The following is a 43,088-nucleotide window of genomic DNA, read 5'->3' as shown; positions in this document are numbered from 1 at the left end:
GCAGCCGTGCAGCCGTGCAGCCGTGCAGCCGTGCAGCCGTGCAGCCGTGCAGCCGTGCAGCCGTGCAGCCGTGCAGCCGTGCAGCCGTGCAGCCGTGCAGCCGCTGTGAAACGCGACGCGCCCCGGAGGAGTTCCGGGGCGCGTCCTGTTCCGGCTCGGTGGCTACGAGGCCTGCCGCTCCGGTCCGTGGTGGATCTCCACGCCGCCGGAGTCGCCGAAGGTCAGCCGGCAGGTGTCCGCGCGGTACGTGGCGACGGAGAGCGCGGCGGTGCGGCCGGCGGCGAGGAAGCGGGTGGTGACGACGAGGACCGGGGCGCCGGGGAGCCGGTCGAGCTCCTTGGCGTCGTCGGCGCGGGCCGAGCCGAGCTCCACGGAGCGGTCCTGGCCCTCCAGCGCCAGGCGCTGCAGCTCCCGCAGCACGGCACGCGCGCGTGCCGATCCGGACGGCGCGTCGATCGCCGTCAGGTCCGGGACCGAGGACGCCGGGATGTAGAGCAGTTCGGCGGCGACGGGCTGACCGTGGGAGACGCGGGAGCGGCGCACCATGTGCACCGGCTCCTCCGAGCCGGTCTCCAGGGCTGCCGCGACGGCCGCGGGCGGCACCGCGAGGGTGCAGTCGACCGGCTGCCAGGCGTCCTCGGGGGCGCCCGGCCAGGCGTGCTCGTCGGTGCCGACGGCCACGCCCATGCGCGGGGGCGCCACCGTCGTACCGACACCGCGGCGGCGCTGGAGGCGACCCTCCAGTTCGAGCTGTTCGAGGGCCTGACGGAGCGTGGCGCGGGCCACGCCGAAGCGGGCGGCGAGGTCGCGCTCGTTGGGCAGGATCTCGCCGACCGAGAACTCCGAGTCGAGTGCCTCACTGAGCACGGTCTTGAGATGCCAGTACTTCGGTTCCGGTACCGATTCCAGCTGCGTGGTCCCCACCCTGTCCTCCGCAATCGCCGTGGTCCGGCGGCGTTTTAGCGCCCTTGTTTATTAAAGGTTGTTGTACTTATCTGCGACCATAAGGCGGCGCACACCCTTGGTCAAGACCAATCCTCGATCCCAGGGGCAGCGCATAGAAAGCGGTGCCATGCAGCGTTCACGGGGCGTTCGCACGGGGGCGTTTTCGTGACATTGCGGCAAAGCTCCCGTCGCACGGCGGGCACCGTGGGGCGGCCGGGGCCGGCGGGCGGCGGGCGGCGGGCGGCGGGCGGCGGGCGGCGGGCGGCGGGCGGCGGGCGGCGAGGGTCCCCTGCCCCTTCGTTCTACGGATGATGCGGACGGCCCGAACGGTCCGGCCGGTCCTGATGATGCGGATGGTCCTGATGACGCGGACGACCCGGCCGGACCGGATGGACGGGATGGACGGGATGGACGGGATGGACGGGATGGACGGAATGAACCGGATGGGCCGAATGGACGGGATGGACCGGATGGACCGGATGGACCGGCCGGGACCGTCGACGACGCCGATCACGCCCCCGCGCCATCCGACACGTTCCCCCCTCCCGCCGGAATCGCCTCGTTCGCCGCGGGCTCGGCCCAGAATGATCCGCGGACCACTGCCGGCCGGCGACCCCGGGGGCCCTGGACGTGCGGCTGCCGACGCGACTGACGCTCATGCGGCACCTCGGGCATCCCGACGGCAACCCGGAGCCGCGCAGGGTGCGTTGGGTGACGCCGTCCGCCGCCGAGGCGCGACACACCGACGGGGGACTACCCGCCAGTAGCAATTGCTGACAAGCTGTCTACGACGTCAGCCGATGTCCCAGACGAGGAGCCCCCATGTCCGCCACCGTCTCGCTCGAAGTCCCGGCCGCGCAGGGCCAGCAGGACGTGACCGTCTCCTACGCGCGCGTGGGCCGTGGAGAGCCGCTGGTCCTGCTCCACGGCATAGGGCATCACCGGCAGGCCTGGGACCCGGTGGTGGACATCCTCGCGACCGAGCGGGACGTGATCGCCGTGGACCTGCCCGGCTTCGGCGCCTCCCCCGGACTTCCCGCCGGCCTCGCCTACGACCTGCCCACGACCAACACCGTGCTCGCCGCCCTGTTCGAGGCGCTGGAGCTGGACCGGCCGCACGTGGCCGGCAACTCGCTCGGCGGGCTGCTGGCCCTGGAGCTGGGCCGCGAGAAGCTCGTACGGTCCGTCACCGCCCTCTCCCCCGCCGGATTCTGGACGCAGGCCGAGCGGCGCTACGCCCTGGCCGTGCTCATCGCCATGCGGCGGATCGCGGAGCGGCTGCCGCTCCCGCTGGTCGAGCGGCTGTCCCGGACGGCCGCCGGGCGGACGGCCCTGACCAGCACCATCTACGCCCGCCCGGCACGCCGTTCACCCGAGGCCGTGGTCGCCGAGACGCTCGCGCTCGCGGGGGCCACCGGGTTCGCCGAGACCCTGCGGGCGGGGTCCGCCGTCCAGTTCACCGACGACGTGCCCGGCATCCCGGTCACCGTGGGCTGGGGCACCCGGGACATGCTGCTGGTGCGCCGCCAGGGGGTCCGGGCCAAGCAGATCATCCCCAAGGCCCGCCTGGTCCGGCTGCCCGGCTGCGGCCACTGCCCGATGAACGACGACCCGGCGCTGGTCGCACGGGTCATCCTGGACGGCAGCCGATGAGCGTCGCCGGGCGCGGGGTGCGGCGTCGGCGGTCCCCGGCCGCCGGCTCGCACCGGACCTGGCCGCGGCGGCCTGCGCTCGTCGGCCGATGTGTGGCAGGGCTCCGGAGCCCAGGGCGACCCCCGCGCCCACCAGGGCGCCGCCGACGGCCTGGGCGGGGCCGTAGGAGCCCGTTCCGACGAGTGGGGCGGTGCAGACGGCGGTGAGGGGGACGAGGCCCGTGAGGAGGGTCGCGCGCTCCGTGCCGATCCGCTGCACGCCCATGTACCAGCACACGAAACCGACGACGGTGACGACCGCCGCCTGCCACAGCAGCGCGGCCGTCTCCGTGGCGTCGGGCCCGCGCAGCCACGCCCCGCCGTCGAGCAGAATCCCGGCCACCGCCGCCTCGGCCGCGGCGACGGCGCACACCGTGGCGGTCAGCAGCCGTGGCCCGAGCGCCCGCAGCACCGGCCCCGCGAGCACCGCGAACCCGACCTCACCGGCCAGCGCGCACACCGAGAAGGCGATCCCGCTCGCGTCGGTACGTCCCCAGCCCTGGACGGCGAAGGCGCCGACGGCGACCAGCGACGCCCCCTGGAGAACCCGGCGTTGCGGCCCGCGCCCGTCGAGGAGCGGAACCAGGACCGCCACCACCACCGGAGCGCAGCCCACGAAGACACCGGGAACCGCCGGTTCCGCGGTGCGTTCGGCGGCCAGGATCACCAGATTGAAGCCGACCATGCCAACGGCGGCGAGCAGGGCCAGCCGCAGCCACGCGCGCGCCCCGAGCCCGCGCAGCCGCTCCACCGCGCACGGCCCGACGAAGGGCACGAGCAGCAGACAGGCCGCCCCGTAGCGCAGGAACTGGCCGCCCGCGTAGGGGTAGTGGCCCAGCACGCTGTTGGCGGTGAAGGAGGCCCCGACGAGTACATAGGCGAACGCCGTCAGGAAGGCGCCGCGTGCGGTGGTCGCGTTCATGAGGACGACGCTAGGAACCTGGGCGGCCCGGATTAAGGTCCACTTCCATGACGTCATCGGGGACCAATCCGGACGGCCTGCCGGGATCCGCCACCTGGGAGCTGTTGCTGCCGGCCGCGTCGGCACCGGCACGCGCGCGTGGCCGTTTCCTCCAGGCGGCCCTGCGCGAGGCGATCCGTACCGGACGGCTCGCGCCCGGCACGCGGCTGCCGTCGAGCCGTGAGCTGGCCAAGGACCTCGGTGTGTCACGCGGACTGGTCACCGAGGCGTACGAGCAACTGACGGCGGAGGGCTATCTGCGCAGCGGACAGGGGGCGGGGACCTGGGTGGGCGGCGCGGTGCGGGCGGCGTCGGCACGCGCACGTGATCTGGCGCCGCGCTCGCCGGGGGTGCGGGTGGACTTCGTACCGGGGTCACCGGATCTGGCGCTGTTCCCGCGCGCCGCCTGGGCCGCCGCGCAGCGCGAGGTGCTGGCCGAGCTCCCGCACCGCGACCTCGGCTACCCGGACCCGCGCGGGCTGCCCCGGCTGCGCTCGGCCCTCGCCGAACTGCTGGCCCGGCGCCGGGGCGTGGTCGCCGACCCGGAGCGGATCGTGGTCGTCTCCGGGGTGGCACAGGCGACGACGCTGCTCGGATCCGTGCTGCACGCGCGCGGGATGCGCGAGATCGGTGTGGAGGACCCCGGCAGCCCCCAGCACGACGGCCTGTACGCGGCGGCCGGGCTGCGCACCGTGCCGCTGCCCCTGGACGCCGAGGGCCTGGCCCTGGGCCCGCTCCGCGACTCGGGGGTACGCGCGACGATGACGACGCCCGCCCACCAGTACCCGACCGGGATCGCCTGCTCCGCGGGACGCCGGACCCGGCTGCTGGACTGGGCCCGTGCGGTGGACGGCCTGCTGCTGGAGGACGACTACGACGGCGACTTCCGCTACGACCGCGCCCCGGTCGGCGCGCTCCAGGGTCTCGACCCGGAACGCGTGGCGTACATGGGATCGGTCAGCAAGTCCCTCGCCCCTGGGCTGCGGCTGGGCTGGCTGCTGGTGCCGGAGTATCTGGCGTACGACGTCGTCGAGCGCAAGCGGACCATGGACCTGGGTCACCCCTCCCTCGACCAGGCGGTGTTCGCCCGGTTCCTGGAGCGCGGCGACTACGACCGACAGCTGCGCCGCTGCCAGCGCGCCTACCGGGAACGCCGGGACGTCCTGGTGGACTCGCTGGCCCAGCACTTCCCGCACGCGCGCGTGTCCGGGATCGCGGCGGGGCTGCACGCCATCGCCGAACTCCCGGAGTCCTGCGGGCCGGAGAGCCGTTTCGTGGCGCGGCTGGCAGCCGCCGGGGTCGCGGTGCGTCCGCTGGGCGCGTGCACGCACGCACCGGCCGACGACTCCGTCGTACGGCTGGTGCTGGGGTACGCGCACCTGTCGCCGGCGCGGATCCGGGAGGGGGTGCGGGTGATGGCGGAGGTGCTCGGCGGGTGACCTTCATGGGCTCCTTCGTGGACTCCTTCATGGGGCCCTTCATGGGCTCCTTCATGGGCCGGGCAGTTGTTCACTTGTGGTTTCCGTGAGCGCTGCGGCGCACCAGTAGTTGTGGCTGTGCGCAACTGGCCGGATCTCGCTCTGGAGGCCCTTCATGTCCCTTTCGTTCCCAGGCCGCCGCAGCGTGCTGCGCGGCTCCCTCGCCGCGTCGGCGGCCCTGACCCTGCCCACGGCGTTCAGTGCGGCTCCGGCGTTCGCGCTCTCCGGGCGGCCCCGGGCCGACTGGGGTGTGCAGGCGGGCGACGTGACCGCCGACTCCGGCCTGGTGTGGGTCCGTTCGGACCGGCCGGCCCGGATGATCGTGGAGACCTCGGCCACCGAGTCGTTCCGCAACCCGCGCAGATGGCGGGGCCCGCTGCTCGGCGCTGACAGCGACTTCACCGGCACCACACGGCTGCACGGGCTGCCGTCCGGTGAGCAGATCCATTACCGCGTGCTGCTCGCCGACGCCGACGACCCGCGCCGCACCGCCGAGCCGGTCACCGGCACCTTCCGCACCGCGTCCACCCGTCGGCGCCAGGGCGTGAAGTTCCTGTGGTCCGGCGACCTGGCCGGGCAGGGCTGGGGCATCAACGAGTCCATCGGCGGCTACCGCATCTTCGACGCGATGGCGAAGCTGGACCCGGACTTCTTCCTGTGCAGCGGTGACAACATCTACGCCGACGGCGTGATCTCGGCGACGCAGGCACTGCCCGACGGCAGCCTGTACCGCAATGTCACCAGCGAGGCGAAGTCGCACGTCGCGGTCACCCTGGACGACTTCCGCGGCAACTTCCGCTACAACCTGCTGGACGAGGCGCTGCGCCGGTTCAACGCCCAGGTACCGAACGTCATCCAGTGGGACGACCACGAGGTCCGCAACAACTGGTACCCGGGCGAGGTCATCGGCACCGGCACCCCCTACCCGGCCGGAACCAGGCTGGACGACATGGCGGTGCGCTCCCGGCAGGCGTTCTCGGAGTACTTCCCCATCTCGACCATCAGCGGCCGCCCGGACGGCCGGATCTACCGCGTCCACCACCACGGCCCGCTCCTCGACGTGTTCGTGCTCGACATGCGCACCTACCGCAACGCGAACTCGCCCGACAACCAGACGACCGACCCGCAGGGCATCCTCGGCGCCGAGCAGCTGGAGTGGCTCAAGCGCGAGCTGTCCCGGTCGCGCGCGGTGTGGAAGGTCATCGCCGCGGACATGCCGCTCGGCCTGGTGGTGCCCGACCCGGTCGAGGGCCTGGCGAACTTCGAGGCCGTCGCCCAGGGCGACCCGGGCGCGCCGCTCGGCCGCGAGCTGCAGATCGCCGAACTGCTCCGGTACATCAAGCACCGCAGGATCACCGGCACGGTGTGGCTGACGGCGGACGTCCACCACACCTCGGCCCAGCACTACGACCCGTCGCGGGCCGCGTTCAAGGACTTCGCGCCGTTCTGGGAGTTCGTCTCAGGGCCGCTCAACGCCGGCGCCTTCCCGGCCAGCGCGCTGGACGGCACGTTCGGCCCCGACCGGGTGTTCGTCAAGGCGCCGACCGCCTCGAACGTGTCGCCCGCGGAGGGTTACCAGTTCTTCGGCGAGGTCGACATCGACGGCCACAGCGGTGAGCTGACGGTCCGTCTGCGCGAGTACGACGGCACCGTGCTGTTCACCCAGACCCTGCAGCCGGGCCGGGTCGGCCAGTAACTCCCGTACGCTTTTCGCAGGGCCGCGCACCGGCGTCATCCCCCGGTGCGGGGCCCTGCCGCACTCCCGGCACGGGTTCCGCCACCTCCTCGGCACGGGCCGGGCCCTACTCCCCGACTCCGCGGCACGGGTCCCGCCGGGCCCCGCCGCGCGCCCCTCGCAGCCTCCTCGAACTTCCTTGCCCGCAGCGCGTATTCGCAGGTCAGAGCCGATTGTCAGTGGTCGCCCCTACGGTTTTTCCATGACGCGATCTTCACAGGCCGTGGCCTATCGCCAACCCTCCGTGCTGCGCTCCGCCGCCGACGGACGCCATCTCGGACTGGAGACCTCCCGGGGTGCGACGCCCACCGGCGTCGAGGACCATCCGCGGTTCTTCGCGGGCTTCCTGACCTCGCCTCAGGTGGCCGCCGCCGGGCTGCTCGCGGTGGCCGACGTGGCCGCGGCGCGGTACTACCAGCCGCAGCTGCGCGCCTCGCTGGACCCGGTGGTGACGGGCAACGGCGACCGGCTCCGCTTCGAGTCCTTCTCCGGCTGCGGCGGGGTGTACGCCCGGCTGGACGTCCTCGGCCCGGGCCTGGACGGCGGCGAGGTGGGCCACGGCACGACGAACGTCGACGTCAACAACCCACTCCGGGAGGCTCTTTCCCGGCTCGGCACCGACGATCCGCTGCATCTGCGCGTCGGCCCCGAGGAGTTGGCGGTGACCACGCTCGACGGCCCGGTGGTGGAGAAGAAGGTCCCGCTGCCGGACCGCTGGCTGCGCGGCTTCGCGGAGGCCCAGGTCATAGCGGCCGGGTTCGACCTGCGGGCCGAGCTGCCGGCCGACGAGGCGGTGCGGTTCCTGCGCTCGCTCCCCCGTGCCGGCACGGCCCGCCGGGGCTCGGCCGGCCCCCGCTGGGTGGTGCCGGCGGGCCGGGGGCTGCGGCCGACGACCCGCCCGGTGCCGGGTGCGGTGTGCCTGCCGGGACCGGAGCGGCTGGCCGCGCTCCAGCGGGTGCTGCGCCATGCGACGGCGTTGCGGGTCTACGGCCCGCAGGGCGCCCTCGCGGTCTCTGGTACTGCCGCCGCCTGGGAGGTCGTGCTGCCGGGCATGCGGCTGACGCTGACCCTGTCGCCCGACCCGGCCCGCGGGTTCTCCGGGGAGGGCGGGGTGCTGGACGCGCTCGCCACCGACGCGGCCGCCGAGGACGCGGAGCTGATCGCGGTGCTGCTGGCCTGGGAGCCCCGGGTCGACGTAGCCGACCTGGCCGCCTCAGCCGGGCTCACCCCGGAGCGGGTCCGGGCGGCTCTGATCCGCCTCGGCACCTCGGGACGCGTCGGCTACGACACGGCGGAGGCCGCCTACTTCCACCGCGAGCTGCCGTACGACGCGGGCCGCGTCGAGCGGCACAACCCCCGGCTGCGCTCGGCCCGGGCGCTGGCCGCCGCGGGCGCGGTGACCGTCGACGGCGCTGTCGGCACGGTGACGGCCGAGGACGGTCATGTGCACCGGGTGCGGGACGCGGCGGGAGTGCTGAGCTGCAGTTGTCTGTGGTGGGCGAAGTACCGGGGCGGGCGCGGGCCGTGCAAGCACGCGCTGGCGGTGCGGATGGTGCGGCGCGGTGGAGCGATGGAGCAGGACATGGCGGAGATCGACGGGGGTACGCGATGAGCGCGGTGCTGGAAGCGGTGCGGATGGGGCGCGCGGGCGAGACGGAGGCCTTGCTGAGGAAGACGCCGGATACCGAGCGACGGGCGTTGCTACCGGAGTTGAAGAGGCTGCGCAAGGAGGTGCGGGCCCTGCCGTGGGACCAGCGGAGCCGGCTCGAGCGCATGTATCCGGCGCTTCAGGTGGCCGGGGCGATGTGTCACTCGGGGGCGGCGGCGGCCGCGGCCTGGATCGCCGGGGCGGACATGCGCTGGCGGCAGGCGCCGGCGGAGACGCTGCTGCGGGCGCTGGCCGAGCGGGACACCGGCTGGCAGGCCGATGTGGCGTACCGCCTCGCCGCCCGGCCGGTCTCCGCGGACGTGCCCTTCCCGCTGATGGCCGGACTGGTGCGCCGCTCGGGATGCGAGGTGCCGGTGACGGACGCCTATGTGGTCGGCTGGGTCCGGCACATCGGCCACGGCTGGGGGCGCGTCCCCCTGATCGACCGGCTGCGGGCCGAGCCGGACCTCGCGCCGCTGGTGAACGGCCTGTTCGAGATCTCCGAGGTCGGCGAGGTCCGCTGGCTGTTCGGCGACGGTCCCGGTTCCTGGCAGAGCGCGATCGCGGAACTCACCCGCACGGGTGAACTGGACCGCGGGGCGGTGGTCGACGCCTGTGTCGCCCGTCTGCTGCGCGGCGGCGGTCCGACCGACCACCGGATCTTCCTGCCGATGCTGCTCCAGCTCGCCCTCACCCGGGAGGAGGAGCGCGAGCGCGTCACCGACTGGACGGCGCTGGCCCGGGACGCCGCCTCCCCCGTCGCCGCCCACGCCCAGGCGGTCCTCGCCGCCCTGGCGCTCGACGGCGAACTCACCGCACGGCAGCTGGCGGAGGCCTCCGAAGGACTGCTGTTCCGCACCGAGAAGAAGCTGGTGCGCGCCCAGCTGGTGCTGCTGGGCAAGGCGCTCGCCCGTGAGCCGGCCTCGGCGGCACAGCTGCTGCCGACCGTGGCCCAGGCGTTCGGGCACGAGGACACCCAGGTGCAGGAGCGGGCGCTGAAGCTGGTGGAGCGGCACGCGAAGCGGCTCGACGATCCGGCGGCCCGGTGCGGCATCGCCGGCGCGGCCGGACAGCTGAGTCCCGTCCTGCGTATCCGGGCGGCCGAAGCCGTGGGGATCGCGGCCGTGGCGGCGCCCGAGGAGTACGAGGAGGTGCTGCCGCCGGCGCCGGAGCCGTTCCGGGCGGCACCGGCTCCGGATTCGGCGGTGGAACTCGCCGAGGAGGTCGGCGCGCTGCTGGCGGCCGACGGGGACGTGGCGGCGTTCGAGCGGGCGCTGGACGGGCTGGCCCGGCACGCCCACCGCGACCAGGACGCGCTGCGGGCGGCGCTCGAACCGGTGGCCGCCACCCGCTGGTGGAGGCAGCCCGACGCCCGCCGCTGGTGGCACACCGACGAGTACTTCGGCAACACCCGCTACGGCCTCCTCGGCGCCCGGGACGGCCTGGAACTGCTGCTGGCCACGCTGTTCGGCGTCGTCGGCACGGACACCCTGTTCGCCGCCCAGCAGCGCGGACCGGCCGATCACGAGTGCGCGCACACCGGGTTCTCCCGGGTGTTCGACCTCCGGCTGCGTGAACTGGCGTACCGGATACGGACGGATCCTCAGCCGCTGCTGCTGGCCACGCCGTCGTGGAGCACCGGGCTTCTGGAACCGGGCGAGCTGGTCGACCGGCTCGCGGTCTACGGTCGGCTGGGCGCCCGGGTCGGTGCCGCCGACTTCGCGCAGGCGCTGCTGCGGGTGCGCCGCGAGGACCGTGCGGCGGCCCTGGCGGCGGCGGAGCGGGCGGCGGCACTCGGCACGCCGGAGGGCGAGCGGCTGGCACGCCGGCTCTCCGCCGGGGCACCCGCCCTGCCCACGTCCCACCACCGGATCTCGGGGGTGCGGATCCTGGTCGAGTCGGGTGAAGTCCTGGAACTCCAGGCGGACTTCCCCGAGGCGTTCCGGCGGCTGGGCCGGCCGGTCACGGCCGGCGACGGGCGGCGGTACTGCCACCACTGGGGCCAGGAGAACCACCAGCACTGGCTGGCCATCCTCCCGGAACAGCGCGAGCTGGTCGCCGTGCGGCTGGTGCACGATCTGTCCCAGGCCGCCGTGGACGACCAGCGGGGCATGGCCGCCGCCCTTCCGCTGCTCGCCGAGTCCGGCGGCACCGCCGGGGGGAGCACCCGTCTGTGCGTGGCCTACGGGCTGGGCTCCCGGCATCAGGAGGACCGGCTCGCCGCGGTGGACGCGCTGCTGGTACTGGCCGCGCGCGGGCAGCTCGACGCGGAGCGGCTGGGCGCCGACCTGGGCCAGCTGGTCCGGCGCGGAGCGGTGAAGCCGCTGCGGCTGGCCGAGTCGGCGCGGACGGCCGCGGCCACCGGGGCCAACACGACGATATGGGAGATGCTCCGGCACACCCTTCCCGTGCTGCTCGCCGACCTCGCGACGGCGGGCGCGGGCACACCGGGTCCGGCCCGTGGGCTCGGAGAGCTGCTCGCGGTCGCCGCCGAGTGCGCCGAGCGGTCCGGGGCCAGCGGTGCGCTGCCCCATCTCTCCCAGGCGGCGGCTCGGCGCGGCTCGTCCCGTCTGGTGGTCCAGGCCCGCCGGTTGCGGGACGCGCTGGGTGCACAGGTGGCCGCCTGACGGGGACCAGAACCGGTCATTTCAGGGACGCCGTAACAGTAGAAAACTAAACAAAAACAACATAAGCACGCTTTACCCGTCAGTCACAGAGCGTTCGTGATCACGCAACACCCTTCCTTCACAGTGGATGCATGAATCGAGACATGTCTGACGTGAGGCGCACACGGAACGGACGCCCCGTGCACCACTGGCGACGGGACGTCGTCGAACTCGCCGCCCTGTTCACGGCCGTCGCGGTCGCGGACGCGGTGGCGAACCTGATCGGGCACGGCCCCGACGGCCCGGCGCTGCTGGTGATCTCGGCACTGGTGCTGGCCGCCACGGCCGGCTTCCACGTGTGGTGGGCGAGGCGCCCAGGTCACGCACCTCCGGTGCCCCATAGCGATACCGGCGCCCGGTCGGCCGTCACCAGGACACGGCAGGCCGGGCCCGGTGCGCAGGCTCCGGGGGGCGAAGGCGCGGACAGCACGCTGTGGCGGCTGCGCACCACCGTGCGGGACGTGCCCGGTTCGCTGGCCGTGCTGTGCGCCGGGCTCGCCGGGCACGCGGTCGACATCCTGAACCTGCAGACGCATCCGCTGGGCGACGGCACGGTCGACGAGTTCCTGCTGCGGGCCCCGGGCCCGCTGACGGCCGCCGAGATCACCCGGGCGGTCGCGCTGGCCGGGGGCAGGGACACCTGGATCGAGCGGGCCGACGCGCACGATCTGGTGGACGCCCCGACCCGGGTACTGGGCCTGGCGACCCGAACCGCACTGGACGCGGCGGAACTTCCGCTGGCCCTCCGGCAGTTGTTGGGGAGGTGCACGATCCGCTCGCTCCCCGCCCATCCGGTCGGCGGGGCCCGGCGCCCCGAGACGGTTCCCGTCGAAGGGGTGCTGGAGGACACCGTGATGCGGCTGCGCGCACCGGAGGGTGGAGTGATCACCGTGGAGCGGCCGTATCTGCCGTTCACGCCGACCGAGTTCGCGCGGGCGCGCGCGCTCGTCGAACTGGACGCCCGGCTCGGGCCACGCATCCCGCACAGCCAGGACGTGCTCACCCTGCCCGAGGGCAGGGAGATCACCGTACGCCGGGCTGACACCGGTGACGTGGAGGCCGCGAAGGCCATGCACGAGCGCTGCTCGGCACGGACCCTCGGGCTGCGCTACCACGGCCCGGTCGGGGACGCGGACCGCTACCTGAACCACCTGCTCAGCCCCCGCTTCGGCCGGACGCTGGCCGTACAGACCGCCTCGGGCCGGATCGTCGGCCTCGGGCACCTGCTGTGGGACGGGGACGAGACGGAGGTCGCGCTGCTCGTCGAGGACGACTGGCAGCGGCGCGGGATCGGCCGCGAGCTGCTGGGTCGCCTGGTGGGCATGGCCATCGAGGCCGGCTGCGACAGCGTGTACGCGGTGACGCAGGCGTCCAACACCGGGATGGTGGCGGCGATGCGGGGGCTGGAGTTGCCGCTGGATTACCAGATCGAGGAGGGGACGCTGGTCATCACGGCCCGGCTGGCGGCGGTTCCGGCGGAGCCGGGGAATGCCGTGACTGCCGCGGGACGGCTTTCCGGTGCGGGTGAGACGGGGAAGTCCGAAGCGCCGTAGGGGCGTTGGACTGCGCGGCGGCTGCGGGTGCATCGCGGCGGGTCGCGCAGTTCCCCGCGCCCCTGAAGGGGCGCGGCTAGTGCGGCCCCAGTGCCCGGTCCAGGTCCGCCCACAGATCGTCCACGTCCTCCAGGCCCACCGACAGGCGCAGCAAGCTGTCGCTCACTCCGGCGCTGCGGCGGTCTCCCTCGTCGACGACGCGGTGGCTGATGGACGCCGGGTGCTGGATGAGGGTGTCGACGCTGCCGAGACTGACGGCGGGAGTGATCAGGCGTACCCGGGAGACGACCTCATGCGGGTCGTCGTACACCTCGAAGGCGATCATCGCGCCGCCCAGCCGCGGGTAGTGGACGCGGGCGACGCGCGGGTCGGCGGTGAGGCGGCGGGCGAGTTCGGCGGCGGTGGCGGAGGCGGCGCGGACCCGCACCGGGAGCGTGGACAGGCCGCGCAGCAGTAGATAGCCGGCCAGCGGGTGCAGCACGCCCCCGGTGGCGAAACGTATCTTCCTGAGCTGCCCGGCGAACTCCTCGTCACAGGCGACCACCCCGGCCAGGACGTCGCCGTGGCCGCCGAGGTACTTGGTCGCGCTGTGCAGCACCAGCCGGGCGCCGTGTTCGGCAGGGCGCTGGAGCACGGGGGTGGCGAAGGTGTTGTCGGTGAGCAGCGGGACCGTACCGCAGGCGTGGGCGACGGCCCGCAGGTCGAGTTCGGCGAGGGTCGGGTTGGCCGGGGACTCGACCAGCACCAGACCGGTGTCCGGGCGCAGCGCGTCGGTGATGCCCGCCGGGTCGGTCCAGGTGACCTCGGTGCCGAGGAGACCGGCGGTGAGCAGGTGGTCGCTGCACCCGTAGAGGGGCCGTACGGCGACGACATGGCGCAGGCCGGTCGCCGCGCGGGCGAGCAGCACGGCGCTCAGCGCGGCCATGCCGCTGGCGAAGGCGACGGCCGACTCGGTGCCCTCCAGGCGGGCCAGGGCGGTCTCGAAGCGGGCGACCGTCGGGTTGCCGAGCCGCCCGTAGACCGGCGGTCCGGTCGGGTCCGCGCCGTCGGTGGCGAAGGCGTCGATGCGGGCGGCCTCGGCACGGCTGTCGTAGGACGGGTAAGTGGTGGACAGGTCGATCGGCGGGGCGTGCAGGCCCTGGCGGGCGAGGTCGTCGCGGCCGGCGTGCACGGCCTCGGTGGCCAGGGCGCGCGGGGCGCCGGACAGTCGCGTCGCGCCGGCGCGGAGGTTCACCGAGTCGTCGCAGGCGCGCACTGAGTCGTCGTAAGTGCTCGTCGAGTCCATGGCCGAAGGGTGAACATCGAGCGGGGCGTGGGGCGTGGACACCGTGTTACGTTCGCCGCATGGCCGAATCTGTCGTACTGGATCCGGTCGATCTGCATCTGCTGCGGCTGCTGCAGAACGACGCCCGGACCACCTACCGCGATCTCGCCGCCCGGGTGGGCGTGGCGCCGTCCACCTGTCTGGACCGGGTGACCCGGCTGCGGCGCTCCGGAGTGATCCTCGGCCACCGGCTGGAGCTCGATCCGGCCAAGCTCGGGCGCGGTCTTGAGGCGTTGCTGTCGGTGCAGGTGAGGCCGCACCGGCGGGAGTTGGTGGGGCCGTTCGTGGAGCGGATCAGGGCGCTGCCCGAGTCGCGGACGGTGTTCCATCTGACCGGTCCCGACGACTACCTCGTGCATGTGGCCGTGGCCGACATGACGGACCTCCAGCGGCTGGTCCTGGACGAGTTCACGTCCCAGCGCGAAGTGGCCCGGGTGGAGACCCGCCTGATCTTCCAGCAGTGGGAGTGCGGACCGCTGCTCCCGCCTACGCCGTCAGCTCAATCCCAGTGACGTGCGGCGGCCCGTCGTACAAGGATGGACCGCATGTCACAGACCAACAGCCCGCTGCCCCGTCAGGTCGCCGACACCTTCGTCGACGAGCTCATCGCCCTCGATCCGATCACCGGTACGTTCCTCGGCGTCAAAGAGAGTTCGAGCCGTCTGCCCGACACCTCGCCGGCCGGCCGCGAGGCGCTCGCCCGGCTCCAGCGTGACACGCTCGCCCGGCTCGACGAGGCCGAGCGGCAGCCCGGCGCGGACAGTGACATCGAACGTCGCTGCGCACGTCTGCTGCGCGAACGGCTCAGCGCCTCCCTCGCCGTGCACGAGGCGGACGAGAGCCTGCGCTCCGTCAGCAACCTGAGCTCGCCCGCGCACGCGGTACGCCAGGTGTTCACCGTGACGCCCACGGCCACCGAGGAGGACTGGGCGGCGGTCGCAGAACGGCTGCGCGCGGTGCCGGCCGCGCTGGAGGGATACCGGCAGTCCCTCGAACTCGGCCTGGACCGGAAGCTGTACGCCGGTCCGCGCGCCACCGCGACCTTCGTCGGACAGCTCGGCGAGTGGGCCGACACGGGCGACGGCAAGGGCTGGTTCGAGCAGTTCGCGGCGTCCGGGCCCCAGGCGCTGCGCGCCGAGCTGGACGAGGCGGCCCGCTCCGCCACCCAGGGTGTGGTGGCGCTGCACGACTGGATGCGCGACGTGTACGCGCCGGCGATCGAGGGTGCGCCGGACGTGGTGGGCCGCGAGCGGTACGCCCGCTGGGTGCGCTACTTCAACGGCACCGACCTCGATCTGGACGAGGCGTACGCGTACGGCTGGTCCGAATACCACCGGCTGCTCGGCGAGATGAAGACCGAGGCCGAGAGGATCCTGCCCGGCGCGGCCACGCCGTGGGTGGCGCTGGCGCACCTGGACGAGCACGGCACCCACATCGAGGGCGTCGACGAGGTCCAGCGCTGGCTGCAGTCCGTGATGGACGAGGCCATCGAGAAGCTGGACGGCACCCACTTCGACCTGGCCGAGCGGGTCCGCCGCGTCGAGTCCCGGATCGCTCCCCCCGGCGGCGCGGCGGCGCCCTACTACACGCCGCCGTCGGACGACTTCGAGCGCCCGGGCCGCACCTGGCTGCCGACCATGGGCGAGACCCGGTTCCCGGTCTACGACCTGGTCTCGACCTGGTACCACGAGGGTGTACCCGGCCACCACCTCCAGCTGGCCCAGTGGAAGCACATCGCCGGGAGCCTCTCCCGCTACCAGGCCAGCGTGGGCATGGTCAGTGCCAACGCCGAGGGCTGGGCGCTGTACGCGGAGCGGCTGATGGACGAGCTGGGCTTCCTCACCGACCCGGAGCGCCGGCTCGGTTACCTGGACGCGCAGATGATGCGCGCCGCGCGGGTCATCATCGACATCGGCATGCACCTGGAGCTGACGATCCCGGACGACTCCCCCTTCCACCCCGGGGAGCGCTGGACGCCGGAGCTGGCGCAGGAGTTCTTCGGCGCGCACAGCAGCCGCCCGGCGGACTTCGTGGAGAGCGAGCTGACCCGCTACCTGTCCATGCCGGGGCAGGCCATCGGCTACAAGCTGGGCGAGCGGGCCTGGCTGCTGGGCCGGGAGCAGGCCCGTGAGCGGCGCGGCGACGGCTTCGACCTCAAGGCCTGGCACATGGCGGCCCTGTCCCAGGGTTCGCTGGGCCTGGACGACCTGGTGGACGAGCTGTCCCAGCTCTGACGGTACTCCGGGTGCGGCAGCCGCCCCCGGAGCCGACGACCTGCCCGGTGACCCGGTGCGCCTCCTGCGAGGAGCGCAGCCGGGTCGTCGGGCAGACCCCTGTCCGGCCGGGACCCGCGCGGCCACGACCGCCTGGACCTCGCCGCGCTCACGCCGGGTAGCGCGCCGGAGACGTCGACCGATGTGGCGCCGTCTGCCGTTCGGGGGTGCTCCGGTGGCGTCGGCCGGGCGCAGGCGGCTTGCTGGTGCGGGGGGCCATCGCACAGGAAGCGAGCCGCGCATGCAGACCTCCACGCCCCGGCGGCAGCCACTGGAGGCCCCCCGTTCCGCCGGTGTGGCCGGCATCGTCTTCGCCCTGCTGCTGGCCGCCGCGATCGTGCTGATCCGGCTGGGCATCCCGCAGGGCGCCGACGCGGTCACCACCCAGGCACCGGACCCCGCCCGGCGCAGCGCCGTCCAGGCGGCGCTCATGCTGGTGCCGTTCGCCGGCATCTTCTTCCTCTGGTTCATCGGCGCGGTGCGCACCCATGTCGGAGACAGCGAGGACCGGTTCATCGCCACCGTGTTCCTCGGCAGCGGGCTGGTCTTCACGGCCACGATGTTCGGCGCCGCCGCGGCGGCCGCGGCCCTGCTGGACACCGCGCATCCGGCGGGTACCTCGCCTTCCCGGCCCACCTGGGACTTCGGTCAGCACTTCGCGTACACGCTGATGACCGGGTACGCGATGCGGATGGCGGCCGTCTTCGTCTGTTCCACCTCGGTGATCGGGCACCGCCTGGGCATCCTGCCGCGCTGGCTCACGGTGCTGGGCTTCCTCAGCACCGTGGTCCTGCTGTTCGTGTCGTCGATCGTGCCCTGGGCCGAGCTGGTGTTCCCGGCATGGTCGCTGCTGCTCAGCTCGTACCTCGTGGTGGCGGGCTTCCGCCGCTCCGCCACGGCCCCGGCGTCCTGAGGGCTCACCCGTTCGGAACGCCTCGGCGCGCGGCGCCGGGCGTGGGCTCCCATGCTGGCGGGCGGGGAGTTCCCCGCCGTCCAAGGCCGGACGGACGGGCTGGCGGTACGCACGACACCTGGCCACCGGAAGGGCGAAGCCATGATGCGCCTTGTCGTCGATCTCAACAGATGTCAGGGATACGCCCAGTGCGCGTTCCTCGCTCCGGACATCTTCACCATGCACGGCGAGGAATCGCTCGTCTACGACCCGCGGGCCGAGGCGGAGCAGCGGGAACGGCTGGCCCGCGCCGTCGCCGCCTGCCCCGTGCAGGCCATCACGGCCGACGGCCTCGACGAGACCGTGGGAAGGACGTCCGATGCCGCCCAATGACTATCTCGACTGGCTCCGGCGCGAGGGCCGGATCGTGATCGTGGGTGCCTCACTGGCCGGGCTGCGCGCAGCCGAGACACTGCGTGCCGAGGGCTTCGCCGGCGAACTCACCATGATCGGCGACGAGCCGTACGAGCCGTACGACCGGCCGCCGCTGTCCAAGGGGGTGCTGCTCGGCAAGGCGTCCCCCCAGCACACCGAACTTCCCCACCGCCGGGAGATCGACGCGAAGTGGCGGCTGGGGGTCGCGGCGACCGGTCTCGACATCGAGGCCAGGCGGGTACGGCTGGCGGACGGCGACGAGGTCGAGTACGACCGTCTGCTGATCGCGACGGGCGTGAGCGCCCGGCCCTGGCCCAAGGAGGACGAGGCCCGGCTGGACGGCGTGTTCACCCTGCGCACCCGGGACGACGCGGCCGCGCTGCAGCGGCGGCTGAAGGCCGGCCCACGCCGGGTGTTCGTGATCGGCGCCGGGTTCACCGGTTCGGAGATCGCCTCGGCCTGCCGGGAGCACGGGATCGAGGTCACCGTGGCGGAACGCGCGGGCGCGCCGCTGGTGGGTGCCCTGGGCGGGGTGATCGGCGCGGTCGCGGCCGACATGCACCGCGAGAACGGCGTGGACCTGCGCACCGGGGTCATGGTCACCGCGCTGGAGGGCGACCCGGCCGGCCGGGTGCGCGCCGTCCATCTGTCCGACGAGAGCATCGTCGAGGCGAACGTGGTGATCGTGTCGCTGGGCGCGACCCGCAACACCGGCTGGCTCACCGGATCCGGTCTCGGCGCGGGTCCCCAGGGCATCGCCTGCGACGCGGGCTGCCGTGCCTTCGACTTCCGGGGCATCGTCACCGACGACGTCTTCGTCGCCGGCGATGTCGCCCGGTCCCCGCACGCGCTGTTCGGCTACCAGTTCCTCTCCCTGGAGCACTGGGGCAACGCGGTCGCGCAGGCCGAGATCGCCGCGCACAACATGATCAGCCCGAGCGCCGAGCGCAGGCCGCATCTGTGGGTGCCGGCGTTCTGGTCGTCCCAGTTCGGGGTGAACATCAAGTCCGTCGGGGTGCCGCCGATGGGCGAGCAGATCATGATCACGCAGGGCTCGCTGGTCGAACGCCGGTTCGTCGGGGTGTACGGCTACAAGGGCCGGACGATCGCCGCGGTGAGCTTCGACAACACCCGGTGGCTGGAGTTCTACCAGCGGCAGATCGAGAAGGGCGCGCCGTTCCCGGTGGAGTTCCCGACGGTGGACCGCCGTCCCGAGGGCCGGGTGCCGGTCGACGCCGACTTCCCGGACCCCGCCCTGCCGACGCACGGCCCCATGGTGACCCTCAGCGGCTACTCGCCGACCGACCAGCAGCTGGTCTTCCACCCCGCCCGCCACTGACCGCGCCCCGGCCCCGACGCTCCAAGGACCTGTCATGCCGCAGACCTCGATGTTGCGCCAGATCACCGACTTCGCGAACCGTGCCAATCCGTACCCGGTGTACGAGGAACTCCGCAAGACGCCGGTGCTGCATGAGGAGGACGACGGCCCCTACCTCATCAGCTCGTACCACGACATCGAGGCCCTGTTGCACGATCCGCGGATCAGCTCCGACGAGTCCAACGTGACCGCCGGCGGGCACGACGACCTGTCCGGTCCGGAGGCGACGGGACTGCCGCCGAGCTTCATCCGGCTCGACCCGCCGGAGCACGACCGGCTCCGCAGGATCGCCAACAGCTCCTTCGGGCCACCGCACCGGCCGCGCCGGATCGAGAACATGCGGGGCCAGCTGGAGGAGACCATCACCGGCCTGATCGACGGCCTCGGGGACGCACGGGAGTTCGACCTCGTCGACCAGGTCGCTTACCCCTTCCCGGTCACCGCGATCTGCCGGCTGCTCGGCGTGCCGCGCGAGGACGAGCCCCGCTTCCGTACCTGGGTCGACCCGATCGTCGCCGGTCTGGACCCCGACAGCCGTACGGCCGCCGACTCCCAGCGCACCGCGCAGGAGGCACGGCTGCAGCTCGGCATGTACCTGAACGGGCTGGTGGAGCAGCGCGCCAAGGATCCCCGTGACGACATGCTGTCCGACCTGGTGCACAGCAGTGGCCCGGACGGCTCCATGACGACCATGGAGGTACTGAGCACCGCGGTGCTGCTGCTCATCGCCGGCCATGAGACGACCGTCAACCTGATCACCAACGGCATGCTCACGCTGCTGCGGCACCCGGAGGTCCTGGAGCGGCTCCGCAACGACCCGGGACTGTCGGTGCGGATCGTGGAGGAACTGCTGCGTTACGAGCCACCGGTGCAGCTCGTGCCGCAGCGCACCTGTATCGCCGACATCGAAGTGCGCGGGGTGACCATTCCCAAGGGTTCGCGCATCTGGCTCGTGCTGGCGGCCGGCAACCGGGACCCGGAGCGGTTCCAGGACCCCGATCGCTTCGACCCGGATCGCCAGGACATCCAGCACCTCGGCTTCGGCAGCGGCATCCACAGTTGCTTCGGCGCCCCGCTGGCCCGCATCGAGGCCCAGCTCGCGCTGGCCCAGCTGGCCCGCCGGCTCGACAACCCACGGCTGGTCGAGGACCCGCCGCCCTACCGTCCGAACGCGGTGCTCCGCGGCCCGCGCCACCTGAACATCGCGATCGACGGCATGAAGTGAGGGTTCGTCAGGACTTTATCCGGCGCAACTGCACCAGACCCAGCCAGGTTTCCGGGCCGGGCCTGGTGTAGGCGGCGCGCACCTCGTAGGTGCCGGGCTCCAGCGGGACCCGCAGATGGTCCCCGCCCTCGACCTCGCCACCCGGCCAGGCGGAGTCGAACAGGACGACGGGGCCCGGGACCTGCCAGCGGATCTCGTTCTCCCACACGGCGCTGTCGAGCGCGGCGGGGACCTGTGCCAGGAGTTCGTCCTCGGAGTTGGCGGCGGACCAGCGTACGAACGTGCCGTGGTCCGGCAGGAAGGACGTCGAGGCGGGTTCGTCACCGAGGACGAGGGCAGCGCTGTCCCCGACCGGGAGCAGTCCGACATAGCCGTCGACCTCGCAGGCCCGGTCGTAGTCGGTGGCCAGTTCCTCGCTGTCGGCTCCGGCCCAGAACGGCAGGACCGTCTCCGGGACCGCCACGAGTGGGCCGCCGCCCGACTCCACCCACTCCACCGCGCCTGGATCCGCATAACGAGTCATGGGGTGAACCTACACGGACAGCGACGGCACAGGTTCGCCTCCGGGAATCAGCAACCGCAGTCGCCCGCGACGGGTGCCGTGAGCGGGTCCGGGGCGCGTCGCTCCCGGCCCTGCCAGGTCTCGAACTCGAAGCCCTCACGCACCCAGTACTCGAACCCGCCGAGCATCTCCTTGACCCGGAAGCCGAGTTCGGCCAGCGCGAGGGCGGCACGGGTCGCACCGTTGCAGCCGGGACCCCAGCAGTACGTCACCACGGGCACGTCCCTGTCGAGGAGCCGGGCCGCCTGCTCGGGGATCAGTGCGGTGGGCAGGTGGACGGCGCCGGGGATGTGGCCCTGGTCCCAGGATTCGGTGGAGCGGGAGTCCAGGACGACGAAGCCGGGGTCGTCGTCGGCGGCGAGGGCGGCGGCCACGTCGGAGACGTCGGCGTGGAAGACGAGGCTCGCCCGGAAGTGGGCGGCGGCCTCGGCCGGTGCGGCGGGGGCGACGCGCAGGACGGGGTTCACGGTGGGGGCGGGCATCTGGGGCCTTTCGCTGAGGCGCCGGTGCGGCGGATCTCCTTGACCTGAAATCTACGGCCGGTGACCGACCGCCCTGAAGGTGCGATTCCCGGCCCTGGCCTTGTCCGGCCGGGGATTCCCTGTTATCCATCGCCCATGACCGTGTTTTCCCCGGACGCCACCGACTGGCGCATTCTCGATGTCCTCCAGCGCGAGGGCCGGGCCAGCTTCGCGGAACTGGCGCGTGCCGTCGCGATGTCCCCGAGCGCGGTGACCGAGCGGGTGCGCCGCCTCGAGGAGGCGGGCGTGATCCAGGGGTACGCGGCGGTGGTCGACCCGGAGCGGCTTGGCCTGCCGATCCTCGCCTTCGTCCGGCTGCGCTACCCCAACGCCAACTACCGGCCGTTCCACGACCTGGTCGCCGCCACCCCCGAGATCCTGGAGGCGCACCACGTCACGGGCGACGACTGCTTCGTCATCAAGGTCACCGCCCGCTCGATGCGCCACCTGGAGGAGATCTCCGGCAGGATCGGCACCCTGGGCTCGGTGACGACGAGCGTCGTCTACTCCTCGCCCCTCCCCCGCCGCGCCATCGGTCTAGTGCTGTGACCGGAAAGGTCTGCCGGGAAGCTCGCGGCGTCCGGTGCGGTGCATCGCAAGGCGGGGCATCATCCGCGTACTGGATGTACTCGGGTGGTGGGACAAACCCGCGAGGTGCCGTGCCGGGCGTCGCGAGCCGGTGAACCTCTCCGGTCGCAGCACTAGACCCCGCGCTGGTGCAGCGCCGAGCCCGATCTGCCCTTCGCCACCTCCAGTTGGGCGTGGATGCGGCGGCGCAGATCGGCGACATGGCTGACGATGCCCACACTGCGCTCGCGTTCGCGCAGCGAGTCGAGGACGTCGAGGACCTCGTCCAGGGTCTGTTCGTCGAGGCTGCCGAAGCCCTCGTCGATGAAGAGGGTGTCGAGCCGGACCCCGCCGGCCTCGTCGGTGACGACGTCGGCGAGGCCGAGGGCGAGGGCGAGGGAGGCGAAGAAGGTCTCGCCGCCGGACAGGGTGGCGGTGTCCCGTTCGCGCCCGGTCCAGGCGTCGACGACATGCAGCCCGAGGCCGCTGCGGCCGCGTCCGGTGCGGTCGTCGGAGTGGACGAGGGTGTAGCGGCCGGAGGACATGCGGTGCAGGCGTACGGTCGCGGCGGCGGCGACCTGTTCCAGGCGGGCCGCCAGGACGTACGACTCCAGCCGCATCCGGCGCTCGTTGTCGGCGGAGGTGCCGGCGGTGAGGGCGGCGAGCCGGGCGACCCGCTCGTACTCCTCGCGCAGCGGCCCGAGCCGGCGTACGCCCTCGGTGGCGCGGGCGGACAGCCGGTCGAGTTCGGCGCAGCAGTCGGCGGCCCGGTCCCGGGCGGAGGCCGCGTCGCGCAGCCGCCGGCCCGCCGTGGCGGCGTCGGCTTCCGCCGCTTCGAGGTCGGCGGGCGGCTGCTGGGCGGCCGCCGCGGTGTCGGCCTCCGCCAGTACGGCGCGCACCGCCGCCTCCTCGGACTGCCAGTCGTCCAGACGCCGTTGGAGTTCTCGGTGGGCGGTGTCGTCGAGGAGGGCGGCGGCCGCGTCCTGCGGGGTGTCGAAGCCGGCCCGGAAGGCGGCGTCGGCGAGCCGGGCGTCGGCGTCCTTCAGATGCCGGGCGGTGTCGTCGGCGGCGCGGGCGGTGTCGGCGGCGTCCGTGAGCAGCGCCGCCTGCCGCTCCAGCTGCGCGGCCCGTGCGGCGACACTGACCGCACCGCCCCGGGCCTTCGCCAACTCCTCCTGCAGGGAGGCATGTTCGGCGTCGAGACCGTCACGCCGGGTCAGCCGGGCCGCGGCCCGGACCTCGGCCTGCTGCCGGCCGGCCAGCCGACGCTCGCGCTCCTGCTCGGCGAGCCGCAGCTCCTCGTGCGCCGCGTGCAGGTCGGAGGCGCCGCGCCGGGCCCGTGCGTACTCCTGCTCCAACTCGTCGGCCTCGGCGGCGAGTTGGCTGGTAGGTGTGTCGGCCGCCTCGGCGGTGGCGGCGGCCAGTGCCTCGCGGACGGTGCCGAGGCGACGCTCGTCCTCGGCGCGCTGTTCGTCGGCGCGCTGGTAGGCGGCGAGCGCCCGCTCCTCCGCCTCCCGGTCGACGTGTCCCGCGAACTTCCTTGCTGGCGCCGGGTGTTCGGTGGACCCGCAGACCGCGCAGGGCGCGCCGTCGGTGAGATCGGCGGCCAGCTCGGCGGCGATGCCGTTCAGCCGCTGTTCCTTGAGGTCGAGCCAGTGGGCCCGTGCGTCGACGGCCTCGCGCGCGGAGGTCAGGGCTGCGCGCTGGGCCTCGCCCGTGTCCCGGCCCAGCTCGTCCCGCAGCCGCGCCGCCTCCAGCCGCCGGCGGGCGGGTTCGCGCTGTACGGCGAGCTGCTCGGCACGGGTCGCGGCCTCCTGCGCGGAGTCGATACGGGACTGCAGTCCCGCGCGCAGGGCGTCCCAGTCGGCGAGCCAGCCCGCCGCCTCGCGCCGGGCGTCCTCGTCGTCCCGTTCCTGCCGGTCCAGGTGCCCGCGCTCGTCGACCACCTCGGCGAGCCGTCGCTCGGCCCGGCGCGCGGACTCCAGGCCGCCCAGCTCCTCGGCGACCCGGCGGGCAGCGGTGGCGAGCCCTGCCGCTCCGGCTTCCGCGAAGGTCTCCGGCAGCAACGCACGCGCGCGTGCCTCGGCGGCGGCCGCCTCGCGGTGCCCGGCCTCGGCGGCCTCCCGCAGCTCCAGCGCCGGCGCCACCGACTCCGCCCGCCGCCCCCGCTCCATCCGCGCCTGCGCCGCACGGCGGTCCCCGGCGCGCTCCTCCAGCCGTACCGCCCGCTCCCGCGCCTCGGCGAACCGGCCCTGCAGCCGCGCCAGTTCGCGGACATCGGCCAGCGCGCGGTCGGCGGTGAACTGGGCGGACTCGGCCGCGGTGAGGCGGCAGTGGGCGACGGTGAGGCGTTCGCGGGCGGTGCTGCGGGCGACGGCGGCGGCGGTGAGAACGGCCTCGGCGAGACCGGGCTCGCCCGGGGTCAGCTCCGGCAGCTCCATCGCGTCGCCGGCTTCCTGCTGCATGCGGTGCGCGTCGGCCAGCAGCTCGGAGTCGCCGTCCCGCACCCGGGCCTCGGTCGTCCTGCGGCGCTCGGCGAGGCGTTTCTCGACGTCGGCGAAGCGCTGGGTGTCGAAGAGTCGGCCGAGCAGCTGGCCGCGGGCGCCGGCGTCGGCGCGCAGGAAGCGGGCGAAGTCGCCCTGGGGCAGCAGGACGACCTGGCAGAACTGCTCGCGGCTCATGCCGAGCAGCTGGCTGATCTCCTCGCCGATCTCCTGGTGGGAGCGGCTGAGGTCCTTCCAGGCGGCGCCCGGGGCGTCGTACTCGCGCAGCCAGGTCTGGGCCTTGTCGAGGGTGGTGCCGGAGCCGCGTTTCTTGGGGCGCTCCCAGGGCGGCTGCCGGGTGATCTCCAACCGGCGTCCGCCGACGGTGAGTTCGAGGCGGATCTCGGTGCGGGTGGCCGGGTCGGCGTGGTCGCTGCGCAGGGAGGTGCCCTGGCCGCTCTGGCGGGCGCCCGGGACGGTGCCGTACAGCGCGTAGCAGACGGCGTCCAGGACGGAGGTCTTTCCGGCGCCGGTCGGGCCGTGCAGGAGGAAGAGCCCGGCGGCGGAGAGCGCGTCGAAGTCGACGCTCTGGGTGGCGCCGAAGGGGCCGAAGGCGGTGATGTCGAGCCGGTGGAGCCTCACCGGACGGCCTCCCGTCGCGCGCAGGGCCTCACCGCGCCACCTCCCGCACCGTGGCGTCCGCGCGCACGGCGTCGAACGCCTCGCCCAGCACGGTCAGTTCCCGCTGGTCGGGGCCGGCGCCGCGGACATGGGCGACGAAGTCCTCGGCGATCTGGCGGTCGGTGCGGCCGGCCAGGCGGCGGGCGTAGGTCACATCGGGGTCGTCCGGTGCGCGGTCGGGGGCGAAGACCAGGCTGAGGGTGTGCGGGAAGCGCTCGGTGAGGCGGGCCATCGGGTCGGCGGGGCGGACCGTATCGGTGAGGGTGGCCTCGGTCCAGGCGTCCTCGTGCCGGGTCAGGGCGGGGTCGGCGAGCAGGTCGTCGAGCGTGCCGCGGATGCGGGCCAGCGGGCGCGGGACCGGGCAGTCGAGGCGCTCGGCGGTGACGGTGCCGTCGGTGGCCAGGTCGACGAGCCACATGCTCTTGCGGTGGTCGGCCTCGGAGAAGGAGTACGCCAGCGGGGAGCCGGAGTAGCGGACGCGCTCGGTGATCGTCTGACAGCCGTGCAGATGGCCGAGGGCGACGTAGTCGACGCCGTCGAAGACTCCGGCCGGGACGGCGGCCACGCCGCCGACGGTGATGTCCCGCTCGCTGTCGCTGGCCTCGCCGCCGGTGACGAAGGCGTGCGCGAGGACGACGGAACGCGTGCCGGGGTCGCGGGCGGCGAGGTCTGCGCGGACGCGGTCCATGGCGGCGGCCAGCACCGGCTCGTGCCCGGCCTTCTCGACGGCGAACTCGTCCTTCACCAGGGCGGGTTCGAGGTACGGCAGGCCGTAGAAGGCGACGTCGCCGAAGGCGTCGGCGAGGACGACGGGCGTTCCGCAGGCCGAGGGCTCGGTACGCAGATGGATGCCGGCGCGGTCGATGAGGCCGGCGCCGACGCCGAGACGGCGAGCCGAGTCGTGGTTGCCGGAGATCATCACCGTGGGCACGCCCAGGTCGGCGAGCCGGTGCAGGGCGCCGTCGAACAGCTCGACCGCGGCCAGCGGCGGGACCGCGCGGTCGTACACATCTCCCGACACGACCACGGCGTCGACGGCGTGCTCCCGCACGGTGGCGACGAGGTGGCCGATGAAATCGGCCTGGGCGCCGAGCATGTTCACCCGGTGGAACGCCCGGCCCAGATGCCAGTCGGACGTGTGCAGCAGTCTCATGAAAACGCCCTGAACTGCACGTTTACCCCTACTGCGCCTCTGAAACCAGCACGAACCAGCACGAGGCTCGTCATGAACATCCGCCACACTAACGCATGTCGCCCCCTGTTCTGGTACCGCGAGCGGGGCGGTGGGAGCGAGCTGCGGCGAGAAGGTGCCCGTATCGATTGCCGACGCGGGCGGGGCCGCGGTCCTGCGCGCCATCTCTGCCGAGTGTCTCCGATGAACTGCCCCTGCCGGTCCGGCTGCTGGACCAGCGACAAACCTCTGGCCGGCCACACCGACCAGCTCCTCTGTCGTGCCGCCGCGGAGTTCGCGGGCGCGGGCGGGCAGGTGCGCGAGGCGGGGTGGCAGAACCGGGCGCCGGCCGGTGTGGGTGACCGGCTGGAGGTGACCGGCACCGTGGCGTCTGTGGACGCGATCAGCGGTGCGGTCACTCCCGATCTGCTCGAGCGCTGCGGTGCCGAGGCCCTGGTGTGCTGCAGGGGGGCGGGCAGTGGTGGTCCCTGGATGAGACGGGTCCAGGAGCACCGCGGTCGGCTTTCCCGTGGGACGGGCGCATACGATCCGTAGGCAGGAAGTGTGCGACCGGAGGTGTGCCGATGAGCAAGCCCGAGTTGGAGTTCCACTGGCCCGACGCGCCCTGGACGACTCCTGCGGGAGCCGCCCCCGGCGTACAGGAACAGACCCTGGCCGAGGACCCCACCACCGGTGCCCGCACCGCGCTCGTGCGGTGGGCGCCGGGCACCGACACGTCCGACCAGGGCGTGGCACGGCACGGATTCTGGGAGGAGGTCCACCTCCTGTCGGGAGCCCTGCACGACCTCACGCTGGACACGACCTTCACCGCCGGCATGTACGCGTGCCGCCCGCCCGGTATGCCGCACGGGCCCTGGACCTCCGAGGACGGGGTGACGATGCTTGTCCTCACCTACCCCGACCCGGCCGGCCGAGCGGCACCCTGAGCGTCGGTCCGGGTGCGTGGACAGCACCCTAGGTTGAGCGATCCGCTTCCGTCGGCACGAACGGGGCCCCGATCACCCGAGGATGATCCGGCGTTCCGCCCGTCATGCCCGAACGGCACCGGTCCTCACGCGTCCCCGTAGGCCTCCCCGCCCAGTTCGAAGGCGGCCGTTCCCGCCGTCGCGTCGGCCAGCCACGCACGGAAGGCGTCCACGTCGGCGTCCGGCAGCCCGATCTCGATCGTGACCGCCTCGCCGTAGCGGACGTCACGGACCTCGCGGCCGGTGGCGCGCAGGTCGTTCTGGACCTTGCCGGCCCGCTGGTGGTCGACGGTCACCGTGGCCAGCCGGAAGCGGCGGCGGGTGACCGCGCCGAGGGTGTCGAGAGCCTCGCCGACCGCGCCGCCGTACGCGCGGATGAGTCCGCCGGCGCCGAGCTTGACCCCGCCGTAGTAGCGGGTGACGACCGCGACGACGTACCGCATGTCGCGGCGCAGCAGCATCTGGAGCATGGGGACGCCTGCGGTGCCGCCCGGTTCGCCGTCGTCGCTCGCCTTCTGCGTGGAGGCGTCGGCGCCGATGACGTAGGCCCAGCAGTTGTGGGTGGCGTCGGAGTGCTCCTTGCGGACACGCGCGACGAAGTCCTGGGCCTCCTGCTCGGTGGCCGCCGGGGCGAGAGCGCACAGGAAGCGGGAACGGTTGACCTCGGTCTCATGGGTGCCCGCGCGGGCGACTGTGCGGTACTCGTCCTGCATCCGCCCACCCTATGCGGACCCCTCCCGGCCCTTCTCCCCGCGAGGCACCGTCACCTCCGTCAGCAGTGCCGTCCCCGGGCCCAGCGCCGCCCATCCCGTCCCGTGCCAGGCCAGGACGGCGATCGCCGACGTCGGGAACTTCCTCCGCACCTGCTCCACGGTGTCGTCCAGGCCGTCCCCGGCCAGTTCCAGGACCAGTTCCTCCAGTCCCGGGTTGTGCCCGACCAGCAGCAGCGTCTCCACCTCGGGCGGGACCTCGCGCACCACCTCCAGCAGGTCGGGTACGCCGGCCGCGTACACCCGGCGGTCGTGGCGCACCGGCGGTGGTGTGCCCCACTGGGCGGAGGCCAGGTCCCAGGTCTGCCGGGCGCGCACCGCGGTGGAGCAGACCGCGAGGTCGGGCAGACAGTCGGACGCGGCGAGGGCACGGCCGGCGGCGGGGGCGTCCCGGCGGCCGCGCGCCGCGAGCGGGCGCAGCTGGTCGGGAACGCCCTCGGGCCAGGCCGACTTGGCATGCCGCAGGACGACCAGGCGGCGCAGTGGTCCCGCGCTCGCACGGGCGGTCACGCGGCGCTCCCGAGGTCACGGGTGAGGTCGAGGGCGAGCAACCGGTCGGCGTAGGCGCAGGTCTCGAAGCGGGCGCCGTCGGGGATCTCGGGCTGGCTCTCCATCCAGCGCAGGACGCCAAGAACCCCGGGCACGTCGAGGTCGTCCTCCCAGGCGTCCCGGAGCCGACCCCGCACCTTCTCGGGCACCGGCCGCGAGGGGCTGCGCGCCCACTGGGCCACGGCCTGCCGCAGTCGCCCGAGCCGCCGCCCGGCCGCGTCGAGAGCGCCGGCACCGAGGTGGACGGCCGTGCCGCGCGGGGCGTCGAGAAGGGCGAGCCGGAGTGCGGCGGGGTCGGCGAGCCCGTTGAGGACGCCGGCGTCGGGGCCGCCGGCCGGGGCGACGGCGACGGTCAGCCCGGTGCCGGGCACGGTCACACCCTCCGCCGCCACGTGGACGACCTGGGCCTCGCCCAGTCCCGAGGAGAGGTCGCGGCCGTCCTCGAAGGGGCGGATGCCGAGGGTGGTGGCGGCGGCGTGCAGCTCGGCCTGGTGATGGTCGGCGGTGAGCAGAGGCAGGACCGGGGTGCCGCCGATCTCCAGGGCGCGCAGGAGCAGGTCGGTGGTGAGCAGGACCCGCAGCGCCGTCAGGTCGTACCCGGAGGCATGGGCCTCGACCCGGGTCAGGGCACGGCGGGCGGGGGCGGCGGGGACGGTCTCACCGGTCTTGGCGTCGAGGATGCGCAGCACGGGCTGAGCGTAGGCGGGCGGAAGGCCGTACGCAGGCATCTTGCGCCGATTCCGGTCACCGTGGCGGGAGATGCGGGACATGCGGGACATGGGACACCTTCTGTCGCGACGACTCTCCCGACTTCTGTCGCGACGTATTGCGCGAGTCCTGCACCCCTCCGGTGTCTGGGCACCGCTCGTGCCGGCCGGCCCCTTCCGACGTGCTGTGATGGGCTTCACCGTAAACATGAGGCCCCCCTCGAGTACGCTGGGCAGCGCCGAACATGAGGACCCCCTCAGGATGTCCCCCACAGCTCGGCAACCGGCTGATCCGGCGTCTCCGGATCGCACAACACGGACATGACAGCGACCGCCACGTCGGCGGAATCGCGGCACATCACAAGGAAATGACTATGAACACGTGGATCAGGCGCGTCTCGATCGCCGTTGCTTCTACGGCACTGGCGGGCGGAGCCCTCCTCGGAGCCGGCGGCTCGGCCTCGGCGGCGACGGACCCGGGACCCGCGGAGCACACGCGAACCTCCATCGCCACCCTCGCGACCGGCAGCGACCGCGACGGCCACCGTGAGGACGGACACGAGAGCGGCCACCACGGGGAACAGGACGACGGCTGGGACGCCCCCCGTGGCTGGTACAAGAGCGACGACCGCCAAGACCACCGCGACGACCGGATTCACCGCCACACGCAGGAAGAGCGTCGGGACGGCCGCCACCTGTACGTCTGGGACGGGCACCGTGGGCAGGAGACGACGGCGCGGTACGGCGTCGGCGGCGACCGCTGGTACCTGGACCAGGTCGCCTGGTATCTGCACCAGCGCTGATGCGGCCGCAGGCCATCACGGTCGGTGTGACGAGCCGCGACGACGTGGCCGGGGGGTACGTCGCCGCGGCTCGTCACACCGACCGCTCGCCGGGCCGGTATCCGGCCCGGTCCGATGAAACAGCTTCCTGGCCGAACGGGGCCGACTGGCAGGACCCGCGTGCACTGCTCTCGCCTTCCGGCGCTTCCGGTTACGCCGACGGTGCCGCCACGTCCCGTGCCTCGAAGCACCCGGGCAGCGATCGCGGTGCCCGGCGAGCGGGACGCAGAAGTGAGGGACAGTGAGATCGGTCAGAACCGTGGCGTACGAGCTGCCCGTGCAACTCGTCGTGTCACACGACCTGTCGGTGCCGATGTACGCGGCACTGCGGTACGAGGCGGATGACCCCTATGCCGTCCGCGCCGTCTTCCACCCCCCGGCCCCGGACCAGGGGCGAACGGTGGAGTGGTTCTTCAGTCGCGACATGCTGACTCAGGCCCTGAGCGAGCGCACCGGGCGCGGAGACGTGCACATGTGGCCGGCCGTCGACTCGGGACGCGACGTGGTGTTCATCGCTCTGCGCGCACCCGCGGGATCGGCCCTGCTCGTGTTCCCCGCGCAGGACGTGGATTCCTTCCTGCGCGAGACGCGGTCCGTGGTGCCGCCGGGGGCCGAATCCAGCCGGCTCGACCTGGACGCCGAGCTGGCACAGTTGCTGGCGGGAAACTGAACGCCCCTCCGGACGGCGGCGCCCTGGCAGAACAGAGCGAGCCCGGTGCCGACCGCGGCACCGGGCTCGCTGTGTGTCCCGTCGCCCTGGGACCTCACCCGCCGCGGCTCATGTCTCCTCGCGGCACTCGCGGCACTCCTCTTCAGGGCACTCGAGAGTGGTGAGGGTCTGGTCGACCTGCTGGGGTGTCAGCGGCGGCTCCGGCAGCTCGTGGGCGCCCTGGGCACGGAAGGCGTCAAGGAGCAGGTGAAGGTGGCGGCGCCAGGCGTTGGGGGCGACGGCACGGGTGGCCTGGATGATCCCGGCCTGGGACCAGATCACGAAAGCGAGGTCTTCCGGGGTGACATCGTCGCGGAGGACGCCCTGCTCCTGGGCGTTGCGGAAGATCTGGGCGGCCCGTTCTCCCGCGCGCTCGAACATTCCCCTGCCGAGCGCGTGGACGGGCAGCCGGGCCGAGACCAGGTCATTGAAGGCGTGGTCGCAGGCCTGCAGTTCACAGAACTTTTCCAGGTAGTGGCAGAACCCTTCCCAGGCGTCGTCCATGGCCGCCGCCTCTTCGGCCGCGGCCAGCAGATCCGTGAACTTCGCGGTGAAGAGCTCTTCGACCAGGTCGAGCCTGCGGGGGAAGTGCCGGTAGAGCGTCCCGATCGCGACGCCTGCCTCGCGGGCGACACCCTCCAGGGACGCGTCCAGCCCCTGCGCGGCGAAGGCCTTGCGGGCGGCGGCCACGATCGCGTCCCTGTTGCGCTGCGCGTCCCGGCGCAGCGGCTTGGCCGGCTCCCGGGGCGCGGACAGGACGTGCTGGTGGCTCATGCGTCCAGGCTAACATGAGGGCCCCCTCGAATTCAGGATGTGACCCTGCTCATGGCACGAACGCGGCGCGAGCAGGCGGGGAGGCGGGTGCAGGCGGGCAGGCGGGCAGGCGGGCAGGCGGGCAGGCGGGCAGGGACGCGATCTCGGGCTGCGCGGCGCCTCCAGAAGCGGCGGGCGCTCCCGGCTTTCACCACAGCGTGCCGGCCGACTTCCGTGCACCTCCGTCCAGGGCGACCGTGCCGACCCTCTCGCCGACCGGGCGCTCGGCCACTGGAAGGAGGTCAGGTCTTTTTCGGTGCCGCCGGCACGCGCAGCCACGCGAGGGCCGCGGCGGTCAGGTAGGCGAGCGCGCCGACGGCCATGCTGGTGCGCAGCCCCGTGTTGTAGTCGGTGGCCGTGGCGAGCAGGCTGCCGCCGAGCGCGACGCCGGTGGCGCTGCCGATCTGGCGGGTGGTGTTGAACAGGGCGGAGGCGGCACCCGAGTACGCCGAAGGCGCGGCACCCATCACGGTGGCGGTCGAACCGGTGAGGGCGAAGGAGGTACCGAATCCCGCGGCCATCATCGGGGCCACCAGCAGCGGGTAGGCGGGGTCGGCTCCCGCCGCGGCCCAGCCCGCCAGCCCCAGGGCGGCCAGGAGCATGCCGGAGACCACCAGGGGACGATCGCCGGTGCGGCGGCTCAGCCGCCCGGAGAGGACGGAGGCGAACATGGTCATCGCCACCGCCGGGAACAGCGCCAGCCCGGTGCCGAGGGCGCTGAAGCCGCGCTGGTGCTGGAATTCCAGGCTGGCGGTGAACACCATGCCGTAGAAGCCGAAGTTGAACAGGAGGCCGATGACGGCTCCACCGCTCATCGCCCGAGAGCACAGCAGGCTCGGCGGAAGGACGGGAGAGCGGGCCAGCCGCTCGCGCACCGCGAACGCCGCGGCGGCCAGCACGGCCAGGCCCAGCCCGGCGAGCACAGCCGGATCGGACCAGCCCCGCCGTCCGGCCTCGTTGAGCGCCGCGGTCAGCAGCGCCACCGCCGCCACCACCGCGCATTGGGCCGGCCAGTCCAGGGGCCGGGCGGCGCGCCGGGGCGAGCGTGCCACATGCCGCAGCGTCAGCACCAGGCAGGCCACACCGACGGGCAGGTTGATGAGGAACACCCAGCGCCAGCCCACCGTGGAGACGAGCAGCCCGCCCAGCAGCGGGCCGGCGGCGGCCGCGACGCCCGCCATCGAACCCCACAGTCCGAAGGCCCGCGAGCGTGCGGCCGGTGCCGGATAGGCCTGCTGGAGCAGGGCCAGGGAACCGGGCACGATCAGGGCCGCACCGAGCCCCTCCACGAGCCGGGCCGCAACCAGGAAAGGGGCGCTCGGCGCGAGCGCGCACCCGGCCGAGGACAGGGTGAACACCGCCACGCCGGAGCAGAAGACCCGACGGTTGCCCAGCCGGTCACCCAGCGCGCCACCGGTCAGCAGGAACCCGGCGAAGACGAGGGTGTAGCCATCGGTGATCCACTGGATGCCGGTGAGCGAGGCCGACAGTTCCCGGCCGATCACCGGCACGGCGACGTTGATGGCCGTCACATCCAGGATCACCATGAAGTACCCGGTGCACACCGCCAGCAGCGGCACCCAGGACCGTCGCTCGGGCTCCGGGGGCGACTCGGAGGAGGACATCGGCTCACCACCGTCGGCCGACTCCGTGAACGCCACGGCCCCAACTCCGTCCCATCCGCCGAGACACGACACCAAAAGCCACCATAAGTGACATATGTGCGGGACTGTGTGATCGTCCGGCGCCAGCCCGTGGTCCCGCACCTCGACCTCTGGTGCCGCGCGCCCTGTCCCCGGGTCGCGGGAGCTGTACGGCCGGATCCTGCGCGCCGACGAGACGCCGCCGTCCGCCCCGGCCGTTTCCTCGGCGCCGGCGCAACCGTCCACCCCGAACATGCCGTTCGCCGGCGGGCAGAGGAACCGGAGCGGCTGGACGCACTGCCGGACCGAGGCAACGACCCGGTGCTGCGGCGCCCCTGGCGTCACGGCCGGAGCAGACCCGGCCTCCGGCCGCGACCCGGCGGAATCGCCCGAGGGGACTCGTCGTTGCCACGGACAACACTCTTGGTATCAACCTCAAGGAGCCCGGGCATGTTCGGCGACGCAGACACGGTCCGCAAGATCCTCACCGAGCTGGGCGACACCTGGGCGGTCGTCGGCCTGTCCACGAACCAGCGGCGTCCGGCATACGGCGTGGCCGCAGTCCTCCAGCGCTTCGGCAAGCGCGTGGTGCCCGTCCACCCGAAGGCGGAGACGGTCCACGGCGAGGTCGGGTACCCCTCGCTGGACGCGATCCCCTTCGAAGTCGACGTGGTCGACGTGTTCGTCAACAGCGACCTCGCCGGCGTCGTGGCCGACGAGGCGGTCGCCATCGGCGCCAAGGCCGTCTGGTTCCAGCTCGGCGTGATCGACGAGGCCGCGTACGACCGCACCCGCGACGCCGGCCTCCACATGGTCATGGACCGGTGCCCCGCCATCGAGATCCCGCGGCTCGGCTGACCGACCCGGCCCACCGGGTCACCTCCACCCGACACAGAAACGCACCCGCGGACACCGTCCCGGTCGACATCGTGGACGTCTTCGTCAACAGCGAGTCGGCCGGTGCGGTCGCGGACGAGGCGGCGTACGAGCGGGTGCGGGCCCGCCGGTCCGAACATGGTCATGGGCTACGGCCCGGCCATCGCAATTCCCCGCCTGAACCAGGCCTGTCTTACCCTCTTCTCACGTTTCCCAACTGAATACCGACATTCCGTGACCCTCTCTGACCTGTGCAAAAGCTTTGGCCAAGACAGAACGCTCAAGGGTCAAATTTTGGGCAACACTCTTCAGTCGGTGCGGCACGCACCCTTAACTTGTGGCCTCTTGCTCGTTAAATCTGCGTTCAGAAACTGAGAGGCCACTTGACATGGTGAGTGTCGAGAAAGCCGCGACGGAGGACATGACACCTTCGGGCGGCCTGAGGCGGGACGTCGGGCTGATCGGCCTGATGTGGGCCTCGGTGGGGTCGATCATCGGCTCCGGCTGGCTGTACGGCGCGCACGACGCGGTCATGCAGGCGGGTCCCTCGGCGATCATCTCGTGGGTGATCGGCGCGGTCGCGATCGTGCTGCTGGCTCTGGTCCACGCCGAGCTCGGCGGCATGTTCCCGGTGGCGGGCGGTACGGCCCGCTACCCCCACTACGCGTTCGGCGGCCTGGCCGGCATGTCGTTCGGCTGGTTCTCCTGGCTCCAGGCCGCGACCGTGGCGCCCATCGAGGTCGAGGCCATGATCGGCTACGCCGGCCACTGGAAGTGGGCCCAGCACTTCCAGCACGCCGACAAGACCCTGACGGCCAGCGGTCTGCTGGTGGCGATCGTCCTCATGGCGCTCTTCGTCGGCGTCAACTTCTTCGGCGTCCGGGTGCTGGCGCACACCAACAGCGCCGCGACCTGGTGGAAGATCGCAGTGCCCCTGGCCGCGATCTTCATCGTCGCCCTCAGCAACTTCCACCCGGCCAACTTCCACTCGGAGGGCTTCGCCCCCTTCGGCGCCAAGGGTGTGCTCGCCGCGATCAGCACCAGCGGCATCATCTTCGCGCTGCTCGGCTTCGAGCAGGCCATCCAGCTGGCGGGTGAGAGCCGCAACCCGAAGCGGGACCTGCCGCGCGCCACGCTCGGCTCGGTCGCGATCGGTGCCGTCATCTACGTCCTGCTCCAGGTGGTGTTCATCGCCGCGCTTCCGCACGCGTCCTTCGCCCACGGCTGGGGTGGCTTGCACTACAAGGGCGACAGCGGCCCGTGGGCCGGCCTCGCCACCGTGGTGGGCCTCGGCTGGCTGGCCGTGGTCCTCTATCTGGACGCGATCGTCTCCCCCGGCGGCACCGGCCTGATCTACACCACCGCCACCTCACGGGTCTCCTACGGTCTGGCGAAGAACGGCTACGCTCCGAAGATCTTCACGAAGACCGACGCGCGCGGTGTGCCGTGGTTCGGCCTCGTCATGTCCTTCGTGACCGGGGTGATCTGCTTCCTGCCGTTCCCGAGCTGGCACCAGCTGGTCGGCTTCATCACCTCCGCGAGCGTGCTGATGTACGCGGGCGCTCCGCTGGCGTACGGCGTCTTCGCGGACAAGCTGCCGGGTCATGAGCGCCCGTACCGGCTGGCCGGCGGCAAGCTGCTCTCGCCGGTGGCGTTCGTGGTCGCCAACCTGATCATCTACTGGTCCGGCTGGGGCACCCTGTGGCGGCTCGGTCTCGCGATCGTGCTCGGCTACCTGCTGCTCGGCGGCTACGCCTTCTACGCGCACGGCAAGAACCTGCCGGACGCTCCCCGGCTGGACTTCAAGGCCGCCCAGTGGCTGCCCGTCTACCTGGTGGGCATGGGCCTGATCTCCTGGCAGGGCGGCTTCGGCGGCCAGGGGAACATCCCGCTGTGGTGGGACATCGCGGTCATCGCCGTCTTCTCGGTGGTCATCTACTACTGGGCAAAGGCGACTTCGTCCACGACGGCGGACATCGAGCGCAGCATCGACGAGGTCGTGGTCACCGACGCCCCGGCGCACTGACCCGCCCCGACTCCCGTGTCCCGTCAGCCATGGCCGCCCTGCCCTGGCTGACGGGACACCGTCATAATGTGGCAGTGACTCACCCCTCCCCCCACGCCAACCTCCGCTCCGAAGAACGCCGTACGGTCGTCATCGTCGGCGCCGGACCCGCCGGGCTGGCCGTCGGGAACATCCTGCGGGCCGCCGCCGTCGACTGCGTGGTCCTGGAGACCGAGAGCAGGCAGTTCATCGAGACCCGGCCCCGGGCCGGGGTCATCGAGGAATGGGCGGTCCGCGGCCTGCGGCAGCGCGGCCTGGCCGACACCCTGCTGGCCCGGGCGCAGACGCACAGCGAGTGCGAGTTCCGGTTCGGCGGTGAGCGTTTCCGGTTCGACTACGGCGAGTTGACAGGCCATCACCACTACGTCTATCCGCAGCCGTTGCTGGTGATGGACCTGGTGCGGGAGTACGCCGACGTCCGTGACGGGGACATCAGGTTCGGGGTGCGGGACGTCATGCTGCACGACCTGGAGTCCGACCGGCCCGCCGTGTCGTATGTCGACCCCGGGACCGGCCAACGGCACGTCCTGCGCTGCGAGTTCGTCGCGGGCTGCGACGGAGCGCGCGGGGTGACCCGGGACGCGATACCGGACGGGCAGGTGCGGATCTCCCGGCAGGACTACGGCATCGGCTGGCTGGCGCTGCTCGCCGAGGCGCCGCCGTCCTCGGACTGTGTGCTGTTCGGCGTCCATCCGAACGGTTTCGCCGGGCACATGGCGCGCAGCCCCGAGGTCACCCGCTACTACCTGCAGTGCCCGCCGGGCGACGATCCGGAGGGCTGGTCGCACGAGCGGGTCTGGGCCGAACTGCGCGAACGGCTCGGCGCGGCCGGGGCGCCGCCGCTCAACGAGGGGCGGCTGGTCGAGAAGCGCGTGCTGGACATGCACAACTACGTGGTCGAACCCCTGGTGTTCGGCCGCCTCTTCCTGGCCGGCGACGCCGGGCACCTGACCGCGCCGATCGCCGCGAAGGGCATGAACCTCGCCCTGCACGACGCCTTCCTGCTGGGCGACGCGATCGCCGCGCACGTCACCAAGGGCGACGACTCCGGCCTGGACGGCTACTCCCACGCCTGTCTGCGCCGGGTCTGGGACTACCAGGAGTTCTCCGGGTTCCTGTCCGGCATCTACCACGGCACCGCGTCCGGCGACCCGTTCCTCGCGGGCACCACGCTGGCCCGGCTGCGCAGACTGTTCACCTCACGCGCGGCGGCGACGGCCTTCGCCGAGCAGTACCTCGGCTCGGCCACCGCCTTCTGAACGCTACGCGGGGAGCGCCGCCCGCTGTCTCGGGCGGGTCACGAAGAGTGCCGTACCGGCGAGGGCGAGCAGGACGACCGCGAGGGCCATGGCCAGGTGGATACCGGCCAGCGGTGTGGCACCCGCGGCCATCAGCGCGGTGGCGGCGGCCGAGCCGAGCACCGAACCCAGTTGCCGGACGGTGTTGTTGACTCCGGAGGCCGCTCCGGCCAGAGGTGCGGGGACGTGCCGCAGCGCCTCGGCGGAGAGCGGTGCGATCATGCAGCCGGTGCCGAGCCCCATGAACATCAGCGGCACGGTGAAGTCCAGCGCCGACGCCGAGCCCTGCGCGAGCAGGATCACCGCGAGCAGCCCCGCGCAGAAGGACACCAGCCCGGCCAGCAGCACCCGGCGGCCGCCCGTGGGGGTCCCCCCGCTCGAGCGAAGCCGAGAGTGGGGGAGGTCGCTGAGGCGTCCGGCGAGTGGGGAGACCAGGAGGGAGACCAGCGGCGAGGGAGCGAGGGCAAGTCCGGCGTGCACCGCGCTGAAGCCGAGCTGCTGCTGGAAGTAGAGGCCGAGCGGCAGCACGGCGGCGATCAGGGCGGCACCGATCGCTCCGACCAGCGCGGTCATCACGGTGAAGCCGCGGTCGGCGAACAGCCGGAACGGGACGAGCGGTTCGCTCTCCTGACGCCGTGACTGCTGGCGCAGGAACAGGGCGGCCAGGACCAGTCCGGCGGCGCCGAGCGCCAGGATCCCGGCGTTCCAGGAGTACCGGTCGCCCTCCACCAGGGCGAAGGTCACGCAGGTCAGCGCGGCGGTGGAGAGCAGGACGCCGGACAGGTCGAGCCGGTGGGCGCGGCCGGTGCGCAGGTCGGGGACGAGCAGGAAGGTCAGGACGAGGACCAGCAGCCCGATCGGCACGTTGACGAAGAACACCCAGCGCCAGCCGACCGTGCTGACCAGGAGCCCGCCGAGGGTCGGCCCGGACAGCGTCGCCACCCCGGCGACCGAACCCCAGACGCCGAGCGCGGTACCGCGTCGCTCGGCCGGGAAGACGGCCATGACCAGCGCCATGGTCTGCGGGGTGAGCAGCGCCGCCCCCAGCCCCTGCACGAGCCGTGCGGCGACGAGGAGTTCGGCCCCGCCGGCCAGCCCGCACACCACGCTGGCCGCGGTGAACACCGCGACCCCGGTCGCGAACAGCGTCCGCTGGCCCTTCATGTCACCGAGCCGCGCGGCCGTCACCAGCAAGGCGGCCAGGACCAGGGTGTAGCCGCTCACGGTCCACATCACCTGGTCGAGCCCGGTGTGCAGGTCGCTCATCACGTCCGGGATCGCGATGTTGACGATCGTCATGTCGAGCAGGGTCATGAAGAACCCGAGGGAGAGGGTGACCAGCACGGCCCAGGGGTTGCCACGGAGCTTCGTCGTCTTCGGCATACCCAGAAGCATATCCATCCGATGGAGATGCATCAAGATAAGATGCATCTCCTCGCGATGCATTCATGAGAGATACATCTACGACAGATGTAACCTGAGGGGCGTGAACGTCATCGACCTCTACCTGCTGGGCCACCGCCTCCAGAAGCTCGCCGAGTCCGCCATCCCCACCGACGGCATCGGCGAGCACCCCACCGGCACGGGCACGGTGCTGATCGTGGCCGCCGATCTGCGGGACCACCCCCGGACCACGGTCACCGAGATCGCCAACCGCACCGGCCTGGCACAGAGTCAGGTCTCCAACGCCGTCGCCCGGTTGCGCGCCGTCGAGGCGGCCACGGCCGAACCCGACCCGCGCGACGGCCGCCGTACGCTGCTGAGCGCGGCCGTCCGGCCCTCCGGCCGCATGCAAGCGGTACGGGAAGCACCCCTGGGCCCGGCGCTGACGGCGGCGACCAGCGACCCGGCCGAGGTGCTCGCCCTGCTGGAGAAGCTCAACGCACTTCTTCGGTAGGGACGTCGGTGGGGACTTCGGCAGGGACGTCGGCCGAGGTTCCGGCAGGAGATTCGGTGGCGGTCTCGGCGAGCCGGTGGTCGGCGACCTTGAGCGCCTCGTCGACCAGCCGGCGCAGATGACCGTGGCGCAGCGAGTACACCACCCGGCGCCCCTCCTTGCGGGTGCCCACCAGGCCCGCGAGCCGGAGCCGGGCCAGATGCTGGCTGACGGCGGGCCGCGCGGCACCGCAGACCTCGGTGAGCGTGGTGACGTCGGCCTCTCCCGCCGTGAGGGCGTGCAGCAGGGTCAGCCGGGTGCGGTCACCGAGCAGGGCGAGGAGTTCGGCGGCGAGCGCGAACTGCTCCTCGCCCGGGCTGCGCGGGTGCGCATGCTGCGCAGGTGATAGGTGCATGCGTGCGCTCATACGCACATAATGGCCTCGGGGGGCGTCGCATGTCCACGCCCCGCGCACCGGAGAGGGGAGCCGCATGAGCGACCGGCACCACCACGAGCACGCACCCGCGGACGACCTGCACCACCCCGAGCAGCCGCACACCCACCACCCGCACCACCCCGAACAGGCACACACCCACCACCCGCACCACCCCGAGCAAGCGCACACCCCCCACCCGCACCACCCCGAGCAAGCGCACACCCCCCACCCGCACCACCCCGAGCAAGCGCACACCCCCCACCCGCACCACCCCGAACAGGCACACACCGCCCACCCGCACCCCGAACAAGCGCACACCCACCACCCGCACCACCCCGAACAGGCACACACCGCCCACCCGCACCCCGAACAAGCGCACACCCACCACCCGCACCACCCCGAGCAAGCGCACACCCACCACCCGCACGGCCACGTCCAGCATCGTCACGAGCACGCCCACGCGCACGGTCCTGATGGCGAGCGCGGTCACGGCCACTCCCACTCCCCCTCCTCGCCGGGCGGCCTCCGCCACCGCCTCGGGCACCTCCTCACCCCCCACTCCCACGAGACGGCCGACAAGCTCGACTCCGCTCTGGAAGCCTCGGCGCGCGGGATACGCGCGCTCTGGGTCTCGCTGGCCGTGCTCGGGGTGACGGCACTGGCGCAGGCGGTCGTCGTGGTCCTGTCCGGCTCCGTCGCCCTGCTCGGCGACACCGTGCACAACGCCGCCGACGCGCTCACCGCCGTACCGCTCGGCATCGCCTTCGTGCTCGGGCGACGCGTGGCGAACCGCCGCTTCACCTACGGCTACGGACGGGGCGAGGATCTCGCGGGGATCGCCATCGTGCTGACGATCACCGCCTCGGCCGCCTTCACCGCCTGGACCGCCGTCGAACGGCTGCTGGATCCGCGGCCGGTCGCGCACCTCCCGGCGGTCGCGGTGGCCGCGCTGGTCGGGTTCGCCGGGAACGAGTGGGTGGCCCGGTACCGGACCCGGGTCGGCCGGGAGATCGGCTCGGCGGCGCTGGTGGCCGATGGGCTGCACGCCCGTACCGACGGATTCGCCTCGCTGGCCGTGCTGTTGGGGGCCGGTGGCGCGGCGCTGGGCTGGCAGCTCGCCGACCCGCTGGTGGGGTTGGCGATCACCGCGGCGATCGTGCTGGTGCTGCGGGAGGCGGCAAGGGAGGTGTTCCGGCGGGTGATGGACGCCGTGGACCCGGAGCTGACGGACCGCACAGAGCGGGCGCTGCGCGAGGTGCCGGGGGTGCGGGCGGTGGGTGAGCTGCGGCTGCGGTGGATCGGGCACCGGCTGCGGGCCGAGGTCGCGGTCGTGGTCGACGGCGAGGCGACCGTACGGCAGGCGCACGCGGTCGCGGTGGCGGCGGAACACGCGCTGCTGCACGCCGTACCCAGGCTGACGGCGGCGCTGGTGCACGCCGATCCGGCGCCGGCGCCCGGCGAGCAGGACCCGCACCTGGCGCTGGCCCACCACGCCGTGCTCTAGACGCCCAGGCCCTCCAGCACGACCGCGCCCGGCAGCTGGGCGAACGCCTTGCCGGGGACCAGGAGTTTGCCGCGCCGGCGGCCGCTGCCGACCAGGACGTAGGGCAGGTCGACGACGGCCGAGTCCACCAACAGGGGCCAGTCGCGCGGGAGTCCGATCGGGGTGATGCCGCCGTACTCCATGCCGGTCTCCCCGGTCGCGGTGTCCATCGAGGCGAACGAGGCCTTACGGGCGCTGAGTTGACGGCGCACGACACCGTTGACGTCGACCTTGGTGGTGGACAGGGCCAGACAGGCCGCCAGCGTCGTCTCGCCACCGCGCTTGCCCGCCACCACCACGCAGTTGGCCGACCGCTCCAGCAGGCCGCGCCCGTAGTGCTCGACGAAGACGGCGGTGTCCGCCCACTGCGGGTCGGTCTCGACGTAGATGATCTGCTCGGCGGGGACCGCGCCGCTCCAGTGCCGTACGGCGTCGGCGACCGGGGCGGTCAGCTCGTCGAGGCAGTCGGGGGCGGGAGTGGCGGTGTCGAAGTCTCCGATGGGTGCGCGCATGTCCGCACGCTAACAGCCCGGCCGCGGGCGGTTCAGGGCACGGGCGGGACGGAGACCGTCATGATCATCTCCATCGGCACGTCCCCGGTGTTGCCGTACACATGGGCCGTGTTCGCCTCGAAGCTGGCACTGGCACCCGTCGGCACGCGGTACTCGGCCCCGTCCACGGTGAGGGTCAGTTCACCGGCGGTGACATGGACGATCTCCACGGTGCCGGTCGGATGGGGTTCCGACGGGCTGCTCTCGCCCGGCATCAGACGCCAGTCCCACATCTCCAGGGGGCCGGGCGCCTCGGTGCCGGCCAGGAGCCGGTTGTAGCTGCCGGCGTCGGTGTGCCACAGCCGTACGGCCTTGTCGACGGGGACGATCTGGACCTTGGGGCCCTGCTCGTAGTCGAGCAGTGTGGTGATGCTGATGCCGAGCGCGTCGCCGATCTTGACGACCGTGCCGATGCTCGGGTTGGTGCGGGCCTGCTCGATCTGGATGAGCATGCCGCGGCTGACCCCGGCCCGGGCCGCGAGCACGTCGAGGGTGAAGCCGCGCACCGCGCGCCAGTGCTTGACGTTGCGGGCCAGGGACTGGGTCAGCAGGTCGAGGTCCGACACGTTCCGTCCATCGTGGAGAGCATCACGGTCCATTATTTTAGATGACAGAGTTCAACTGAGTGAACTACGGTGGGGTGTACCTGATCGTTCACCGAACTGTACTGCGAGGCGGGCCGTGACAGCATTCTTCGCCCTGACCACCAGTCTCCTGTGGGGACTGGCCGACTTCGGCGGCGGACTGCTCACGCGACGCGCGCCGGCGCTCACCGTGGTCGTCGTCTCGCAGGGCATCGCGGCGGCGGTCCTCGGCGTGATCGTGGTCGCCACCGGTGGCTGGAGCGAGGCCGGGCCCCGCCTCTGGTTCGCGTTCGCGGCGGGCCTGGTCGGGCCGGTCGCGCTGTTCTCCTTCTACAAGGCCCTCGCCCTGGGCCCGATGGGCGTGGTCTCCCCGCTGGCCACACTGAGCGTCGCGATCCCGGTCGGTGTCGGGCTGGTACTCGGCGAGCGCCCGGGGCTGCTCCAGTTCGCGGGGATCGCGGTCGCCGTCACCGGGGTCGTCCTGGCGGGTGGCCCGCAGCTGCGCGGCGCGCCCGTCCAGCGCCGGACGATCCTGCTCACCCTGGTCTCGGCGGGCGGCTTCGGCACGGTGTTCGCACTGATCACGGAGGCGTCCACCACCGTCACCGGACTGTTCCTCGCCCTCTTCGTCCAGCGGCTGACCAGCGTCGC

General features: G+C 72.8%; 36 protein-coding genes and 2 pseudogenes (1 of these 38 cut by a window edge). 22 read left to right on the top strand and 16 right to left on the bottom strand.

Annotated elements, in window-relative coordinates:
* Positions 1 to 162: 162 nt before the first annotated feature.
* Positions 163 to 924 (bottom strand): GntR family transcriptional regulator, encoded by a 762-nt coding sequence (locus AB0N16_RS38230; protein WP_365805051.1) that lies wholly within the window; start codon positions 922 to 924, stop codon positions 163 to 165.
* 843 nt (positions 925 to 1,767) lie between these two features.
* Between AB0N16_RS38230 and AB0N16_RS38225 the strand changes: the two genes are divergently transcribed.
* On the top strand, positions 1,768 to 2,598 hold the full coding sequence (locus AB0N16_RS38225; RefSeq protein ID WP_365805049.1) for an alpha/beta hydrolase: 831 nt from the start codon (positions 1,768 to 1,770) through the stop codon (positions 2,596 to 2,598).
* A 123-nt stretch (positions 2,599 to 2,721) separates the two neighbouring features.
* Here the strand turns inward: AB0N16_RS38225 and AB0N16_RS38220 are convergent.
* Positions 2,722 to 3,321, bottom strand: a pseudogene (locus tag AB0N16_RS38220) (EamA family transporter); the annotation flags it as partial.
* 284 nt (positions 3,322 to 3,605) lie between these two features.
* Between AB0N16_RS38220 and AB0N16_RS38215 the strand changes: the two are divergent.
* The 5 genes from AB0N16_RS38215 (at position 3,606) to AB0N16_RS38195 (ending at position 12,677) form a co-directional block, all read left to right on the top strand.
* Positions 3,606 to 5,036: a PLP-dependent aminotransferase family protein gene (locus tag AB0N16_RS38215; protein ID WP_365805047.1), complete on the top strand. Its 1,431-nt coding sequence runs from the start codon at positions 3,606 to 3,608 to the stop codon at positions 5,034 to 5,036.
* A 154-nt stretch (positions 5,037 to 5,190) separates the two neighbouring features.
* Positions 5,191 to 6,771, top strand: coding sequence for an alkaline phosphatase D family protein (locus AB0N16_RS38210; protein WP_365805045.1), 1,581 nt, complete (start codon positions 5,191 to 5,193; stop codon positions 6,769 to 6,771).
* Positions 6,772 to 7,012: 241 nt separating this feature from the next.
* Positions 7,013 to 8,422 (top strand): SWIM zinc finger family protein, encoded by a 1,410-nt coding sequence (locus tag AB0N16_RS38205; protein ID WP_365805043.1) that lies wholly within the window; start codon positions 7,013 to 7,015, stop codon positions 8,420 to 8,422.
* Positions 8,419 to 11,085, top strand: a complete 2,667-nt coding sequence (locus AB0N16_RS38200) for a DUF6493 family protein (RefSeq protein ID WP_365805041.1) — start codon at positions 8,419 to 8,421, stop codon at positions 11,083 to 11,085. Before AB0N16_RS38205 ends, AB0N16_RS38200 begins: the two co-directional genes overlap by 4 nt.
* A 179-nt stretch (positions 11,086 to 11,264) precedes the next feature.
* Positions 11,265 to 12,677, top strand: coding sequence for a GNAT family N-acetyltransferase (locus AB0N16_RS38195; RefSeq protein WP_365805039.1), 1,413 nt, complete (start codon positions 11,265 to 11,267; stop codon positions 12,675 to 12,677).
* Between the two features lie 76 nt (positions 12,678 to 12,753).
* Here AB0N16_RS38195 and AB0N16_RS38190 read toward each other — a convergent pair whose 3' ends face one another.
* Positions 12,754 to 13,962: a PLP-dependent transferase gene (locus tag AB0N16_RS38190; RefSeq protein WP_365805037.1), complete on the bottom strand. Its 1,209-nt coding sequence runs from the start codon at positions 13,960 to 13,962 to the stop codon at positions 12,754 to 12,756.
* A gap of 59 nt (positions 13,963 to 14,021) precedes the next feature.
* On the opposite strand from AB0N16_RS38190, the gene AB0N16_RS38185 reads away from it, so the two are divergent.
* The 6 genes from AB0N16_RS38185 (at position 14,022) to AB0N16_RS38160 (ending at position 20,204) form a co-directional block, all read left to right on the top strand.
* Positions 14,022 to 14,513, top strand: a complete 492-nt coding sequence (locus AB0N16_RS38185) for an Lrp/AsnC family transcriptional regulator (RefSeq protein ID WP_362561907.1) — start codon at positions 14,022 to 14,024, stop codon at positions 14,511 to 14,513.
* A gap of 33 nt (positions 14,514 to 14,546) precedes the next feature.
* A complete protein-coding gene (locus AB0N16_RS38180) occupies positions 14,547 to 16,235 on the top strand; it encodes a DUF885 domain-containing protein (protein WP_365805035.1) in 1,689 nt (562 codons plus the stop codon).
* Positions 16,236 to 16,515: 280 nt separating this feature from the next.
* Positions 16,516 to 17,187: a hypothetical protein gene (locus AB0N16_RS38175; RefSeq protein ID WP_365805033.1), complete on the top strand. Its 672-nt coding sequence runs from the start codon at positions 16,516 to 16,518 to the stop codon at positions 17,185 to 17,187.
* 144 nt (positions 17,188 to 17,331) lie between these two features.
* Positions 17,332 to 17,559 (top strand): ferredoxin, encoded by a 228-nt coding sequence (locus AB0N16_RS38170; protein ID WP_365805097.1) that lies wholly within the window; start codon positions 17,332 to 17,334, stop codon positions 17,557 to 17,559.
* Positions 17,546 to 18,940, top strand: a complete 1,395-nt coding sequence (locus AB0N16_RS38165; RefSeq protein WP_365805031.1) for an FAD/NAD(P)-binding oxidoreductase — start codon at positions 17,546 to 17,548, stop codon at positions 18,938 to 18,940. Before AB0N16_RS38170 ends, AB0N16_RS38165 begins: the two co-directional genes overlap by 14 nt.
* 34 nt (positions 18,941 to 18,974) lie before the next feature.
* Entirely contained in the window at positions 18,975 to 20,204 is a 1,230-nt protein-coding gene (locus AB0N16_RS38160) for a cytochrome P450 (RefSeq protein WP_365805029.1), read from the top strand.
* A 7-nt stretch (positions 20,205 to 20,211) separates the two neighbouring features.
* Here AB0N16_RS38160 and AB0N16_RS38155 read toward each other — a convergent pair whose 3' ends face one another.
* A complete protein-coding gene (locus tag AB0N16_RS38155) occupies positions 20,212 to 20,727 on the bottom strand; it encodes an immunity 21 family protein (RefSeq protein ID WP_365805027.1) in 516 nt (171 codons plus the stop codon).
* Between the two features lie 47 nt (positions 20,728 to 20,774).
* Positions 20,775 to 21,248 carry a rhodanese-like domain-containing protein gene (locus AB0N16_RS38150; RefSeq protein ID WP_365805025.1) on the bottom strand — a complete coding sequence of 158 codons (474 nt, stop codon included), beginning with the start codon at positions 21,246 to 21,248 and terminating at the stop codon, positions 20,775 to 20,777.
* A gap of 135 nt (positions 21,249 to 21,383) precedes the next feature.
* On the opposite strand from AB0N16_RS38150, the gene AB0N16_RS38145 reads away from it, so the two are divergent.
* The gene (locus AB0N16_RS38145; RefSeq protein ID WP_365805023.1) at positions 21,384 to 21,836 is read left to right on the top strand and encodes an Lrp/AsnC family transcriptional regulator; all 453 of its coding nucleotides are present in this window, start codon (positions 21,384 to 21,386) and stop codon (positions 21,834 to 21,836) included.
* A 152-nt stretch (positions 21,837 to 21,988) separates the two neighbouring features.
* Here the strand turns inward: AB0N16_RS38145 and AB0N16_RS38140 are convergent, their stop codons facing one another.
* Both AB0N16_RS38140 and AB0N16_RS38135 read right to left on the bottom strand, forming a co-directional pair.
* Positions 21,989 to 24,979, bottom strand: a complete 2,991-nt coding sequence (locus AB0N16_RS38140) for an SMC family ATPase (RefSeq protein ID WP_365805021.1) — start codon at positions 24,977 to 24,979, stop codon at positions 21,989 to 21,991.
* 28 nt (positions 24,980 to 25,007) lie between these two features.
* Positions 25,008 to 26,171 (bottom strand): exonuclease SbcCD subunit D, encoded by a 1,164-nt coding sequence (locus AB0N16_RS38135; protein WP_365805019.1) that lies wholly within the window; start codon positions 26,169 to 26,171, stop codon positions 25,008 to 25,010.
* Between the two features lie 602 nt (positions 26,172 to 26,773).
* Here AB0N16_RS38135 and AB0N16_RS38130 point away from each other — a divergent pair.
* Complete coding sequence (locus AB0N16_RS38130; protein ID WP_365805017.1) at positions 26,774 to 27,136, top strand: cupin domain-containing protein; 363 nt, start codon at positions 26,774 to 26,776, stop codon at positions 27,134 to 27,136.
* A gap of 125 nt (positions 27,137 to 27,261) precedes the next feature.
* On the opposite strand, the gene AB0N16_RS38125 is transcribed toward AB0N16_RS38130, so the two are convergent.
* The 3 genes from AB0N16_RS38125 to AB0N16_RS38115 are packed head-to-tail and all read right to left on the bottom strand — an operon-like array spanning position 27,262 to position 29,183.
* Positions 27,262 to 27,888 (bottom strand): YigZ family protein, encoded by a 627-nt coding sequence (locus AB0N16_RS38125; RefSeq protein WP_365805015.1) that lies wholly within the window; start codon positions 27,886 to 27,888, stop codon positions 27,262 to 27,264.
* 9 nt (positions 27,889 to 27,897) lie between these two features.
* The gene (locus AB0N16_RS38120) at positions 27,898 to 28,455 is read right to left on the bottom strand and encodes a histidine phosphatase family protein (protein WP_365805013.1); all 558 of its coding nucleotides are present in this window, start codon (positions 28,453 to 28,455) and stop codon (positions 27,898 to 27,900) included.
* The gene (locus AB0N16_RS38115; protein WP_365805095.1) at positions 28,452 to 29,183 is read right to left on the bottom strand and encodes a hypothetical protein; all 732 of its coding nucleotides are present in this window, start codon (positions 29,181 to 29,183) and stop codon (positions 28,452 to 28,454) included. The genes AB0N16_RS38120 and AB0N16_RS38115 overlap by 4 nt, the downstream gene beginning before the upstream one ends.
* 392 nt (positions 29,184 to 29,575) lie before the next feature.
* Here AB0N16_RS38115 and AB0N16_RS38110 point away from each other — a divergent pair, with 392 nt between their 5' ends.
* Entirely contained in the window at positions 29,576 to 30,004 is a 429-nt protein-coding gene (locus AB0N16_RS38110; RefSeq protein WP_365805011.1) for a hypothetical protein, read from the top strand.
* 280 nt (positions 30,005 to 30,284) lie between these two features.
* Complete coding sequence (locus AB0N16_RS38105; RefSeq protein ID WP_365805009.1) at positions 30,285 to 30,713, top strand: SsgA family sporulation/cell division regulator; 429 nt, start codon at positions 30,285 to 30,287, stop codon at positions 30,711 to 30,713.
* Positions 30,714 to 30,821: 108 nt separating this feature from the next.
* On the opposite strand, the gene AB0N16_RS38100 is transcribed toward AB0N16_RS38105, so the two are convergent.
* Positions 30,822 to 31,526 carry a TetR/AcrR family transcriptional regulator gene (locus tag AB0N16_RS38100; RefSeq protein ID WP_365805007.1) on the bottom strand — a complete coding sequence of 235 codons (705 nt, stop codon included), beginning with the start codon at positions 31,524 to 31,526 and terminating at the stop codon, positions 30,822 to 30,824.
* A gap of 281 nt (positions 31,527 to 31,807) precedes the next feature.
* Positions 31,808 to 33,190 carry an MFS transporter gene (locus tag AB0N16_RS38095; protein WP_365805093.1) on the bottom strand — a complete coding sequence of 461 codons (1,383 nt, stop codon included), beginning with the start codon at positions 33,188 to 33,190 and terminating at the stop codon, positions 31,808 to 31,810.
* Between the two features lie 468 nt (positions 33,191 to 33,658).
* On the opposite strand from AB0N16_RS38095, the gene AB0N16_RS38090 reads away from it, so the two are divergent.
* From AB0N16_RS38090 to AB0N16_RS38080, 3 genes are all read left to right on the top strand, one after another.
* Positions 33,659 to 34,066 (top strand): CoA-binding protein, encoded by a 408-nt coding sequence (locus AB0N16_RS38090; protein WP_365805005.1) that lies wholly within the window; start codon positions 33,659 to 33,661, stop codon positions 34,064 to 34,066.
* A 406-nt stretch (positions 34,067 to 34,472) separates the two neighbouring features.
* Positions 34,473 to 36,110, top strand: a complete 1,638-nt coding sequence (locus tag AB0N16_RS38085; protein WP_365805003.1) for an APC family permease — start codon at positions 34,473 to 34,475, stop codon at positions 36,108 to 36,110.
* A 74-nt stretch (positions 36,111 to 36,184) separates the two neighbouring features.
* A complete protein-coding gene (locus AB0N16_RS38080; protein ID WP_365805001.1) occupies positions 36,185 to 37,408 on the top strand; it encodes a 4-hydroxybenzoate 3-monooxygenase in 1,224 nt (407 codons plus the stop codon).
* A gap of 3 nt (positions 37,409 to 37,411) precedes the next feature.
* Here the strand turns inward: AB0N16_RS38080 and AB0N16_RS38075 are convergent, their stop codons facing one another.
* Positions 37,412 to 38,830: a DHA2 family efflux MFS transporter permease subunit gene (locus tag AB0N16_RS38075; RefSeq protein ID WP_365804999.1), complete on the bottom strand. Its 1,419-nt coding sequence runs from the start codon at positions 38,828 to 38,830 to the stop codon at positions 37,412 to 37,414.
* Positions 38,831 to 38,933: 103 nt separating this feature from the next.
* Between AB0N16_RS38075 and AB0N16_RS38070 the strand changes: the two genes are divergently transcribed.
* Positions 38,934 to 39,344, top strand: coding sequence for a helix-turn-helix domain-containing protein (locus AB0N16_RS38070; RefSeq protein WP_365804997.1), 411 nt, complete (start codon positions 38,934 to 38,936; stop codon positions 39,342 to 39,344).
* Here AB0N16_RS38070 and AB0N16_RS38065 read toward each other — a convergent pair.
* A complete protein-coding gene (locus tag AB0N16_RS38065) occupies positions 39,325 to 39,750 on the bottom strand; it encodes a metalloregulator ArsR/SmtB family transcription factor (RefSeq protein WP_365804995.1) in 426 nt (141 codons plus the stop codon). The two genes, AB0N16_RS38070 and AB0N16_RS38065, sit on opposite strands and share 20 nt — an antisense overlap.
* Before the next feature lie 529 nt (positions 39,751 to 40,279).
* Between AB0N16_RS38065 and AB0N16_RS38060 the strand changes: the two are divergent.
* A pseudogene (locus AB0N16_RS38060) lies at positions 40,280 to 41,263 on the top strand (cation diffusion facilitator family transporter); the annotation flags it as partial.
* On the opposite strand, the gene AB0N16_RS38055 reads toward AB0N16_RS38060, so the two are convergent.
* Both AB0N16_RS38055 and AB0N16_RS38050 read right to left on the bottom strand, forming a co-directional pair.
* Complete coding sequence (locus AB0N16_RS38055; RefSeq protein ID WP_365804993.1) at positions 41,260 to 41,814, bottom strand: YbaK/EbsC family protein; 555 nt, start codon at positions 41,812 to 41,814, stop codon at positions 41,260 to 41,262. The pseudogene AB0N16_RS38060 and the gene AB0N16_RS38055 sit on opposite strands and share 4 nt — an antisense overlap.
* Positions 41,815 to 41,846: 32 nt before the next feature.
* On the bottom strand, positions 41,847 to 42,419 hold the full coding sequence (locus AB0N16_RS38050) for a helix-turn-helix domain-containing protein (protein ID WP_365804991.1): 573 nt from the start codon (positions 42,417 to 42,419) through the stop codon (positions 41,847 to 41,849).
* 115 nt (positions 42,420 to 42,534) lie between these two features.
* On the opposite strand from AB0N16_RS38050, the gene AB0N16_RS38045 reads away from it, so the two are divergent.
* Positions 42,535 to 43,088, top strand: partial view of a DMT family transporter gene (locus tag AB0N16_RS38045; protein WP_365804989.1) — the 5' portion only. It continues 304 nt past the right edge of the window; 554 of the gene's 858 nt are visible here — the first part of the coding sequence; its start codon is at positions 42,535 to 42,537; its stop codon lies beyond the right edge, outside the window.

The sequence above is a fragment of the Streptomyces sp. NPDC051105 genome (genome assembly GCF_040682795.1).
In the GTDB taxonomy this organism is placed as follows: Bacteria; Actinomycetota; Actinomycetes; order Streptomycetales; family Streptomycetaceae; genus Streptomyces.
The sequence above is the reverse complement of the archived record's forward strand: the minus strand, read 5'-3'. Positions and strand labels throughout refer to the sequence as shown.

Excerpts from the sequence above, each read along its gene's own strand:
- AB0N16_RS38225 (WP_365805049.1), top strand. The coding sequence starts at position 1,768 with ATGTCCGCCACCGTCTCGCTCGAAGTCCCGGCCGCGCAGGGCCAGCAG.
- AB0N16_RS38215 (WP_365805047.1), top strand. The coding sequence starts at position 3,606 with ATGACGTCATCGGGGACCAATCCGGACGGCCTGCCGGGATCCGCCACC.
- AB0N16_RS38210 (WP_365805045.1), top strand. The coding sequence starts at position 5,191 with ATGTCCCTTTCGTTCCCAGGCCGCCGCAGCGTGCTGCGCGGCTCCCTC.
- AB0N16_RS38205 (WP_365805043.1), top strand. The coding sequence starts at position 7,013 with ATGACGCGATCTTCACAGGCCGTGGCCTATCGCCAACCCTCCGTGCTG.
- AB0N16_RS38200 (WP_365805041.1), top strand. The coding sequence starts at position 8,419 with ATGAGCGCGGTGCTGGAAGCGGTGCGGATGGGGCGCGCGGGCGAGACG.
- AB0N16_RS38190 (WP_365805037.1), bottom strand. The coding sequence starts at position 13,962 with ATGGACTCGACGAGCACTTACGACGACTCAGTGCGCGCCTGCGACGAC.
- AB0N16_RS38185 (WP_362561907.1), top strand. The coding sequence starts at position 14,022 with ATGGCCGAATCTGTCGTACTGGATCCGGTCGATCTGCATCTGCTGCGG.
- AB0N16_RS38180 (WP_365805035.1), top strand. The coding sequence starts at position 14,547 with ATGTCACAGACCAACAGCCCGCTGCCCCGTCAGGTCGCCGACACCTTC.
- AB0N16_RS38175 (WP_365805033.1), top strand. The coding sequence starts at position 16,516 with ATGCAGACCTCCACGCCCCGGCGGCAGCCACTGGAGGCCCCCCGTTCC.
- AB0N16_RS38170 (WP_365805097.1), top strand. The coding sequence starts at position 17,332 with ATGCGCCTTGTCGTCGATCTCAACAGATGTCAGGGATACGCCCAGTGC.
- AB0N16_RS38165 (WP_365805031.1), top strand. The coding sequence starts at position 17,546 with ATGCCGCCCAATGACTATCTCGACTGGCTCCGGCGCGAGGGCCGGATC.
- AB0N16_RS38160 (WP_365805029.1), top strand. The coding sequence starts at position 18,975 with ATGCCGCAGACCTCGATGTTGCGCCAGATCACCGACTTCGCGAACCGT.
- AB0N16_RS38155 (WP_365805027.1), bottom strand. The coding sequence starts at position 20,727 with ATGACTCGTTATGCGGATCCAGGCGCGGTGGAGTGGGTGGAGTCGGGC.
- AB0N16_RS38150 (WP_365805025.1), bottom strand. The coding sequence starts at position 21,248 with ATGCCCGCCCCCACCGTGAACCCCGTCCTGCGCGTCGCCCCCGCCGCA.
- AB0N16_RS38145 (WP_365805023.1), top strand. The coding sequence starts at position 21,384 with ATGACCGTGTTTTCCCCGGACGCCACCGACTGGCGCATTCTCGATGTC.
- AB0N16_RS38135 (WP_365805019.1), bottom strand. The coding sequence starts at position 26,171 with ATGAGACTGCTGCACACGTCCGACTGGCATCTGGGCCGGGCGTTCCAC.
- AB0N16_RS38130 (WP_365805017.1), top strand. The coding sequence starts at position 26,774 with ATGAGCAAGCCCGAGTTGGAGTTCCACTGGCCCGACGCGCCCTGGACG.
- AB0N16_RS38125 (WP_365805015.1), bottom strand. The coding sequence starts at position 27,888 with ATGCAGGACGAGTACCGCACAGTCGCCCGCGCGGGCACCCATGAGACC.
- AB0N16_RS38110 (WP_365805011.1), top strand. The coding sequence starts at position 29,576 with ATGAACACGTGGATCAGGCGCGTCTCGATCGCCGTTGCTTCTACGGCA.
- AB0N16_RS38100 (WP_365805007.1), bottom strand. The coding sequence starts at position 31,526 with ATGAGCCACCAGCACGTCCTGTCCGCGCCCCGGGAGCCGGCCAAGCCG.
- AB0N16_RS38095 (WP_365805093.1), bottom strand. The coding sequence starts at position 33,190 with ATGTCCTCCTCCGAGTCGCCCCCGGAGCCCGAGCGACGGTCCTGGGTG.
- AB0N16_RS38090 (WP_365805005.1), top strand. The coding sequence starts at position 33,659 with ATGTTCGGCGACGCAGACACGGTCCGCAAGATCCTCACCGAGCTGGGC.
- AB0N16_RS38085 (WP_365805003.1), top strand. The coding sequence starts at position 34,473 with ATGGTGAGTGTCGAGAAAGCCGCGACGGAGGACATGACACCTTCGGGC.
- AB0N16_RS38075 (WP_365804999.1), bottom strand. The coding sequence starts at position 38,830 with ATGCCGAAGACGACGAAGCTCCGTGGCAACCCCTGGGCCGTGCTGGTC.
- AB0N16_RS38065 (WP_365804995.1), bottom strand. The coding sequence starts at position 39,750 with ATGAGCGCACGCATGCACCTATCACCTGCGCAGCATGCGCACCCGCGC.
- AB0N16_RS38055 (WP_365804993.1), bottom strand. The coding sequence starts at position 41,814 with ATGCGCGCACCCATCGGAGACTTCGACACCGCCACTCCCGCCCCCGAC.